This window comes from Sphingomonas sp. M1A8_2b, assembly GCF_053345535.1.
Map to the genome: position 1 here is coordinate 220849 of NZ_JBKFAH010000001.1, position 55607 is coordinate 276455.

56 protein-coding genes and 1 tRNA gene (2 of these 57 only partly in view) are annotated in these 55607 nt (G+C 66.7%); 22 read left to right on the forward strand and 35 right to left on the reverse strand.

The window, feature by feature from the left end; genetic code table 11:
* The 3 genes in view from ACLBWL_RS01170 to ACLBWL_RS01180 are tightly spaced (at most 45 nt apart) and all read left to right on the forward strand, a layout consistent with a single transcriptional unit that may run on beyond the window.
* On the forward strand, positions 1-610 hold the 3' portion of the coding sequence (locus ACLBWL_RS01170; protein ID WP_447789488.1) for an NAD(P)/FAD-dependent oxidoreductase. It extends 479 nt beyond the left edge of the window; only the last 610 of its 1089 coding nucleotides appear in the window; its start codon lies off the left edge, out of view; the stop codon is at positions 608-610.
* A 41-nt stretch (positions 611-651) separates the two neighbouring features.
* The gene (msrB, locus tag ACLBWL_RS01175) at positions 652-1062 is read left to right on the forward strand and encodes a peptide-methionine (R)-S-oxide reductase MsrB (protein WP_447789490.1); all 411 of its coding nucleotides are present in this window, start codon (positions 652-654) and stop codon (positions 1060-1062) included.
* A gap of 45 nt (positions 1063-1107) precedes the next feature.
* Positions 1108-3324 carry a PBP1A family penicillin-binding protein gene (locus tag ACLBWL_RS01180; RefSeq protein WP_447789492.1) on the forward strand — a complete coding sequence of 739 codons (2217 nt, stop codon included), beginning with the start codon at positions 1108-1110 and terminating at the stop codon, positions 3322-3324.
* Here ACLBWL_RS01180 and ACLBWL_RS01185 read toward each other — a convergent pair.
* From ACLBWL_RS01185 to ACLBWL_RS01195, 3 genes are read right to left on the reverse strand one after another with little or no spacing between them, the layout of a single operon-like run.
* Positions 3300-3974, reverse strand: coding sequence for a M48 family metallopeptidase (locus ACLBWL_RS01185; protein WP_447789494.1), 675 nt, complete (start codon positions 3972-3974; stop codon positions 3300-3302). The genes ACLBWL_RS01180 and ACLBWL_RS01185 overlap by 25 nt on opposite strands.
* A gap of 15 nt (positions 3975-3989) precedes the next feature.
* Complete coding sequence (locus tag ACLBWL_RS01190) at positions 3990-4424, reverse strand: YcgN family cysteine cluster protein (protein WP_447789496.1); 435 nt, start codon at positions 4422-4424, stop codon at positions 3990-3992.
* The gene (locus ACLBWL_RS01195; RefSeq protein WP_447791931.1) at positions 4421-5014 is read right to left on the reverse strand and encodes an SCO family protein; all 594 of its coding nucleotides are present in this window, start codon (positions 5012-5014) and stop codon (positions 4421-4423) included. Before ACLBWL_RS01195 ends, ACLBWL_RS01190 begins: the two co-directional genes overlap by 4 nt.
* Before the next feature lie 79 nt (positions 5015-5093).
* Here ACLBWL_RS01195 and ACLBWL_RS01200 point away from each other — a divergent pair, with 79 nt between their 5' ends.
* Positions 5094-5702 (forward strand): ankyrin repeat domain-containing protein, encoded by a 609-nt coding sequence (locus ACLBWL_RS01200; protein ID WP_447789498.1) that lies wholly within the window; start codon positions 5094-5096, stop codon positions 5700-5702.
* Between the two features lie 143 nt (positions 5703-5845).
* Here the strand turns inward: ACLBWL_RS01200 and ACLBWL_RS01205 are convergent, their stop codons facing one another.
* The 11 genes from ACLBWL_RS01205 to ACLBWL_RS01255 all read right to left on the reverse strand — a co-directional run bounded on the left by ACLBWL_RS01205 (position 5846) and on the right by ACLBWL_RS01255 (position 13108).
* Positions 5846-6355 (reverse strand): MmcB family DNA repair protein, encoded by a 510-nt coding sequence (locus ACLBWL_RS01205; RefSeq protein ID WP_447789500.1) that lies wholly within the window; start codon positions 6353-6355, stop codon positions 5846-5848.
* Positions 6356-6573: 218 nt separating this feature from the next.
* Positions 6574-7209, reverse strand: a complete 636-nt coding sequence (locus tag ACLBWL_RS01210; RefSeq protein WP_447789502.1) for a cell wall hydrolase — start codon at positions 7207-7209, stop codon at positions 6574-6576.
* Positions 7210-7398: 189 nt separating this feature from the next.
* The gene (locus ACLBWL_RS01215) at positions 7399-7725 is read right to left on the reverse strand and encodes a DUF1491 family protein (protein WP_447789504.1); all 327 of its coding nucleotides are present in this window, start codon (positions 7723-7725) and stop codon (positions 7399-7401) included.
* Positions 7722-8189 carry a PaaI family thioesterase gene (locus tag ACLBWL_RS01220; protein WP_447789506.1) on the reverse strand — a complete coding sequence of 156 codons (468 nt, stop codon included), beginning with the start codon at positions 8187-8189 and terminating at the stop codon, positions 7722-7724. Before ACLBWL_RS01220 ends, ACLBWL_RS01215 begins: the two co-directional genes overlap by 4 nt.
* Positions 8179-8646 (reverse strand): PTS sugar transporter subunit IIA, encoded by a 468-nt coding sequence (locus tag ACLBWL_RS01225; protein ID WP_447789508.1) that lies wholly within the window; start codon positions 8644-8646, stop codon positions 8179-8181. The genes ACLBWL_RS01220 and ACLBWL_RS01225 overlap by 11 nt, the downstream gene beginning before the upstream one ends.
* A gap of 101 nt (positions 8647-8747) precedes the next feature.
* Positions 8748-9365, reverse strand: a complete 618-nt coding sequence (gene hpf, locus ACLBWL_RS01230) for a ribosome hibernation-promoting factor, HPF/YfiA family (RefSeq protein ID WP_447789510.1) — start codon at positions 9363-9365, stop codon at positions 8748-8750.
* A gap of 61 nt (positions 9366-9426) precedes the next feature.
* On the reverse strand, positions 9427-10119 hold the full coding sequence (gene dnaQ / locus ACLBWL_RS01235; RefSeq protein WP_447789512.1) for a DNA polymerase III subunit epsilon: 693 nt from the start codon (positions 10117-10119) through the stop codon (positions 9427-9429).
* A 15-nt stretch (positions 10120-10134) separates the two neighbouring features.
* Entirely contained in the window at positions 10135-10710 is a 576-nt protein-coding gene (coaE, locus tag ACLBWL_RS01240; protein WP_447789514.1) for a dephospho-CoA kinase, read from the reverse strand.
* Positions 10707-11519, reverse strand: a complete 813-nt coding sequence (locus ACLBWL_RS01245) for a shikimate dehydrogenase family protein (RefSeq protein ID WP_447789516.1) — start codon at positions 11517-11519, stop codon at positions 10707-10709. Before ACLBWL_RS01245 ends, coaE begins: the two co-directional genes overlap by 4 nt.
* A 180-nt stretch (positions 11520-11699) precedes the next feature.
* Positions 11700-12290 carry a Maf family protein gene (locus ACLBWL_RS01250; protein WP_447789518.1) on the reverse strand — a complete coding sequence of 197 codons (591 nt, stop codon included), beginning with the start codon at positions 12288-12290 and terminating at the stop codon, positions 11700-11702.
* Positions 12287-13108: a pyruvate, water dikinase regulatory protein gene (locus tag ACLBWL_RS01255; protein WP_447789520.1), complete on the reverse strand. Its 822-nt coding sequence runs from the start codon at positions 13106-13108 to the stop codon at positions 12287-12289. Before ACLBWL_RS01255 ends, ACLBWL_RS01250 begins: the two co-directional genes overlap by 4 nt.
* Positions 13109-13460: 352 nt before the next feature.
* On the opposite strand from ACLBWL_RS01255, the gene hemE reads away from it, so the two are divergent.
* The 4 genes from hemE to ACLBWL_RS01275 all read left to right on the forward strand — a co-directional run bounded on the left by hemE (position 13461) and on the right by ACLBWL_RS01275 (position 17388).
* The gene (gene hemE / locus ACLBWL_RS01260) at positions 13461-14486 is read left to right on the forward strand and encodes a uroporphyrinogen decarboxylase (protein ID WP_447789522.1); all 1026 of its coding nucleotides are present in this window, start codon (positions 13461-13463) and stop codon (positions 14484-14486) included.
* Positions 14483-14944 (forward strand): CopD family protein, encoded by a 462-nt coding sequence (locus tag ACLBWL_RS01265; protein ID WP_447789524.1) that lies wholly within the window; start codon positions 14483-14485, stop codon positions 14942-14944. The genes hemE and ACLBWL_RS01265 overlap by 4 nt, the downstream gene beginning before the upstream one ends.
* A gap of 269 nt (positions 14945-15213) precedes the next feature.
* On the forward strand, positions 15214-16470 hold the full coding sequence (gene rho, locus ACLBWL_RS01270) for a transcription termination factor Rho (protein WP_031395107.1): 1257 nt from the start codon (positions 15214-15216) through the stop codon (positions 16468-16470).
* Between the two features lie 198 nt (positions 16471-16668).
* The gene (locus ACLBWL_RS01275; protein WP_447791933.1) at positions 16669-17388 is read left to right on the forward strand and encodes a TerC family protein; all 720 of its coding nucleotides are present in this window, start codon (positions 16669-16671) and stop codon (positions 17386-17388) included.
* 116 nt (positions 17389-17504) lie between these two features.
* Here the strand turns inward: ACLBWL_RS01275 and ACLBWL_RS01280 are convergent, their stop codons facing one another.
* A complete protein-coding gene (locus ACLBWL_RS01280; RefSeq protein WP_447789527.1) occupies positions 17505-18206 on the reverse strand; it encodes a dienelactone hydrolase family protein in 702 nt (233 codons plus the stop codon).
* Complete coding sequence (locus ACLBWL_RS01285; RefSeq protein ID WP_447789529.1) at positions 18203-18718, reverse strand: methylated-DNA--[protein]-cysteine S-methyltransferase; 516 nt, start codon at positions 18716-18718, stop codon at positions 18203-18205. The genes ACLBWL_RS01280 and ACLBWL_RS01285 overlap by 4 nt, the downstream gene beginning before the upstream one ends.
* 14 nt (positions 18719-18732) lie before the next feature.
* Here ACLBWL_RS01285 and ACLBWL_RS01290 point away from each other — a divergent pair, with 14 nt between their 5' ends.
* Genes ACLBWL_RS01290 through ACLBWL_RS01315 form a run of 6 tightly spaced genes read left to right on the forward strand, consistent with a single transcriptional unit; the run spans position 18733 to position 24432 of the window.
* Entirely contained in the window at positions 18733-18966 is a 234-nt protein-coding gene (locus ACLBWL_RS01290; protein ID WP_447789531.1) for a DUF6489 family protein, read from the forward strand.
* A 9-nt stretch (positions 18967-18975) separates the two neighbouring features.
* Complete coding sequence (gene mnmE / locus ACLBWL_RS01295) at positions 18976-20253, forward strand: tRNA uridine-5-carboxymethylaminomethyl(34) synthesis GTPase MnmE (RefSeq protein WP_447789533.1); 1278 nt, start codon at positions 18976-18978, stop codon at positions 20251-20253.
* Between the two features lie 54 nt (positions 20254-20307).
* Positions 20308-22143 carry a tRNA uridine-5-carboxymethylaminomethyl(34) synthesis enzyme MnmG gene (gene mnmG / locus ACLBWL_RS01300; RefSeq protein WP_447789535.1) on the forward strand — a complete coding sequence of 612 codons (1836 nt, stop codon included), beginning with the start codon at positions 20308-20310 and terminating at the stop codon, positions 22141-22143.
* A complete protein-coding gene (gene rsmG / locus ACLBWL_RS01305) occupies positions 22140-22760 on the forward strand; it encodes a 16S rRNA (guanine(527)-N(7))-methyltransferase RsmG (protein WP_447789537.1) in 621 nt (206 codons plus the stop codon). The genes mnmG and rsmG overlap by 4 nt, the downstream gene beginning before the upstream one ends.
* Positions 22757-23539 (forward strand): ParA family protein, encoded by a 783-nt coding sequence (locus tag ACLBWL_RS01310; protein WP_447789539.1) that lies wholly within the window; start codon positions 22757-22759, stop codon positions 23537-23539. Before rsmG ends, ACLBWL_RS01310 begins: the two co-directional genes overlap by 4 nt.
* A complete protein-coding gene (locus tag ACLBWL_RS01315; RefSeq protein WP_447789541.1) occupies positions 23536-24432 on the forward strand; it encodes a ParB/RepB/Spo0J family partition protein in 897 nt (298 codons plus the stop codon). Before ACLBWL_RS01310 ends, ACLBWL_RS01315 begins: the two co-directional genes overlap by 4 nt.
* A gap of 205 nt (positions 24433-24637) precedes the next feature.
* On the opposite strand, the gene holA is transcribed toward ACLBWL_RS01315, so the two are convergent.
* From holA to ACLBWL_RS01335, 4 genes are read right to left on the reverse strand one after another with little or no spacing between them, the layout of a single operon-like run.
* Complete coding sequence (gene holA, locus ACLBWL_RS01320) at positions 24638-25657, reverse strand: DNA polymerase III subunit delta (RefSeq protein ID WP_447789543.1); 1020 nt, start codon at positions 25655-25657, stop codon at positions 24638-24640.
* Positions 25654-26184 (reverse strand): LPS assembly lipoprotein LptE, encoded by a 531-nt coding sequence (lptE, locus tag ACLBWL_RS01325; RefSeq protein ID WP_447789545.1) that lies wholly within the window; start codon positions 26182-26184, stop codon positions 25654-25656. The genes holA and lptE overlap by 4 nt, the downstream gene beginning before the upstream one ends.
* The gene (gene leuS, locus ACLBWL_RS01330; protein WP_447789547.1) at positions 26181-28865 is read right to left on the reverse strand and encodes a leucine--tRNA ligase; all 2685 of its coding nucleotides are present in this window, start codon (positions 28863-28865) and stop codon (positions 26181-26183) included. The genes lptE and leuS overlap by 4 nt, the downstream gene beginning before the upstream one ends.
* A 10-nt stretch (positions 28866-28875) precedes the next feature.
* Positions 28876-29307, reverse strand: coding sequence for a DUF3576 domain-containing protein (locus ACLBWL_RS01335; protein ID WP_447789549.1), 432 nt, complete (start codon positions 29305-29307; stop codon positions 28876-28878).
* Between the two features lie 292 nt (positions 29308-29599).
* Between ACLBWL_RS01335 and ACLBWL_RS01340 the strand changes: the two genes are divergently transcribed.
* Positions 29600-30307 carry a hypothetical protein gene (locus tag ACLBWL_RS01340; protein ID WP_447789551.1) on the forward strand — a complete coding sequence of 236 codons (708 nt, stop codon included), beginning with the start codon at positions 29600-29602 and terminating at the stop codon, positions 30305-30307.
* A 282-nt stretch (positions 30308-30589) separates the two neighbouring features.
* Here ACLBWL_RS01340 and ACLBWL_RS01345 read toward each other — a convergent pair whose 3' ends face one another.
* Positions 30590-31117 carry a thiamine phosphate synthase gene (locus tag ACLBWL_RS01345; RefSeq protein ID WP_447789553.1) on the reverse strand — a complete coding sequence of 176 codons (528 nt, stop codon included), beginning with the start codon at positions 31115-31117 and terminating at the stop codon, positions 30590-30592.
* Between the two features lie 22 nt (positions 31118-31139).
* Here ACLBWL_RS01345 and ACLBWL_RS01350 point away from each other — a divergent pair, with 22 nt between their 5' ends.
* The gene (locus ACLBWL_RS01350) at positions 31140-31814 is read left to right on the forward strand and encodes a YggS family pyridoxal phosphate-dependent enzyme (RefSeq protein ID WP_447789555.1); all 675 of its coding nucleotides are present in this window, start codon (positions 31140-31142) and stop codon (positions 31812-31814) included.
* Complete coding sequence (locus ACLBWL_RS01355; RefSeq protein ID WP_447789557.1) at positions 31811-32491, forward strand: HAD family hydrolase; 681 nt, start codon at positions 31811-31813, stop codon at positions 32489-32491. The genes ACLBWL_RS01350 and ACLBWL_RS01355 overlap by 4 nt, the downstream gene beginning before the upstream one ends.
* Before the next feature lie 206 nt (positions 32492-32697).
* On the opposite strand, the gene ACLBWL_RS01360 is transcribed toward ACLBWL_RS01355, so the two are convergent.
* The 6 genes from ACLBWL_RS01360 to ACLBWL_RS01385 all read right to left on the reverse strand — a co-directional run bounded on the left by ACLBWL_RS01360 (position 32698) and on the right by ACLBWL_RS01385 (position 40157).
* The gene (locus tag ACLBWL_RS01360) at positions 32698-33177 is read right to left on the reverse strand and encodes a YdcF family protein (RefSeq protein ID WP_447789559.1); all 480 of its coding nucleotides are present in this window, start codon (positions 33175-33177) and stop codon (positions 32698-32700) included.
* 29 nt (positions 33178-33206) lie between these two features.
* Entirely contained in the window at positions 33207-34253 is a 1047-nt protein-coding gene (gene ribA, locus ACLBWL_RS01365) for a GTP cyclohydrolase II (protein ID WP_447789561.1), read from the reverse strand.
* Entirely contained in the window at positions 34250-35032 is a 783-nt protein-coding gene (locus ACLBWL_RS01370; RefSeq protein ID WP_447789563.1) for an exodeoxyribonuclease III, read from the reverse strand. Before ACLBWL_RS01370 ends, ribA begins: the two co-directional genes overlap by 4 nt.
* A 323-nt stretch (positions 35033-35355) precedes the next feature.
* Positions 35356-35985 carry a LolA family protein gene (locus tag ACLBWL_RS01375; RefSeq protein WP_447791935.1) on the reverse strand — a complete coding sequence of 210 codons (630 nt, stop codon included), beginning with the start codon at positions 35983-35985 and terminating at the stop codon, positions 35356-35358.
* A 219-nt stretch (positions 35986-36204) separates the two neighbouring features.
* A complete protein-coding gene (locus ACLBWL_RS01380; RefSeq protein WP_447789564.1) occupies positions 36205-37548 on the reverse strand; it encodes a carbohydrate porin in 1344 nt (447 codons plus the stop codon).
* 284 nt (positions 37549-37832) lie between these two features.
* Positions 37833-40157: a DNA translocase FtsK gene (locus ACLBWL_RS01385; protein WP_447789566.1), complete on the reverse strand. Its 2325-nt coding sequence runs from the start codon at positions 40155-40157 to the stop codon at positions 37833-37835.
* Between the two features lie 142 nt (positions 40158-40299).
* Between ACLBWL_RS01385 and ACLBWL_RS01390 the strand changes: the two genes are divergently transcribed.
* On the forward strand, positions 40300-41514 hold the full coding sequence (locus tag ACLBWL_RS01390) for a UbiH/UbiF/VisC/COQ6 family ubiquinone biosynthesis hydroxylase (RefSeq protein WP_447789568.1): 1215 nt from the start codon (positions 40300-40302) through the stop codon (positions 41512-41514).
* Positions 41515-41522: 8 nt separating this feature from the next.
* On the forward strand, positions 41523-42185 hold the full coding sequence (bluB, locus tag ACLBWL_RS01395) for a 5,6-dimethylbenzimidazole synthase (protein ID WP_447789570.1): 663 nt from the start codon (positions 41523-41525) through the stop codon (positions 42183-42185).
* 16 nt (positions 42186-42201) lie between these two features.
* On the opposite strand, the gene ACLBWL_RS01400 is transcribed toward bluB, so the two are convergent.
* The 7 genes from ACLBWL_RS01400 to ACLBWL_RS01430 form a co-directional block, all read right to left on the reverse strand.
* Complete coding sequence (locus tag ACLBWL_RS01400) at positions 42202-42816, reverse strand: DUF2238 domain-containing protein (RefSeq protein ID WP_447789572.1); 615 nt, start codon at positions 42814-42816, stop codon at positions 42202-42204.
* The gene (locus ACLBWL_RS01405) at positions 42813-43004 is read right to left on the reverse strand and encodes a Trm112 family protein (RefSeq protein ID WP_447789574.1); all 192 of its coding nucleotides are present in this window, start codon (positions 43002-43004) and stop codon (positions 42813-42815) included. The genes ACLBWL_RS01400 and ACLBWL_RS01405 overlap by 4 nt, the downstream gene beginning before the upstream one ends.
* Positions 43001-43642, reverse strand: a complete 642-nt coding sequence (locus ACLBWL_RS01410; protein ID WP_447789576.1) for an LON peptidase substrate-binding domain-containing protein — start codon at positions 43640-43642, stop codon at positions 43001-43003. Before ACLBWL_RS01410 ends, ACLBWL_RS01405 begins: the two co-directional genes overlap by 4 nt.
* Positions 43639-44535 (reverse strand): tetratricopeptide repeat protein, encoded by an 897-nt coding sequence (locus ACLBWL_RS01415; RefSeq protein WP_447791937.1) that lies wholly within the window; start codon positions 44533-44535, stop codon positions 43639-43641. Before ACLBWL_RS01415 ends, ACLBWL_RS01410 begins: the two co-directional genes overlap by 4 nt.
* Positions 44536-44894: 359 nt before the next feature.
* Positions 44895-48410, reverse strand: coding sequence for an error-prone DNA polymerase (locus ACLBWL_RS01420; RefSeq protein ID WP_447789577.1), 3516 nt, complete (start codon positions 48408-48410; stop codon positions 44895-44897).
* Between the two features lie 13 nt (positions 48411-48423).
* On the reverse strand, positions 48424-49893 hold the full coding sequence (locus tag ACLBWL_RS01425; protein WP_447791939.1) for a Y-family DNA polymerase: 1470 nt from the start codon (positions 49891-49893) through the stop codon (positions 48424-48426).
* Positions 49862-50659 (reverse strand): ImuA family protein, encoded by a 798-nt coding sequence (locus ACLBWL_RS01430; RefSeq protein ID WP_447789579.1) that lies wholly within the window; start codon positions 50657-50659, stop codon positions 49862-49864. Before ACLBWL_RS01430 ends, ACLBWL_RS01425 begins: the two co-directional genes overlap by 32 nt.
* A gap of 361 nt (positions 50660-51020) precedes the next feature.
* On the opposite strand from ACLBWL_RS01430, the gene ACLBWL_RS01435 reads away from it, so the two are divergent.
* The 3 genes from ACLBWL_RS01435 to ACLBWL_RS01445 all read left to right on the forward strand — a co-directional run bounded on the left by ACLBWL_RS01435 (position 51021) and on the right by ACLBWL_RS01445 (position 55153).
* On the forward strand, positions 51021-53984 hold the full coding sequence (locus ACLBWL_RS01435) for a TonB-dependent receptor plug domain-containing protein (RefSeq protein ID WP_447789581.1): 2964 nt from the start codon (positions 51021-51023) through the stop codon (positions 53982-53984).
* Positions 53985-54175: 191 nt separating this feature from the next.
* A tRNA-Gly gene (locus ACLBWL_RS01440) sits at positions 54176-54250 on the forward strand.
* A 111-nt stretch (positions 54251-54361) separates the two neighbouring features.
* Positions 54362-55153, forward strand: coding sequence for a DUF72 domain-containing protein (locus ACLBWL_RS01445; RefSeq protein WP_447789583.1), 792 nt, complete (start codon positions 54362-54364; stop codon positions 55151-55153).
* Between the two features lie 9 nt (positions 55154-55162).
* On the opposite strand, the gene ACLBWL_RS01450 is transcribed toward ACLBWL_RS01445, so the two are convergent.
* A protein-coding gene (locus tag ACLBWL_RS01450) for a uroporphyrinogen-III synthase (RefSeq protein WP_447789585.1) crosses the window boundary here: on the reverse strand, positions 55163-55607 show its 3' end. The gene runs 1226 nt beyond the window's last position; only the last 445 of its 1671 coding nucleotides appear in the window; the start codon falls outside the window, past its right edge; its stop codon occupies positions 55163-55165.

The window sequence follows — 55607 nt, forward strand, 5'->3', positions numbered from 1 at the left end:
CACCGATCCGACGCTCGGTCTGCGCGTGCGAATCATCCCTTCGCCCACGCTTCGCGATGCGCTGGCCGGCGGTATCGAACTTCACCTGTTCGATCGTGGCTATGCCGGACTGGCGATGCAGGAGGATGGCACCGCCAATCTGTGCCTCGCGGTGCATCGCTCCCGGCTCCAGGCGGCGGGATCGCCCGCACAGTTGCTCGACGCGCTCGGTCGCGAAATGCCCGCGCTCGGCGAATGGGTCGCGCGGATCGCGCCCGACGCGGTGATCGATGCGATCGCCAACGTCCCCTATGGCTGGCGCCAGCGCACCGGCGTCGAGGCGATGTTCCGGCTCGGCGATCAGGCCGGCGTGATCCCGTCGCTTGCCGGCGAAGGCATGGGGATCGCGCTCGCCAGCGGGGTTGCCGCCGCCGACGCCTATGTTCGCGGAGGCGCGCCCGCCGCGTCGACATGGCAGGAGGATTTCGCGCGGCGGCTCGCTCGACCGATCGGCATCGCCGGGATCGTCCGCCGCGTCGCCGAGAGCGAGCGGGCAGGGTGGCTGTTGCCGCTGGTCCGCCCGGCGATGATTCAAATGCTCGCCCATGCCACGCGCATCGGTCACGTCTGAACCATCTTGAATTCCGGCCCGTCGACACGAAATTCAAGTCCATGGACCAGCTGAACCTCTCCGAAGCCGAATGGCGCCAGCGCCTCACCCCCGAGCAATATCACGTGCTGCGCGAGGCGGGCACCGAGCGCGCGTTCGCCGGCGCGCTCAACGACAACAAGGCCGATGGCGTCTATCGATGCGCGGCGTGCAGCAACGAGCTGTTCGACAGCGCGGATAAATATGATTCCGGGTCGGGCTGGCCCAGCTTCACGCAGCCGATCGGACCCGATGCGGTTACCGATCACACCGATCGCAGCCACGGTATGACCCGCGTCGAGACGCGGTGCGCGCGCTGCGACAGCCATATGGGGCATGTTTTCCCCGACGGCCCACCGCCGACCGGCCAGCGCTATTGCATGAACTCGCTGTCGCTCGAGTTCCGGCCGCGCAAAGCGAACGTCGCGGCCTGATCTTGCTTGTAGGGCGCGGACGGAACGCGTAATTCTGCCGATCACATGGCCCGTACGCGTTCTGCTTCACCGTCCCGTCGGCCCCCGTCTACCCCGGCGTCTCGCTGGCGTCGTCGGCTGGTCGTCTTCCTGAAGGTCTGCATCGGGATCGGCGTGCTCGCGCTAGGTGCGCTGGCGATCGCGGTCTATGTCGCGATGTCGCAGTTGCCGAGTTTCGACAGCCTGAAGTCGTCGCCCAACGGCCAGATGATCCGCGTCCACGCTGCCGACGGCACCGTGATCGTGTCGATGGGGCCGAGCTTCGGCGAATGGCTGCCATACAACCAGATTCCCCAAGTCATGCGCGACGCGACCGTCTCGGTCGAGGATCGCCGGTTCCGCTCGCATATCGGCATCGATCCGATCGGCGTCGCGCGCTCGGTGAAGGTGCGGTTCGACCGCGGCCACTGGACGCAGGGCGGCTCGACGATCACGCAGCAGCTCGCGCGCACGGTCTTCCTCAACAACCAGAAGAAGTTCGGGCGGAAATTCCGCGAAGGTATCCTCGCGTTCGCGCTCGAATGGAAGTTCAGCAAGGACCAGATCCTCGAGCTGTATCTGAACAAGGTCTATTATGGCGGCGGCGCCTACGGGATCGACGCCGCGAGCCGAAAATTCTTCGGCCACGGCGCGGATCATCTGAGCCTCGCCGAAGCCGCCGTCATCGCCGGCCTCGTCAAGGCGCCGTCCAACTATTCGCCGACCGCCGACGCCCAGGCCGCGGTCGGGCGCGCGGGCGTGGTGCTGGAGACGATGCGCGAAACCGGCGCAATCACCGCGGAACAGGCGGCCGATGCCGATGTCTCCGGGCTTAAACTCGCGCCCGAGCCGAAGCAGAACAGCGTCCGCTACTTCACCGACTGGGCCTTGCCGCAACTCGATACGCTGATCGACGAGACGACCGAACCGCTCGAAGTCTGGACCACGCTCGACCTGACGATGCAGCGCGAGGCCGATGCCGCGATCCGGGCCAACGTACCCGCGGGATCGCAGGGCGCACTGGTGGCGCTCGATCGTGGCGGCGAGGTCCGCGCGATGGTCGGCGGCAAGGATTACGTGTCGTCGATCTACAACCGCGCGACGCAGGCGGTCCGCCAGCCGGGCTCGGCGTTCAAGCTGTTCGTGTACCTCGCCGCGCTCGAGGCCGGTCACAAGCCCGAGGATTCTATCGTCGACGAGCCGGTGACGATCCAGGGCTGGAGTCCGCGCAACGACTCGCGCCGCAATTCCGGCGCGATCTCGCTGCGGACGGCGTTCGCCTATTCGGTCAACACCGTTGCGGCCAAGCTGGGGCAGGAGGTCGGCTTCAATACGGTCGCGGACATGGCGCGGCGGTTCGGCATCACCACGCCGGTCAACGTGCATCCGTCGATGGTGCTGGGCAGCTCCGAGGTTCGCGTGATCGACATGACGCGCGCCTTCGCGAGCGTCGCCAACAAGGGTGTGGCGGTGACCCCGTACGGGATCACCCGCGTCACCGCGAACGGCCAGACGATCTACACGCACGAGGTCGACCGCAGCCATGTGCTGGTCGCGCCCTATGTCGCTGCCGAGATGACCGACCTGTTGCAGACCGCGGTCAACACCGGCACCGGGCGCGCCGCGCAGATCGGCCGTCCGGTCGCGGGCAAGACCGGCACCACCACCGCGTCGAAGGATGGCTGGTTCCTGGGCTTCTCCAGCGGCATCACGACGGGCGTGTGGATGGGTCGCGACGACGCCAAGCCGATCGCCGGGCTGCACGGCGGCACCGCACCGGCGAAGGCCTGGGCGGCGTTCATGAAGCCCGCGACCGCGAACCGTCCGATCGAGCAGTTCGATACGCAGGTGACGTTGCCCGAATGGCAGCTCGAGCCCGACGAGCAGAGCTATTTCGGTCAGCCCGACAACGGCCAGATGGCGGTGGACGAGAACGGCAATCCGATCGAGCAGGGCGCGCCGCCGGTGCCGACCGATGCGCAGACCGGCGATACGATCCCGCGGCCCGATGCGGATCAGCCCGAGGCGACGCCGGCCGCGCCGGCGGCACCGCCGCAGCAGATGAATCAGGACTGGATCAACCGGGTTACCGGACGGGACCAGCCCCGGGATCAGTCACGCGACCAACAACGCCAGGAGCAGCCGGCCGGACGGCAGCCGCTAACGCGCGACGTGCCGCGCGATCGGGTTCAGACCGACCGCTATCAGAGCGATCGCAGTCAAGAAGAGCGCCCGAACCAGTGAAGCTCCGCCCCGTGCGTGCGCAACCAGACGCGCGCCGGGGTCGGGTCTTCGCCGTAGAGCTGTTCGACGAGCGCGTGGAAGACCGGTGCGTGGTTCATGTGGACGCGGTGCGCGACCTCGTGCGCGACGGTGGCGCGGCGGACCCAGCTTGGCGCGAGGATCAGTCGCCAGCTGTAGCGGATGACACCGCTCGACGCGCAACTCCCCCAGCGGCCCTTTGCATCGCCGACTGCGACCTGCGCGACGCTGACCTTAGCCTTGGCGGCGTATTCGGCGGTTTCGGCTTCCAGCACGGCGAGCGCGGTGCGTTTCAGCCAGGCTTCGACGCGGCGGGGAATGGTTTCCTGCGGGCCCGACAACGATAGCATAGCACCTTCGCGGAGCACGGTACGGCGGCTCCCGGGCGTCCAGTCGATCGTCAGCGGCTCGTCGGCGACGGTCAGGACGGCGCCGGGAACGAACGGGCGGGGCTGGGGGAGCAACGCGCGCTGTTCGGCGATCCAGCCGGCCTTGTCCTCGGCCCAGGCCAGCGCCTGCTTCAGCGCGGCGCGTTTGGGCAGGACGAGCCGCGCCCGGCCACTCGCAGGATCGACCGTCAGGCGCGCGCGGCGCGCACGCGGGTGACGAACGATCTCCAGGCCTTCGATCACCGGGCTATCACCGCGTCACAGTTCCCGCTCGATCACGTGGTATTCGAGGTCTCCCGCCTCGTCCTCGCTGATCGTCCAGCCGCGCACCGATTGCTTGGCGCGGTGGACCGCCTCGCGGTCGCCGCAGACCAGGTAATGCCAGTCTGGCAATTGCTCGCCGGCCGCGCGCAAGCGGTAGGCGCAGGTCGACGGCAGCCAGTCGATCCCGCGGACGTTGCCGGTCGTCAGCCGCACGCACTCGGGGACATAGGCATGGCGGTGGCGGTAGTCCGAGCATTGCCCGCTGCGCCGGTCGAGCAGCCGGCACGAGACGTTGGTCGGTACCAGCTCGCCGGTGTCCTCGTCCTCGAGCTTGTGGATGCAGCATTTGCCGCAGCCGTCGCACAACGCCTCCCACTGGCCGCGATCGAGTTGCTCGATCGGCGTATCTTCCCAGAAGCGCGCGCTCATCGCACCCAGCGCTCGATTTCCGTCACCACCGCGTCGGGCCCTTGTTCCTGCGGCAGCAAAGCGATCGGCTTGCCGTCCGGGTCCATCAGATAGGCTTGGCGAGAGTGATTTACGAGATAGCCGCCACCCGGCGAGGCGTCGCCCTTGCTCGAATACACCGCATATTCGGTCTTGATCCGCGCGATCTGGTCGTCGCTGCCGGTCAGCCCGACCATCCGCGGGTGGAACGCGGAGACGAACTGCTTGAGCACCGCGGGCGTATCGCGCGCCGGATCCACCGTCACGAAAACCGGCACGATCTTGGCAGCGAGCGAAGGGTCGCTCGACTCGAGCTTTTTCACCGCGGCGCCGATCGCCTGGACATCCGTCGGACACACATCGGGACAGAAGGTGTAGCCGAAATACATGATCCGGTATTTGCCGGCAAAACTGCGCTCGGTGACGGTCTGTCCGTTTTGGTCGGTCAAGGTGAAGGCGCCGCCGATCCGGGCACCTTCCAGCGGTGGCTTGGCAGCGGGCTGGGACGCGGTGCACGCCGCCAGCGCCGAGACGGGCAGGGCGAGGGCGCAGAGGAGGAAACGCATGGTCATGATGTCGCCAGCCTTGATCTGTTCGCTACTGCGGCGCAAGCGTTGCCCCATATCCAGGACGAACCAAGGAAGTGTCTCGATGCGTATTCGCCTGATCCTCGCCACCACCCTCCTGACGCCTGCGCTGGCCTGCATCGCGGCGCCCGCGTTCGCGCAGGGTCAGTCGGAGGGGTACAAGTTCCTGTCCGCCGTGCGCGACGCGAAGAACAACGACGTGCTCGAGATGCTCGGCAAGCCCGGCAGCAACATCATCAACACGCGCGACGTGACGAGCGGGGAGGGCGCGCTCCATATCGTCATCAAGCGTGGCGATGAGGTGTATCTGCGGTTCCTGCTCCAGAAGGGCGCGGACGCCAATCTGCGCGACGGCAAGGGCAATACGCCGCTGCTGCTCGCGGTGACGCTCGGGCAGACTGGGATGATCCCGATCCTGACCGCGGCGGGGGCGAACCCGAATCTCGCCAACTCCGCGGGCGAAACGCCGCTGATCCGTGCGGTGCAGCGGCGTGACGTGGCGATGATCCGGGTTTTGCTGACCGAGGGCGCCGATCCGGACCAGGCGGATATCATCGCCGGGATGTCGGCGCGCGCCTATGCCAAGCAGGATGGGCGCAACCCGATCGTAAGCAAGCTGTTGGAAGACGCGCCGAAGAAGGTGAAAAAGGCGGTGTCGGGCCCGAAGTTCTAGCCTTTTCCCCAGGGCCTCCATCGATCTACTTCGTAAAAGCGCTTTTGGCCCCCACCCCGTCATCCTGACGAAAGTCAGGATCCAGGGCCATGAAGGATAGCGCTCTGTTACTCTGGATCCTGATTTTCGTCAGGATGACGGACTTAGAACGCCAACCCGTCCGCGTCCGGATCCATCTGCGCGATCAGCCGCCGCGCCGCACGCCGGGCGAACGCGAGCGTCCCGCGTTTGCGGATATGCGCGGGCAGGGGGGTGGTATGCGCCTCGCGGACGATCGCCGCGTCGTAGCGGTCGGCGACGATGATCCCGGTGCGCTCGGGCAGGAACGCAGGCCCGTGCAGCGGCCCGACATCGAACCCTGCCGGCACCGCCCAGAAATAGCGGTCGCAATGGCCGAGATAATCCGGCCATTTCCCGTCACCGAGCAGATCGGCACGCGACACCTTGATCTCGACGATGACGATCTGTCCGCGCGCATCGACCGCCATCAGGTCGGCCCTGCGGCCGCCGTCGAGCGGCACTTCGGTCATCGCGGTGAGGTCGTGACGCAGCAGCATCCGGATCACGCCGCGCGCCACGTCGGCGGCGCAGACCGAGGGCGTGGCGGGTGATCCCGGTTCGTCGATACAGGAGTCCGGCGGCATGTCGAGCATGCTCTGGAAATAGAACAATCCGCGAACGAGGCAAGCTCATTCACGGATTGTGGTTGGGATCTCAGGGAAAACGTCTAGCCAAATCGCCGTCCCTCTTCCCGTTCGTGCTGAGCGAAGTCGAAGCACCAGCGTTCGGGGCACACCCTTCGACTTCGCTCAGGGCGAACGGGTGTGGGGAGGCGAGGGGCGGCGTTCAGCGCGGGAACGGCCACTAAAGCTCAGCGATAGAAGACGTGGTTGCCGATCGAAGCGACCTTGACCGCGCGGACCGAAGGGCGACGGTCGGGCGTGTTGAAATACAGCGCCTTCTCGGCGGGACTGTTCCAGGCGCTGGCAAGGGCGACCTTGGCGACTGCGATCGCGGTGCGATACGACGCACCGTTGGTGATGGTCGGGATCTGGCCACCACGGACGAAGCTGAACTGGCCGCGCTGCTTGACGACATCGCAGACGTCCGACGGGAAACGACCCGACTTGGCGCGATTGATGATGACTTCGGCGACGGCGAGCTGGCCGGCGAGCGGCTCGCCCTTGGACTCGAAATAGATCGCACCGGCGAGACACTGGAGCGCTTCGCTGGCGGCGGCGCTATCCTGCGCGGCAACGGCCTGGGCGAGCGTATCGAATTCTGCGGCTTCGGCTGATGCGGTATTCTGCGCACCGTCCTCGGCGCGGTTCTCGCTGGCGGGCTCGACAGGAGCAACGGTCGTTGCGGCTGGAGCGATCTGCGGAACATTCTGCGGGGAGAGGGCGTTTAGATTGGCGAGAGCGGTAAGATTGACCGCGGGCTTATCGAGACCGGTGGCATGACCGGGTGCGCTGTTGCCGAGTAGGCCGGCGAGAGAGAAGGTCATGGCTGCGATCGTTGCGGCCCGCTGCAGAATCGTCATTCAAGCTTATTCAAGTGCGGTTGGACCGTGGAGTCGATCGTACAAGCCGATCGTCCAGGCATCCCCCCGACTGCGTAACCGATCCGGATCGCACCCGTCCCAGCACAACGCCAATCAATGTTGCAATTCCCCTCTATTGGGGGGGCTTTCGAGTCAATCGTCGAGGATCGTTTCAGCGGCGAACCGTTCCGCCGCTGCGATGTCCACCTCGATTACCCATAGATCCGGGTCGCTTGCACGCCTGCGCTGCCAATAGCCGTCAAGGTCTTCGGCCGGAGTCGAGTCGATCAATGCCGTCCGTCCATCGGGTCCGATTCCGCGTTCGAGCAGCCGGGCAGGAGCGCTCTTGTCGAGCGCGATGACCAGGATCGCGCCGCCCTGCGCATCGCCTTTCGCCATCACTGCGCCAAAGCCGCCAGCATCGTTGACGCGGCGCAGGAGCGCGCTGACGAGTACGCCGCTGGGCAGCCGACCGCTCATGCCGGCGCGCGATATCCGGGCAGGCCGGCGAGCGCGATCCGCGAGCGCATGAACGTGCCGGTGCCGCGCGCCGCTTCCTCGCCATCGGCATCGATCAGTCGCGCATCCGCGACGAACACGCGCCGCTTGCCGCTGATCCAGCGTCCCTCGGCGATCACCGGGCCGACCTTCAATGGCCGCGTGAGCAACAGGTTGAACGCGGTGGTCAGCAGGAAACGATCGGTGACGAGGCTGTTCGACGCATAGAACGCCGCATCGTCGAGCATCTTGAAATAGCTCGTGCCATGCGCCGCGCCGCCCGCATGATAATGCCGTTCGTCGATCGTGAAATGGATCCGCGCAACGCCGGCTTCGGGGATTTCGAGCGAGGATTCGAAGAACCGGTTGATCGGCGCCTGGGCGTATAGCGATTCCAGCGCACGAAAATGCGCCACGGCGCCCGCGGTTTCGGGCTCAGGCTGCATCGCGCACCTCGTCGGCGGTGAACAGCGCGTAGAGCGCGTCCGGCGAGCCGGCGCCGCGCAGCTTCTCGAGGAACGCCTTGTCGCGCAATCGCCGCGAGACGCGGGCGAGTGCCTTCAGATGGACGGCGCCGGCATCGGTGGGGGACAGCAGCATGAAGACCAGATCGACCGGCAGATCGTCGACCGCTTGGAAATCGACCGCCTGTGCCAACCGCACGAACACGCCGGTGACCTGGGTCAGACCGTCGAGCTTGGCGTGCGGGATAGCCACGCCGCCGCCGAACCCGGTCGAGCCGAGCTTTTCCCGCGCGCCCAATCGTTCTGCGATCAGCTTGGCATCCGCGTCGACGATGTCGGCCGCGATTGTCGCGATATGGTGGAACACCGCCTTCTTGTTGGTGGCGATCACGCCGGTCTGCACTGCGTCAGGACGCAGCATATCGCTGAAGTCGGTCATGCTGTTCATTGTCTCGAGGCGCCCCCGCGCGCGACCGCCTTAGCGGCTTGCACGGAGGCGTAAAGGCGCTGCCGAGAGACGAACGCCGTTATGAACCCTTCTTACTGCGAAGGGGAGGCGGGGGCAGCCGCGCGCTGCGGCTCGACCCAACCGATCGTGCCGTCGCCCCGCTTGTAGACCATGTTGTGCGCGCCGGTACCCGCATTCTTGAACAGCAGCGCGGCGGTGTTGCGCAGATCGAGCATCATCACCGCGTCGGACACGCTGGCCTCGGGGATGTCGACGCGCGTCTCGGCGATGATCAGCGGTGCGTCGGCGACGTCCTCCTCCCCGACGCTCTCCTGAAACAGCGTGTAGCCGGCATTTGTCGCCGAGCTATCATAGCCGTTGCTCTCGGCCATCGCGACCGCTTCGCCCGCGTGGCGATCCTTCAGGCGGCGCATGTAGCGGCGGAGCTGGGTTTCGATCTTCGCGGCTGCGCCATCGAAGGCGGCGCGTGCGTCATAGGCGTCCGAATGGCCCTTGAGCACAAGGCCCTTCATCACGTGCGCGACGATATCGCATTTGAAGCCGGCATCGTGCGGCCCCTTGCCGAACGTGACCTCGGCCGAGATGGCGCGCGAGAAATACTTGTCGGCGATACCCTGGAGTCGGTCTTCCACGTGGCTGTTGAGAGCTTCGCCAGTGTCAACCTGATGACCAGAAATCCGGATATCCATTATCGTCTCCTTGTCGGCGTTACGTAGTTCGGGCGGTCCTGTTGGCTCCACCCTGCCAGCGTCATCCGGACGCCACGGCCCCCCAAATCGGATCCTTGATCCCCTTCATAAACGCCGCATGCGCCGCAAGGTCTCCCTCGCTCACCACGAAAACACGGGGGGGGCGAACGACCCGAGGCGCCGGTGCGACGATCGGAGTCGCGACAGTGCCGCCGGTATCGCCGAGCAGGCCGAGGCCGATCTGGCGACCACCCATCAGCTCGACATACACCTGCGCCAACAGCTGCGCATCGAGTAGCGCGCCGTGCAGGACGCGGTGGCTGCGATCGATTCCGAACCGCGAGCACAGCGCATCGAGCGAATGCTTGGCGCCGGGATGGCGGCTGCGCGCGATCTGCAGCGTGTCGATCATCCGGTTCATGTGGATGATCTGGCGGCCGCACTTGGTCAGCTCGCCGTTGAGGAACGAGAAATCGAAGCCGGCATTATGCGCGATCATCGGCGCATCGCCGACGAATTCCAGCAGGTCGTCGACCGCGTGGGCGAACTTCGGCTTATCGGACAGGAACTGCGCGCTCAGCCCGTGGACGTTGAACGCCTCGACCGGCATGTCGCGTTCGGGATGATAATAGGCGTGGAAGGTGCGGCCGGTCTCGACCCGGTTGACCATCTCGACGCAACCGATTTCGACCATGCGGTCCCCGCCCGAAAAACTGAGGCCGGTGGTTTCGGTGTCGAAGACGATCTCGCGCATGACTATGGTATCGGCTCAGTTTTGGTATCGCGCAAGCACCGCCCGGACTTGCGCGCGGGTTTGCTCGAAGCTCGTGTCGGTGAGGATCACATGATCAGCGCGCGCGCGCTTTTCGGCGTCGGGGGTCTGGCGCGCGAGGATCGTCGCGAACCTGTCGGCGGTCATGCCGGAGCGGGCGAGCACGCGGGCGCACTGCACGTCGGGGGCGGCGGAGACGACGACGATCACGTCGACGTTGCGGTCGCCGCCGGTCTCGAACAGCAGCGGCACATCGAACACCACGAGCTTGCCGGCATGCTCGGCGAGGAAGGCGGCGCGCTCTTCGCCAACGGCGGGGTGGACGATCGCCTCGAGTCGCTTGATCGCCGCATCGTCGCCGAATATCGCCGCGCCCAACTTCGCACGATCGACCACGCCGTCTGCGGTCGTTTCCGGAAACGCCGCTTCGATCGCGGCAACGAGTCGACCGCCGACGCCCTGCAACCGGTGGACGGTCGCGTCGGCGTCGAACACAGGGACGCCTTCGTCGGCGAACATCGCGGCGACGGCGGATTTGCCCATGCCGATCGAGCCGGTCAGCCCGATGATCATTTGATCAGCAATGTCCGGAGATCCTCGTCGCGATCGCGCGGTGGTTCCACGTGGAACAATATCTCGAACGCGACCGCCGCCTGGCCGATCAACATCTCGAGCCCATCGACCGTCTCCAAGTCACGCGCACGCGCCGCCTTGAGCAAACCCGTCTCGAGCGGCGCATAGACGATGTCGTACACCAGCGAGTCGGCCTCGAGCGCACCGAGGTCGATGTCGAGCGGCGGCTGACCCGCCATCCCGAGCACGCTGGCGTTGACGAGCAGCCGCGAGGGCGGGGCGGCGGGACCGATCGGCAGCGCCTGACCCTTCAGGCCGAACGTCGAGAGCAACGCCGCACCCTTCAGCGGATTGCGATTGAGGATCGTCACCGGACCGACGTCCATCCGCGACAGTGCGAACAGGATCGCGCGCGCAGCACCGCCGGCGCCGATCACCGTGACGGGCTGGGCGGCAATGTCGAAGTCGTCGATCGGCGCCCAGAATCCCGCGGCATCGGTGTTGGTCCCGATGCAATCGCCTGCCTGGTTGCGGAACACGGTGTTGATCGCCCCGATCGTCCCGCGGACGTTGCCAGGGTCGGAAACATGATCGAGCGCGGCGAGCTTGTGCGGCATCGTGATGTTGCACCCGCGCCAGGCGGGGTCGGCCTTGCGCTCGGCGAAATAGCCGGGGAGCGCGTCGGCGGTGACATGCTTGTGGCGATACTCGGCATCGATCCCGAGCGCGTCGAGCCAGAAGCCATGGATCAACGGCGATTTCGACTGCGCGATCGGGTCGCCGATCACTTCTGCGTAAGGACGGGTCATGAAAGGCTCCGGTGAACTCGGTTTGGTCGTTGCATTCGCATAAATAGGCACACCACGCGCTCCCCGTCATCCCAACAGAAGCTGGGATCTGCCCGTTTGGAGGATGTCACCTGCCTCGTGAGATACCCCAGCTTTCGCTGGGGTGACGGACGGGGGAGGGTGCAGAGCAGAGAGGTGTTTCTAAGCAGGCAGTTCGCCGCGCACGCGGAGGAAATCGAGGACGTTGAGCAGTGGCATGCCGAGCACCGTGAACTGGCTCCCCTCGATCTTGGCGAACAGCTGCGCGCCGGGGCCCTCGATGCGATAACACCCGACACAGCCCGCAATCGCCGGCCATTCCGCATCGAGATACGTCTCGATAAAGCCCTCCGACAACGGCCGCACATGCATCTTCGCGCGCTCGACATGGCGCCAGATCGCGTGGCCATTCTCGGCGATCACCGCCGCGCTCCACAGGTCGTGCCGCTTGCCCGACATCAGCCGCAGATGCGCCGCCGCGTCCGCCCGGTCGATAGGCTTGTCGAGAATGGTGCCGTCCTCCAGTGCGACCAGCGAGTCGCTGCCGAGCACCAGATACCCCGGCATTCGCGCCGACACCTTCAACGCCTTCAGCTCAGCCAGCGCGTCGGCAAGATCCCGCGGCGACAGGTCGCGCAACGCCGCCTTCGCCGCATCCTCGTCGACGCCGGCAAAGGTCGCCTCGAACGGCACGCCCGCGGCGGTCAGCATCGCGCGGCGCGACGCACTTTGCGAGGCGAGGATCAGGCTCATGAATCCTCTTCCGCCGGGCGCTGGTTGCACAAAGCGATGATCGCCGCCGCCGTCTCCTCGATCGACCGCCGCGTGACGTCGATCACCGGCCAGCCATTGTCCGCGAACATCCGCCGCGCAAACGCCAGTTCCTTCATCACCGCCTCCTCCTCGACATAGGAGGTATCCGGCTGCTGGTTGAGCGACAGCAACCGGTTGCGCCGTACCTGGATCAGCCGGTCCGCGCTGGTGGTCAAACCGACGATCAACGGGTTCTTGAGCTTGTAGAGGATCGGCGGCGGCGGGCTCTCGACGACGATCGGGATGTTGGCCGTCTTGTAGCCACGGTTGGCGAGGTAGATCGAGGTCGGCGTCTTCGACGAGCGCGACACCCCCGCGAGCAGGATATCGGCCTCCTCCCACTCCTCCCACGCGATCCCGTCGTCATGCGCGATCGTCCACTGGATCGCATCGACGCGCGCGAAATAGGCGGCATCCAACACATGCTGGCGCCCCGGCCGGGCCTTCGCCTGCTGCCCCAGCAACCCCGACAGCGCATCGTTGACCGGATCGAGCGGCGCCACCGCCGGCAGTCCGAGCGCAAGGCATCGTTGCTCGAGAATCCGCCGCGTCGCCGGGTTCACCAGCGTGAAGATCACGAGTCCGGGGTTCTGCGCGATCTCCTGGAGGATGCGCTCGAGATGCGCCTCGGTCCGCACCATCGGCCAGAAATGCCGGACCGTTTCGACGTCGTCATATTGCGCCAATGCCGCCTTCGCGATGTTCTCCAGCGTCTCGCCGGTCGAGTCCGACAGGAGGTGAAGGTGGAGCCGCATCATCGCCGGTTTATCCCCAAGGCGAGGGCGCGTCGGTGTGGATCTGTGGATAACATGGGGAGAACGGCTAGCGTAACTCGTCCCCTCCGCCAAGCGACGCTCGCCCGGTGGATAACGACGATTTTATCCACAACCCCGCGCACAGGGAGCGATTTTATCCACAGGCTGTGGATACCTGGGAGCCTTGAATCGAATCAGCGCGTTTGTGGGCGTGCCGAGGGGTCAAGCTGTTGGCATTTCCGGGATCACCGCATAAGTCCCGGGTTCAACCGCCCAACCACTGCAACAACCTATTTCTAGAATCTTCTTATAGTAGAAGAAGGGTGCTCCGCTGACCGATCCGACCTCCAAGAAATTGCCCTCTAAGTCGCTACTGGCGACGCTGCGTGGCGAACGTCAGGCCGTGCCACCCTTGTGGCTCATGCGGCAGGCTGGCCGGTACCTTCCCGAGTACCGCGAACTGCGTGCCGAGAAGGGCGGCTTCCTCGCGCTCGCGACCGATCCCGACGCGGCAGCTGAGGTGACGCTCCAGCCGATCCGGCGGTTCGGATTCGACGGTTCGATCCTGTTCTCGGACATTCTGATGATCCCGTGGGCGCTCGGACAGGATCTGAGCTTCGGGGTCGGCGAGGGGCCTCGGCTCGAACCCGCGCTGGTCGATCATGCACTCGATCGGTTGCAGGCCGTCCCTGAGCGGCTGGAGCCGGTCTACGGCACCGTCGCGAAGGTCGCCGCGGCATTGCCACCCGAGACGACGTTCCTGGGCTTTGCGGGCTCTCCCTGGACGGTCGCGACCTATATGGTGGCGGGGAAGGGGAGCAAGGATCAGTCCGAGACGCGGCGCTTCGCCTATGGCGATCCGGCGGCGTTCGGCGCGATCATCGATGCGATCGGGGATCATACGGTCGAGTATCTCGCGCGGCAGATCGAGGCTGGCGTCGATGCGGTGCAGCTGTTCGACAGCTGGTCGGGCACGCTGTCACCGGCGCAGTTCGAGCGCTGGGTGATCGCGCCGACCGTATCGATCGTCGAGCGGTTGCACGCGCGCTGCCCCGGCGTGCCGATCATCGGTTTCCCCAAGGGGGCGGGGGGCAAGCTGCCCGCCTATGCGCGCGAGACCGGCGTCGACGCGATCGGGCTGGACGAGACGGTCGATCCGGTGTGGGCGCATGCGTCGTTGCCGGCGGACATGCCGGTGCAGGGCAATCTCGATCCGCTCGCGTTGATCGCGGGCGGGGCGGATCTCGACGCGGCGATCGATCGGATCCTTGCGGCGTTCGTCGATCGCCCTCACATCTTCAACCTGGGTCACGGCATCCTGCCCGACACGCCCATCGCGCATGTCGAGCAGCTGATCGCCCGCGTTAGGAGCACGACATGAGCGGTTTTCTCGGCGCAGCCTATGACTGGGTGAAGGCCGCGCATCTGATCTTCGTGATCTTCTGGATGGCGGGGCTGTTTATGCTCCCGCGCTATCTGGTGTATCACCAGGAGGCACTGGCCGCCGGCAATGCGGGCGAAGCGGCGAACTGGGTGGAGCGCGAGGGCAAGATCCGCTCGATCATCCTGACGCCGGCGATGATCGTCGTCTGGGTGCTGGGGATCGCGCTGGCGCTGAACCTGGGGCTGGCCGACGGCGCGCCCGGGCTCGGGTGGCTGCACCTGAAGCTGCTGCTGGTGTTCCTGCTGACGGGCTATCACGGCTGGATGGTCGGCTATGCGAAGAAGCTCGCCGCGGGGAAGCCGACGTTGACCGGCAAGCAGTTGCGGATGCTCAACGAGGTGCCCGCGCTGGCGGTGACGCTGATCGTCGTGCTCGCGATCGTGAAGCCGTTCTGACCGCGTGTTCTCCTGCGAACGCAGGAGCCCAGGGTTACTGGCGATCGCGTTCGTGATCCTGGGCCCCTGCGTTCGCAGGGGAACGGCGAGAGCGTGGCTTTCGTCCCCGCTTGACTAACCCGCCCCTCAATTCTAACCCCTTCTCCCAACACGGCCTCCTGGCGTCCTGCCCGGTCGTGGGTTCCTGCCAGACTCGTCTCGCCCAGTTCCGCTTTCCAAGCGCACCGCCGACCGAGCGTTCTCCCGTTGATTGCTATCCGGAAATCCCCATGCATCTCAAAGACCTGAAAAAGAAGAAACCCGCCGAGCTGGTCCAGCTGGCCGAGGAACTGGGGGTCGAGAGCGCCTCGACGTTGCGCAAGCAGGACCTGCTGTTCGCGATCCTGAAGGTCCAGGCGGACAATGGCGACCAGATCATGGGGCTCGGCACGATCGAAGTGCTGCCGGACGGCTTCGGCTTCCTGCGCTCGCCGGAGTCGAATTATCTGGCCGGTCCCGACGACATCTACATCTCGCCGAACCAGGTCCGGAAGTTCGGCCTGCGCACCGGCGACACGGTCGAGGGCGAGATTCGCGGGCCGAAGGACGGCGAACGCTATTTCTCGCTGGTGAAGCTGACCGCGGTCAATTTCGACGATCCCGACGTCGTCCGCCACCGCGTCAATTTCGACAACCTCACGCCGCTTTACCCCGAGAGCAAGCTGACGCTCGATCCCGCCGACCCGACCGTCAAGGACAAGTCGGCGCGCGTGATCGACATCGTCAGCCCACAGGGCAAGGGCCAGCGCACGCTGATCGTCGCGCCGCCACGTGTTGGTAAAACCGTTATGTTGCAGAACATGGCCAAGGCGATCACCGACAACCACCCCGAGGTGTTCCTGATCGTCCTGCTGATCGACGAGCGCCCCGAGGAAGTCACCGACATGCAGCGCAGCGTGAAAGGCGAGGTGGTCAGCTCGACGTTCGACGAACCCGCGCAGCGCCATGTGCAAGTCGCTGAAATGGTGATCGAAAAGGCCAAGCGCCTGGTCGAGCACAAGAAGGACGTGGTGATCCTGCTCGACTCGATCACGCGTCTGGGTCGTGCCTATAACACCGTCGTGCCGTCGTCGGGCAAGGTCCTGACCGGTGGTGTCGACGCGAACGCGCTGCAGCGTCCGAAGCGCTTCTTCGGTGCCGCGCGCAACATCGAGGAGGGCGGTTCGCTCTCGATCATCGCCACCGCGCTGATCGATACGGGCAGCCGCATGGACGAGGTGATCTTCGAGGAGTTCAAGGGCACCGGCAACTCGGAAATCGTGCTCGATCGCAAGGTTGCGGACAAGCGCATCTTCCCGGCGCTCGACGTCGGCAAGTCGGGTACCCGCAAGGAAGAGCTGCTGGTCGACAAGGCGAAGCTATCCAAGATGTGGGTCCTGCGCCGCATCCTGATGCAGATGGGCACGATCGATGCGATGGAGTTCCTGCTCGACAAGATGAAGGATTCGAAGACCAACGAGAATTTCTTCGATTCCATGAATCAGTGATCGAATGCGGCCCGCTGCACGCTGCAGCGGGACTCGCATCGATCCGGCCGGCGGGGCAAAGCTCCCGACCGACGACATGGGCTTTGCCCATGTCCGCCAAGCAAAAGCGGCACGCGAGAGCATGGCTTTCGCGTGCCGTTTCGCTATTAAACCCACTGAAATTCGTCACCGGGAGCTGACATCTTGAGTATCATCGCCATGCTGGCCGCCGCCGCATCGAGTGTCGCCGGACCCGGCTCACCGCTCGAAATCTGGCATCACGTCGTCGCCGACTTCTCCAACCTCGGCGATCCCAAGGCGCTGGCCGCGTTCGGATCGGTCCTGATGATCGACCTCGTCCTTGCCGGCGACAATGCGATCGTCGTCGGGGCCCTCGCTGCGGGCCTTCCCGCCGACCAGCGCAAGAAGGTCATCCTGATCGGCATCGGCGCCGCGCTCGTGCTGCGCATTTTCTTCGCGCTGATCGTGACATGGCTGATGGGTATCGTCGGACTGATCTTCGCGGGCGGCCTGTTGCTACTGTGGGTCTGCTGGAAATTCTGGCGCGAAATTCGCGAGGGTGCGCAGAACGCGGGGTCCGAGGAAATCGAGGGCGACGAGCGCTCGGGGCTCCGGTCGTCGAAGGGTTTCGCGAGCGCAGCCTGGGCGGTTGCCGTCGCCGACGTGTCGATGAGCCTCGACAACGTCCTGGCGGTTGCCGGCGCTGCGCGCGAGCATCCCGGCATCCTCGTCATCGGCCTGCTGCTGTCGGTCGCGATGATGGGCCTCGCCGCGAACTACATCGCGCGCGTCATCAACAAGTATCGCTGGATCGCGTATATCGGCCTTGCGGTCATCCTCATCGTCGCGGTGAAGATGATCTACGAAGGCTGGGTCGGCACGGGCGAAACGCTCGGGATCATCTCGCTGCTGCGCTGATCGCGGTGCGGTTGGGATAAGGAAAAGGCCTCGCCGGGATCGTCCGGCGAGGCCTTTTTCATGTCTGTCGTCGGCATCCCTGTCACCCCGGAGCAGGGGTGACAGGCAGGGAGTAGTTAGCCCAGATTATCTGCAAAGAACTTGGCCGTCCGCTCGTCCGCCAACTTCGCCGAAGCGTCCGACCGCCGCTCGCCGAACTCGGTCGCGAAGCCGTGGTCTTCGCCCGCGTAGTCGTAGATCGTCACCTTGGGGTGATCGTCGAGCCCGGCGTGCATCGCCGCCTGCGCATCCTTGTCGACGAAGTGATCCTCCTCCGGCACATGCAACAGCACGGGGTGCGCGATGGCATGCTTCTCGCCGAGCAGACCGTCGATCCCGACGCCGTAATAGCCGACGCTCGCATCGACGTCGGTCCGCGCCGCAGTCATGAACGCGAGCCGCCCGCCGAGGCAATAGCCGACCACGCCGACCTTGCTGCCATCACCCAGTTCCGCACGCACCGCCCGGATGCTCGCCTCGATATCGGCGATACCCTTGTCCTGGTCGAACTGGCCCATCAGGTCGAGCGCGCGGTCGAACTCGGGCTTGATGTCCGGATCGAGTTCGATCCCGCGCTCGAGCCGCCAAAACAGGTCGGGTGCGATCGCCAGATACCCGGCTTCGGCGAGCGTATCGCACTTGCGGCGGATCCCGGCATTCACGCCGAAGATCTCCTGGATCACGATGATCGCGGCTTTCGGCGTCCCAGCAGGCGCGGCGCGATACGCGTGGAAATCGGCGTCGCCGTCGAGCGTCGTGATGGTGGTGGTGTTCGTCATAACAATCCTCCTTGCGGCCGCTCGAGATCGAGCAGCCTGGATTTGGTGATGGGGCCGTGGCCCGCGGAATACGCACCAAGCGCCCCGCCGGCTCCAAGGATCCGGTGGCAGGGCACGACGATCGGAAAGGGATTGCGCGCGCACGCCTGGCCGATCGCGCGCGGGCTCGACGCGATCGCCTTGGCAAGCTCGCCGTAACTGGCCGTCGTGCCGTACGCTACGCCGACGATCCCTTGGCGGAGGATGCGACCGCGTTCGGTAGGGGCGGGGGCAAGCGGCAGATCGAAGACCGTCAGCCGCCTCGCGAAATAGGCTTCGAGTTGCCGAAGCGCTTCCAGGACTGCCGGCGCATCGCTCGACGTCGCGTCACCCGGCGCCAGAATCTCGATCGCGTCGATCCGGTCCGCGGTACCGGTCACGCGGACCAGTCCGATTGGCGTTGCGATCGTGGCTGCATCGCGCGCATACATCGCCACGCTATGCAGCGCGCCATCAGGCGGCTCAAGCGCCATCTGGGGGCCTGTACATGAAGATGAACATCGAGATCGAATGCACCCCGGAGGAGGCGCGTCGCGCGGTCGGCCTGCCCGATCTGACGCCGATTCACGACCGCTACATCGCGATGATGATGGAGGCCATCCCGGACGGCCAGATGAAGCCCGAGATGCTCGAATCGATGATGCGCGGCTGGCAGCCGATGGGCGAGGCGGGGATGGCGATCTGGAAACGCCTGTTCGAGACCGCGATCAAGAGCGGCTGAGAGTTCCACGTGAAAACGATCTTCGCGGTATCGAGCGGGCGCCCGCCCGCGGCGATCGCCGTCGTCCGGATCAGCGGACCACACGCGTTTGCCGCGGCCGAAGCGATCGCGGGACGGCTGCCCGATCCCCGTCATGCGAGCCTGCGCGGACTGCGTGATGCGGACGGCGCGTTGCTCGACCGTGCGCTGGTCATCGTCTTTCCCGGACCGACGACGGCGACCGGCGAGGACCTCGTCGAGCTTCACTGTCACGGTGGACGCGCGGTGATCGCCGCCGTCGAGCGCGCATTGTCGACGCTGCCGGGGCTGCGTCCTGCCGAACCCGGCGAGTTCACCCGTCGCGCGCTGACCAACGGCCGCATCGACCTGACCGAGGCGGAGGGCCTTGCCGACTTGCTGGCGGCCGAGACCGAAGGACAGCGCGTCGCCGCGATGACCGCAGCCGAGGGCCGCGTGAGTCAGGCGGTTCGCGGCTGGATGGATTCCGTCGCGATGCTGTCCGCGCGGATCGAGGCGATGCTCGACTTCGCGGACGAGGACGACGTGGCGAGCGATACCGCAGCGTTCGACGCGATCGTTGCGGACATTGCCACGCTGGCGGCCGAGATCCAGGCGGTGGTTGACGCCCCGCCGGTCGAGCGCCTGAAGGATGGGCTTCGCGTCGTCATCGGTGGTCCGCCCAACAGCGGCAAGTCGACGCTGCTCAACCTGCTCGGCGAGCGGGATGCGGCGATCGTGTCGCCGATCTCGGGCACCACGCGCGACCGGATCGAGGTGCCGGTGATCCGTAACGGCGTCGCCTATGTGCTGACCGACACGGCCGGCCTGATCGATACGCTGGACCCGATCGAGGCGATCGGCGTGACGCGGGCCGAGGATGCGCTGGCGGCGGCGGACATCGTCCTCTGGCTCGCCGACGCGCCGCCAGCACGCACTGACGCGCTATGGATCCATGCGCGCGCAGACCTGCCGGGGCGGGGGGATATCCCCGCAGGACGCGCGCTCGCCATCGCGCAGACTGACCGCAGCGCGATCGATCGACTTTGGACTGCGGTGCACCTGCGGGCGATGGCCCTGCTGCCGCGCAGCGATGGCCTCGCGCTCAAACAGCATCAGCGGCGCCAATGCGGATTGGCCGCCGACGCACTGCGTTACCGGAGTGCCGACGCGCTTATCGTCGCGGAACACCTTCGACAAGCGCGCGCGATTTTGGCCGGCATCCTCGGCCTCGACGCGACCGGTGAAATGCTCGATGCTCTGTTCGGTCGTTTCTGTATCGGCAAGTGATGTTCCACGTGGAACATCTTTGACGCACTCGCTGGGCCGCACTAGGGCTGAGTTATGTTCGATGTAGTGGTGGTTGGCGGAGGCCATGCCGGAACCGAAGCCGCAGCCGCGGCGGCGCGCAGGGGCGCGCGTACTGCGCTCGTGTCGTTCGACGCGCGGCACATCGGCGCGATGTCGTGCAATCCGGCGATCGGCGGTCTCGGCAAGGGCCATATGGTCCGCGAGGTCGATGCGTTCGACGGCCTGATCGGACGCGCGTCCGATGCGGCGGCGATCCACTACAGGATGCTCAACCGCAGCAAGGGATCGGCCGTCCAGGGGCCCCGCATCCAGGCAGACCGGCGCCTCTATTCGGGCGCGATCCAGGCGATGCTCGCGGCCACCGAAGGGCTCGTGATCGTCGAAGGCGAGGCCACCGCGCTGCATCTCGATGGCGATCGCGTCGCCGGAATCATCCTGGCGGATGGCGCGATCGTTGCAGCGCGCGCCGTCGTTCTCGCGACCGGCACGTTCCTCGGCGGGCGGATCTTCCGCGGCGATGACCGCGAGGAGGGCGGCCGGATCGGCGAGCGCGCCGCCAAACCGCTGGCCGATCAGCTTCGCGCGCGCGACCTGCCGATGGCCCGACTGAAGACCGGCACGCCCGCCAGACTCGACGGACGCACGATCGACTGGGGGGCGCTCGCGGAACAGCCCTCGGATCTCGATCCGTGGACGATGTCGCCGATGACGCGCGCGCGCCAGTTGCCGCAGATCGCCTGCGCCATAACGCGTACGACCGATCGCACGCACGCGATCATTCGCGAGGCCTTCCACCGGTCGCCGTTGTTTACCGGCGCGATCGAAGCCGCGGGGCCGCGTTACTGTCCGTCGATCGAGGACAAGGTTCATCGCTTCGGCGACCGCGATGGGCATCAGATCTTCCTCGAACCCGAAGGCCTCGACGACGCGACGGTCTATCCGAACGGCCTTTCGACCTCGCTGCCGGTCGAGGTCCAGGCCGCGATGCTCGCCAGCATTCCGGGCCTCGAACGCGTGACGATGACGATGCCGGGGTACGCGGTCGAGTATGATTACATCGATCCGCGCGCGCTCGACACGCGGCTGGCGCTGGGGGCGATCGAAGGCGTGTTCTGCGCCGGTCAGATCAACGGCACGACCGGCTATGAGGAAGCGGCAGGGCAGGGGCTCGTCGCGGGGCTCAACGCTGCGGCGTATGCGTGCGATCTGGCACCGATCATTCTCGATCGCGCCTCCAGCTATCTGGGTGTGATGATCGACGACCTCACGCTACAGGGCGTCACCGAACCCTACCGCATGCTCACCGCGCGCGCGGAGTTTCGCCTGTCGTTGCGTGCCGACAATGCGGAGACGCGGCTGGGTGGCATCGCCGAAGCGGCCGGATGTCTCGGACCGGAGCGGCGCGCGCATCAGCACGCGCTGGCAGAAGATCGAACCCGCTTTCGTGCGTCGCTCGACTGCGAGCGCACCGCGACCGACGTGGCCGATCAGGGCGTCGCCATCGGTCGCGACGGCGCACGCCGGACCGCGTTCGACTGGCTCCGGTTCGAGGGGGTGACGCTCGCGCATGTCGCGCCGGACGCGGCTGAGGGCATCCCGACGCCGGTCGTTGACGAAGTGTTAGAGGACGCGCGCTACGCCCCATATATCGAACGCCAGGCGCAGGAGGTTGCGCGCCTGCGTGCCGACGAGGCGATCCGCTTACCCGAGGACTTGGCCTATGATCGCATACCCGGCCTGTCGAACGAGATGATCGATCGCCTGACGACCGCGCGACCGACTTCGCTGGCCGCGGCCGCACGGGTTCGCGGGATCACCCCGGCCGCTCTGTCGGCGGTCTTATTGCATACGAAACGAGTGCCAGCATGACCGAAGACGACGCACAGGCTTGGGTCACCGATCGGTTCGGGGCGGAGGCGACCGAGCGCCTGACAGCGTTCGTAGCGATGGTCGTCGAGGAGGCCCCGCATCAGAATCTGATCGCGCCATCGACGATCCCGACGATTTGGGACCGCCATGTCGTCGACTCGCTCCAGCTCGTCGCGTTGGCGGGCGCGGATACCGGCGCGAAGCGGTGGCTCGATATCGGCACCGGTGGCGGCTTCCCCGGCATGGTCATCGCGCTGGTCCGCGACGGCCCCGTCGATCTGGTCGAACCTCGCCGCCGTCGTGCGGACTTCCTCCAGCTCTGCGTCGCGCGGCTCGGCCTCGGCGACCAGGTCCGCGTCCACGCCTCGAAAGTCGAGAATGCGACCGCCGCCGCGTCGATCATTTCCGCCCGAGCGGTCGCCTCGCTGCAAAACCTTTTGCGTGGCGCGGCGCACTGCGCCACAACAGAAACGCGGTGGCTGCTTCCTCGGGGGCGTTTCGATGAAGAGGAGCTCGCCGCGCTCAAGCAAAATTGGCGTTTCATGTTCCACGTGGAACAAAGCGTCACGAACCCGGAGTCGTCGATCGTGGTTCTGGATCGGGTAAGCGCGCGATGATCACCATTGCCGTCGCCAATCAAAAGGGTGGGGTGGGCAAGACCACCAGCGCCATCAATCTCGCGACCGCGCTCGCCGCGACGGGGATGCGCGTACTGCTGGTCGATCTCGACCCGCAGGGCAACGCGTCAACCGGGCTCGGCATCGGCCATGCGCAGCGCGAGCGGTCGAGCTATGACGTGCTGATCGGCGAGACGTCGATCGCAGAGGCGGTGGTGCATACGCGCGTGCCGCGGCTCGATATCGTCCCGGCGACGGTCGACCTGTCGGGGGCGGAGATCGAGCTGGTCGATTACGACGCGCGCACCCACCGGCTCGATCGTGCGGTGAAGGCGGCGCAGGGGCCGTGGGATATCGCGCTGATCGATTGCCCGCCCTCGCTGGGGTTGCTGACGATCAACGCGATGGTCGCGGCGGACTCGCTGCTCGTGCCGCTGCAATGCGAGTTCTTCGCGCTGGAGGGGTTGTCGCAGTTGCTCAGTACGGTCGAGCGGATCCGCCAGCGGTTCAACCCAGGGTTGTCGATCCTCGGCGTCGCGCTGACAATGTTCGATCGGCGCAATCGCCTGACCGATCAGGTCTCGGCGGACGTCCGCGCGGTATTGGGGAAAGTGGTGTTCGAGACGGTGATCCCGCGCAACGTGCGGCTGTCGGAGGCGCCGAGTCACGGCCTGCCCGCGTTGATCTACGACCATCGCTGCTCGGGTTCGCAGGCGTATATCGCACTGGCGCGTGAATTGATCGGCCGGCTTCCCGCAACCGCGCAGGCTGCGGCATGAGCGACGGCAACAAACGCGGTCGGCCGGGGCTGGGCCGGGGTCTCAACGCGCTGCTCGGTGAGATGGCGCGCGAGACGCCCGTGTCGGCCGATGGTGCGGCGCAGCAATCGACAGGTGTGCGGATGCTGCCGGTCAGCTCGCTGTCGCCGCATCCCGATCAGCCGCGCCGCCATTTCGACGAGGCGATGCTCGACGAACTCGCGGCATCGATCGCCTCGCGCGGGTTGATCCAGCCGATCGTCGTCCGCCCGCACGGCCACGACTATCAGATCGTCGCGGGCGAGCGACGCTGGCGGGCGGCGCAGCGCGCGCGGCTGCACGAGGTCCCGGTCGTCGTCCGCGACTTCGATGATGCCGAGACGCTCGAGATCGCGCTGATCGAGAACATCCAGCGCGAGGATCTCAACGCGATCGAGGAAGCGCAGGCCTATCAGCGGCTGGCTGGTGAATACGGCCACACGCAGGAGGTGCTCGCCAAGATCGTCCACAAGTCGCGCAGTCACGTCGCGAACCTGTTGCGGTTGCTGGAGCTGCCGGCGCAGGTGCAGTCGCAGGTGGTCGATGGATCGCTATCGATGGGCCATGCGCGGGCGTTGCTCGGGTCGCCCGATGTCGAGGCGTTGGCGGACCAAGTCGTGTCGCGCGGGCTGTCGGTACGCGAAACCGAGAAGCTGGCGCGGGAAGCGAAACCGGGGCGGAACCGCAGCGGCAAGCCGGCCGAGCCGCGCATTCCGGACGCGGATATCGCCGCGCTCGAACGCCAGTTGGCCGATCTGCTCGGGCTACAGGTCCGCGTCGCGCATACCGAGACGGGCGGCACGCTGACGTTGAGCTATTCGACGCTCGATCAGCTCGACATGGTGTGTCAGCGGCTGACCGGCGGGGCGATCTGAGCCGCGGGCCAACCCGGGTCCATCCCGCCCCGCCCGTTCGTACTGAGGGACGTCCAAGCACCAGCGTAGCGGACCATCCTTCGACGTCGCTCAGGACGAACGGGTGATAAGGGGGGGAGGGGACCACTAATCTCCGTCATCCCCGCGCAAGCCGGGATGACGGACGGGGTGTCGGCGGAAAGTAACCGATAGACGCGAACGTCGCTTAGTTTCGCCGCGCGATCGCCTGGGATAGCGCGACCACTGCTGCCTCCGCCACAACCCCGCCAGCATTCCCCGATGCCATGATCGCGCGCTCGGCGGTGCGGACGCGCTGGATTGCAGTCGCGAGCATTACCGGCGACCAGCGGCGCAGCGACCGTGCGGTGCTGGCCTCTTCCTTGAAGAACACGCGGTGGCGTTTCATCACCGCGTCGACCGCGTCCCCCCGGTCGATGTCGCCGCGCATGTCGGCCAGCGCGATCAGGCGGCGGACGAGTTGGCGGAGCCACGGGATCGGCGACGTGCCTGCCTCTTCAAGCACGGCGAGTTCGGCGCCGAGATCGTCGACCCGTCCCTCGATCACCGCATCGATTGCGCGGCTCATTTCCGCATCGCCGAGATCCGCGCCGACCGCATCGAGTGCGTGATGATCGAGGTCCGCAGGCCGATCGGGTGCGGCGTCCAGGTACAGTGCGAGCTTTTCGATCTCCCGCGAAATGACGGCGCGGTCGCCGCCGGTCGTATCGACGAGTCGCCGCGCGACACCGGGCGCGGGGCGCAGGCCGTTCTCGCCGGCGATCGTCGTGGCGAGGCGTTCGGCATCCTGCGCGGTCGGGGCGTAGCAGGCGAACGCCATCGCGCGCGGCGAGTCGATTGCGAGCTTGACGATCTTGGCGGTCGACTTGACCGTCGGCGCGATCGCGACGACCGGGTTGCCGACGCGCTCGGCCGCGAGCAAATTGGTGAACGCTTCGAGGCTTTCCTCCCCCGCCGATGCGACGCGGACGAACCGGGCGCCGGCGAACAGCGACAGCGAGGCGGCCTCGTCGGTCAGTCGGCCGGGGTCGCTTTTCAGCGTCGAGCCGTCGAGATCGACGCGTTCGGCATCGGCGCCCATCGCCTTGGCCAGCACACGGGCGAGGTCGCTTGCCCCGGCCTCGTCGGGGCCGTGGAGCAGGTACAGGCGGATGTCGCCGCCCGGTTTGGCCAGCGCGCCGCGGATCTGGCCGGCGCTTGCCTTCACTTTGCTGGCGGCGTGCTCTGCGCCGCAGTCGCGGCCGTCGTGTTGCGCGCATAAAGCGCAACGCGCGCGACGATCTGGTCGGCGACGATCTGCGACAGGCGTTCGAGCGCCGTGTTCTCGGCGGCGATCGTCGCATATTCGGAGCGGACGACGTCGATCCCGGCGTCCGAGCCCGCGGTCGCATCGAGCAACACCGAGCCATCGCCGATCCGTACGAGCTGATACCGCGCGCGCAGGGTCCGGCGTTCGCGCGAGACGCTGTCGTCGGTACGCACGCCGAGGCCGCTGATCTGGTCGTCGAGGCGAATGTCGATCCGGTAGATCGGCGGTGCGCCGTTCGACGGCAGGCGGTCGCGTAGAGCCGTCGCCATCAGCCAACCGTTCTTGCCGGCGATCGGCGCGATCTCGACCTGGCCGAGCGCGCCCGCGACCGGACCGCTGCTGCCGCCTGCATAGAGCGGATGCAGCCCACAGCTGGACAGCGCAGGCGCGAGCGCGAGCGCGCCGAGGATCGCTAGACGCTTCATGCGACGATGTTCACGAGACGGTCGGGCACGACGATCACTTTCCGGGGCGGCTTGCCCTCGAGCAGGCGGACGATCTTCTCGGAGGCGAGCGCGGCGGCTTCGACGTCGCCGGACGGCGCGCCCTTGGCGAACACGAGCGTGTCGCGCAGCTTGCCGTTGACCTGCACCGCGATCGTGACTTCGTCGTCGACCAGCATCGCCGGATCGACGATCGGCCAGGCGGCGTCGGCGATCAGGCCGTCATTGCCGGCGGTCGCCCAGGCTTCCTCGGCGACGTGCGGGACCATCGGGCTGACGAGCAGCAGCAACGTGCGGATCGCCTGTTCGCGGTCTGCGGAGGGCGCTGCCTTTTCGATCGCGCTGCACAGCGAATAGAGCCGCGCGACCGCCTTGTTGAACTGCAAGGCATTGATATCGCTCTCGATACCTACCGTCGTGCGGTGGCAGAGTTTGCGCAGGGCTGTGTCTTCGCCCTCGGCCTTGGCGGCATCGTCGTCGGACTCGATCAGGCGCCAGAGACGCTGGACGAACCGCCACGCGCCTTCGATGCCGGACTCACTCCACGGCAGATCGCGCTCGGGCGGCGAGTCGGAGAGCACGAACCAGCGCACCGCGTCGGCGCCGTACTGGTCGACGATCGGCTCGGGATCGACGGTGTTCTTCTTCGACTTCGACATCTTCGTCACGCGACCGACCGTCACAGGGCCGCCGGTCGCGATCTCGATATACCCTGCATCGGTCTTGCGGACCTCGTCGGGAGACAGCCACTTCGTCTTCACCGGCGCGTCGCTCGAATCGTCGTCGTCCGCGTCGGCCTCCGGCTGCGCGTCGCCGGCGTCGCCTCGGCTATACGTCTCGTGCGTCACCATGCCTTGCGTGAACAGCCCGGCGAACGGCTCTGCGATGTCGAGCATGCCGATATGCTTCAGCGCGCGCGTCCAGAAGCGGGCGTAGAGCAGGTGCAGGATCGCATGCTCTACGCCGCCGATATACTGGTTGACCGGCAGCCACTTCTCCGCGCCCGTCCGGTCGAACGGTTTCGCGTCCGGCTGGCTTGCGAAACGGATGAAATACCACGACGAATCGACGAACGTGTCGAGCGTATCGGTTTCGCGTCGCGCGTTCGCACCGCAGGACGGGCAGGGAACGTGCTTCCAGGTCGGATGGCGATCGAGTGGGTTGCCGGGGATGTCGAAGCTGACGTCCTCGGGCAGTACGATCGGCAGCTGGTCCTTGGGCACCGGCACCGCGCCGCATGCGTCGCAGTGGATGATTGGGATCGGCGTGCCCCAGTAACGCTGGCGGCTGACGCCCCAGTCGCGCAGGCGGAACACGGTCGTGCCCTTGCCCCAGCCTTCGCCCTCGGCGCGCTCGATCACGACGCGCTTGGCGTCCTCGATATCCATGCCGTCGAGGAAGTGCGAATTCACGATCGTGCCGGCGCCGGTCCAGGCGGTGTCGCCGACGAACACGGGGGCCTCGTCATCGCCTTCGCTGACGACGCGCTTGACGGGCAGGTCGTATTTGCGCGCGAAATCGAGATCGCGCTGGTCGTGTGCGGGCACGCCGAACACCGCGCCGGTGCCGTATTCCATCAGCACGAAGTTCGCGATGTAGACGGGGAGGTGCCACGTCTTGTCGAGCGGATGCACCGCGCGGATGCCGGTGTCGAAGCCGAGCTTTTCCTGCGTGTCGAGTTCCGCCGCGGTGGTGCCGCCACGTTTGCAGAGTTCGATGAAGGCGGCCGCGTCGGGGTTCGTCTCGGCGATCGCGCGCGCGATCGGGTGATCGGCGGCGACCGCGACGAAGCTGGAGCCGAACATCGTGTCGGGGCGGGTGGTGAAGACCTCCACGCTGTCTATTCCCCTTCCGCTTGCGGGAGGGGTTAGGGGAGGGGAGACATCCTCGGATGCTGCCGCCGCGTCCGTGTCAGGCCCTCCCCCGACCCCTCCCGCGAGCGGGAGGGGAGCAGTGAGGTCGAACTTGAACTGCAGGCCCTGGCTGCGGCCGATCCAGTTTTCCTGCATCAGCTTGACCTTGTCGGGCCAGTGCTCGAGCGCGCCCAACCCGTCGACCAGCTCGTCGGCGAAGTCGGTGATCTTCAGGAACCACTGCGACAGCTTGCGCCGCTCGACCAGCGCGCCCGAGCGCCAGCCGCGACCGTCGATCACCTGTTCGTTGGCGAGCACGGTCATGTCGACCGGATCCCAGTTTACCGCCGATTCCTTGCGATACACGAGCCCTGCGGCGAACAGGTCGAGGAACAGCGCCTGCTCGTGCCCGTAATATTCAGGCTCGCACGTCGCCAGCTCGCGCGTCCAGTCGAGCGCGAAACCCAGCCGCTTCAGCTGCGCCTTCATCGTCGCGATGTTGGCGCGCGTCCAATTGCCCGGATGCACGCCTTTTTCCATCGCCGCGTTCTCCGCGGGCATGCCGAACGCGTCCCACCCCATCGGATGGAGCACTTCCATGCCCTTCATCCGACGGAACCGCGCCAGCACGTCGCCCATCGTGTAGTTCCGGACATGCCCCATGTGGATGCGCCCCGACGGATAGGGGAACATCTCGAGCACGTACGAACGCGGCTTGGTCGACAGGTCGTCCGCGGCGAACGTCTTGCGTTCGTCCCAGACTTTCTGCCACGCCGCGTCCGCCTTCAACGCATTGAAACGCGACGCCATTATGTCGTCCTCAGCCCGCGATCGAGGCGCGGCGCAGGTCGCGGGCCTTGGTCAGGATGATATCCTCGAGCTTCTGCGTGGTCGCAGCCTGGACCGGCGCGGAAACCCACTGGCCACCACGGTTGACTTCGCGAAGCGCGGCGACGCGCAGCGCATCGGCGCGCAGGTCCTGGTCGAGGATCGAGACGGTCACCTTCATGCGCTCGGTCGGCGTCTGCGGGTTGATGTACCAGTCGGTAACGATCACGCCGCCGTTGGAGTCGGTCTGGAGCAGCGGCATGAAGCCCAATGTGTCGAGGCTCGCGCGCCACAGATAGCTGTTGACGCCGATCGTCGTGATCTTCGACGCGGCGAGATCCGCCTTGGGACGGGCCGAACCGCCGCCGCAAGCGACGAGGGGCAGGGCAAACAGCACGACTGCGATACGCGAGCGGCGGAACATGGGCATCATCCTGGCAAGAAAATCTGCCTCATGCTCTACAGGCGAGCCCGCGTGCCCGCAAGCAGACGCCCGCATGCGCAAGAGGCGTGGCGCCGCGCGGGCAATCGGGGATCGATACGACCGATTCGGTAGCGCTATCGCGGCGACCTGTGTGCTGATTGCAACACTGTCGGACAATTCAGCGACGAAGAGGGCGATCCGCCGGTCCTGCGGCCTTTGCTGTGGATCAATTCATGTTAGATGCTGTTTAACAGGATCCGAATTACGGGATTCGAAGGACAGATTCGTTGTGATGACGCGTGGGGGAATAGTCGGGGTGGTTGCCGGGGCGCTTGTCGCCACCGCCGCAATCGTCGCGCCGGCCTTCGGCGCCAGCGAACAGCCCGCCCGGATCGCCAAGCATAACGTCGTCGCAGCGCGCGGTCTGGCATCGTTCACCCCCGCCGCCGCCGATCCCCGCCTTGCCGCGATGTTCGCGCGGGGTGGCTTCGATGCCGGCAGCTTCCGCTTTACCCCTGCCGAGACGCGGCAGGACAACCGCGCCGTGACCGTCGCGGTGCGGGCGCAGACCAATCGCGGCATCGCCAACACGGCCAGCCTCGCCTCGACGACGCCCACCGTGGGTATTGCGCCGATCGCCTATAACCTCGGCATGTCGGTAGGCTGGAAGCGCTTTGCGGTTTCGGGTGACGTGAACAAGCTCGATCTCGGTGCGATGCCGGGCGGTCGCGAAGCTGCCGATCTGGCCGTCAGCTATAGCGCCAAGCGGTTCAGCGGCACGGTGAAGGCCGTGGCGGACCGTCCGCTGGCGAACGCGCCGCGACTCGTCGAGGAAGCACCGAGCTATTCGGTCGATGTCGGTGGTTCGTACGCACTGACGCGTAGCCTTGCGGTGACCGCGGGCGTCCGGTACCGCTCGGATCGCGAACGCTTCGTCAAGGTCGACGACGACCGCCGCGACAGCCAGGCCGTCTATCTGGGTACCGCCTTCCGCTTCTGACAGTTCGTGAAGTCCCGCCGGCGTTGCGGCGGGCACTGGCCGGCTTGTTCTCAACTATCGCGGCTCCGTAGGTCGCTCCTCTCCGGTTTGGAGCGGACGATCCGCGGTTGCGTGGTCATGGGAAGGTGAGGCTCCAAACACTCGTCACCCCAGCGAAAGCTGGGGTCTATCTCGATCCACTTGACGCACACTCCACGATGAAATCCCAGCTTTCGCTGGGATGACGGGCGGGGTCGACGAAGTGTTTTCGGAAATGCTTAGGCGTCTTGTGAATGCCCAAGTCTAGCGAACCCATGCGTCGATCGCGGCCCAGCCATAAAACCCAAACCGCCGGATACGCCGCCAGCGCGACTCGTCCATGCCGCCCAGCGCAATCACCGGTATCCCAAGCCCGCGCCCGATCCGCATCGCCCGCGCCGGGCCAAGCCCGGACGCGCCTGCATGCGACCGCGTGGCATGAATCGGCGACACGAACAGCGCATCCGCCCCCGCGTGCTGCCCGGCCAGAGCCTCCGCGCGATCGTGCGCCGGCCAGCTCCTGATCCCTAGCGTCGCCCGAGTCCGTATCCGGCCATGCACCCCATCCGCGCCGATCGACGACTCGCCGGCGACGACGACGACAAGCCGCCGTGCAAACGCGACGCGCTTCACCCGCCGCAGCATCGTTCGCCGCTCCCCTGTCGGCGTGGCATAATGGCGAAACACTACCCCGGATCCCGGCGGCACCCTGCGCAGAGCGGCCCACACCGCATCCCCCATCCGCTCATCGGTCATCAGCCAGCGCTCGGGGATGGGCTTTCGAACCGTCACGCCGCTGCCTATAGCGCCCGGCATGACATCTGACGACACCACGCCGCTCGCGTCCATTCGCGCCCGGATCGCCAAGGCCGCCGAGATCGCCGACCGCCGCGTGACCGACATCACGCTGATCGCGGTCTCCAAGACGCACCCGGCCGCAGCGATCGAACCGCTGCTCGCCGAAGGCCAGCGCGTGTTCGGCGAGAACCGTGTGCAGGAGGCGGCGGAGAAATGGCCGGCGTTGCGCGCGGCGTATCCCGACGTCGAACTCCATCTGATCGGCCAGCTCCAGTCGAACAAGGCAGCCGAAGCGGTGGCGTTGTTCGATTGCATCCACGCGGTCGACCGCCCGTCGCTGGTCGACGCGCTCGCGAAGGCGATGACCACGTCGGAGCGCCGTCCCGACTGTTTCCTCCAGGTCAACATCGGCGACGAGCCGCAAAAGGGTGGTTGCGCGATCGCCGACCTGCCCGCGCTGGTCGAGCAGGCGCGTGCCGCCGGCCTGCCGATCGCCGGGCTGATGTGCCTGCCGCCTGCCGACATCGAGCCGGCGCCGTATTTCGCGTTGCTCGCCAAGCTCGCGCGGGATCACGGGCTGACCGGGCTCAGCATGGGCATGTCGGACGATTTCGAGACCGCGGTGACGATCGGTGCGACTCACGTCCGGATTGGTAGTGCGCTGTTCGGCGCACGGGGGACGGGCGCATGAGCATTCCAGTTCGGTTCGACGCGCTGCTGTTCGACTTCGACGGCGTCCTGATCGACAGCGAGGCGGTCGGGAACCGTCACATCGCGCAGTGGCTGACCGCCGCCGGGCACCCGACCAGTGCCGAGGATTCGATGGCGAACTTCATGGGTCTCGCCGGCCCGCCGTTCATCGATGCGATCGAGCGCTGGATCGACCGCCCGCTCCCCGACGAATTCTATGCCGCGCGCGAAGACGAGGATGCGCGCGTGATGGCGGCGGGGGTCGACGCAATCGAGGGCGCGGTGGCGTTCGTCCGCTCGCTGCCCGCCGACCTGCCCAAGGCGATCGTCTCGTCGAGCCCGGTCAGCTGGATCGCGCGGCATCTCGAGCATATCGGCCTGCGCGACGCGTTCGGCGACCATCTCTACAGCGGCCGCGAACACGTCACGAACGGCAAGCCCGCGCCCGATCTGTACCTGTTTGGTGCCCGCCAACTCGGCGTCGACATCGCGCGGACGGCTATCCTAGAAGACTCGCCCGTTGGCGCGACTGGCGCGGTAGCCTCTGGGGGCTATGTCATCGGGCTATCGGCGGGATCGCACTGCAACGCCGAGCATGGCGCGCGACTGACGGCGATCGGCGTCGACGCGTTGGCGGAGAGCTTCGACGAAGTCGCGCGGTTGATCGGGACGAACTAGCGGCGCCCCCTCATGCCGGGCTTGTTCCGGCATCCACCGTTCCGCGTGACCATCGGCCGTTGATACGCGGCACGGTGGACCCCGGAACACGTCCGGGGTGACGGAGCGGGGATTGGCACCACAACCCGTTTTCCGGCGAACGCAGGACTCCGGGGTAACTAAGGGCTAGGTATGGTACCCTGGGCTCCTGCGTCCGCAGGAGAACATCACCCCCGCTTCCGTCGCCAGACCGCGCCGATCCCCGCGACCAGGTCATACGGAATCGCTGCCACCTCCCGCGTCCGCATCTTGAGCTGATACCGCCGGCTCCCGCCATGCGGCACGTGGATCACGCTCGCGGGCATGCCGAGCATCGCGAACAACATGCGAATCCGTGGCTGATGATAGCCGTCGGTGCAGATCATGCACTGCGCATACTGCCCGGCGCGCGCGAACGCGGTCGCCGCAACCACGCTCTGCAACGTATCGATACTCGCCTCGTCGAGATGGATTCGCGACCGATCGACCGTCTCCGCCAGCACATCCGCCATCACCGACGCCTCGGACGGCCCATGCGCACCCTTCGCGCCTGAGCAGAACAGGTCCGCATCGACATAGCGCGCCGCCGCCGCCGCCGCGAACGCGATGCGGCGGGCGAGGGTGGGGCTCGGGCTGCCATCGGGGCGAACCGCCGCGCCGAACACCACGATCAGGCGCCGTGAGGGTGGGATATCGGTCAGAACTGATGACCCGTGCGATCGCGCTTGGTCGCCAGATACTGTGCGTTGTGCGGGTTGGCGGGCAGCGAATGCGGCACCCGCTCGATCACCGTGACGCCCGCCGCCTCAAGCCCCGCGACCTTGGCCGGATTGTTCGTCAGCAGCCGCAGCTCGCGCTGGCCGAGCAACGTCAACATCCGCGCCGCCACACCGAAATCGCGCGCATCGACCGCAAAGCCGAGCCGCGTGTTCGCGTCGACCGTGTCGTATCCCTGGTCCTGCAACGCATAGGCGCGCAGCTTGTTGACCAGCCCGATGCCGCGCCCTTCCTGCCGCAGATACAACAGGATACCCCAGCCGCTCTGCTGGATCGCGTGGATCGCGGCGTGCAGCTGCGGCCCACAATCGCACTTCAGGCTGCCGAGTACGTCGCCGGTCAGGCATTCGCTGTGGAGGCGGACCAGCGGTGGTTGGCCGTTGGGCTGGCCGATCAGGAGTGCGATATGCTCGTCGGCGCTTTCGGGTGAGCGAAACGCGACGATCTCCGTATCCTCCGCGCCTTCGACCGGCAGCCGGGCACGCGCCGCCAGCGTCAACCGGTTCGCATCCTCGTGCGCGTCGATGTCCGCGTGGACGATCCGGACCTCGGGTTCGCCGCTACCGAGGAAGAACGCCGGCAACAACCCCGCGATCCGCGCGAGTCGCAACGCCGCCGCCGCTGCGTCCGGATCGGCGAGTGGGAGCGTCTGGAACGGCCCCTTCAACGGGGTCGCCAGGTCGAATTGCGGATCGGCCAGCGCGGTCGCCGCAGCGAAATCGATCCACGGTGCGCGATCGACCAGCACCGGCTCGGTCGGATCCGCTGCCGCCCTCTGGTTGGTAAGCTTCAACGTCGCCGCGCGCCCCGACGAGATCAGCACGCCGCCCTGCGCCTCGGGATCGAACGCCGCCAACCGGTCCGCATCCGCCGTCTCGACCGCCAGCAGCACGAGCCCGTCGATCGCGATCGGCCAGCCACGCCGCAGCGCATCGATCGCGCGGGCGGCGGCGCGGGGGTTGGTCAAAACGCGAACTCGGTCATGATCGGCACGTGATCGGACGGCTTCAGCCAGCTCCGGCATCGCTCATAGACATGATGCGACACCGCAGCTTCGGCGGCGGCACCGGTCGCCCACATGTGATCGAGCCGACGCCCGCGGTCCGACGCCGCCCAATCCTTCGCGCGGTAGCTCCACCAGGTGAACAGGCGCGCGGGGGCAGGATGAAAGCGGCGCCCGAGATCGACCCAGTCGCCGGCCGCCTGCAACTTGCCGAGTGCCTCGACCTCCACGGGCGTGTGGCTGACGACGTCGAGCAGCTGCTTGTGGCTCCACACGTCCGATTCGAGTGGGGCGATGTTGAAGTCGCCGACCAGAATGGTGGGCCCCGCCAGTGTTTCGGACCAGGTCGTCATGCGTTCGATGAAGTCGAGCTTCTGGCCGAACTTCGGGTTCACCTCGCGGTTCGGCACGTCGCCGCCGGCGGGGACGTAGACGTTCTCGAGCCTCACGCCGTTCTCCAGCCGGACGCCGATGTGACGCGCCTCGCTGTTCGCCTGCCAGTCGAACCGGTCGTCCTCGACGATCGGAACGCGGCTGAGGATCGCGACGCCGTGGTGCATGCGCTGGCCGTGCAGGACGATGTGCTCGTAGCCGAGCGCGCGGAACGCCTCCAACGGGAAGTCGCCATCGACGACCTTGGTCTCCTGCAGGCACAGGATGTCGGGCTGCTCGTCGCGCAGGAACTGCTCGACGATGGCGATCCGGAAACGGACCGAGTTGATGTTCCAGGAGACGATCTTCACGGCCGCGATGTAGCGTCGCGGGGGGGTGGCGACAAGGAAGGGTAGAACCAAGAAGGCGCCATCGGCAAAGCCGCTGTCGTCGACCGAGCTATCGCTCGTCGGCCGCGCTTGAGCGAGTCTGGCAAACCTGTTTGCCTGCCGCTCTACGCGAAAGACCCTCGCTCCGGGGGCATGGAGCGAGGGCCAACTCAGCGTTCGTCACGCAGGCGAGAGGTGGGGAAACCATCCGGGCAACAGGGGGAAAAATCCCGGATGCCCCACATCCGCGAGCCACCCTCTAGGAGCCGGAACCTGTCGCTGGCATGAATGACGCAAAAGTTATGTTACTTTCTTCCACCCGAGGTGCGCGGATCGTTCCAGCGGAAGGTATTGTCGCTGACGGCGACGCCGAACTTCTGGTTGGTCAGCCGGATCGTCGTCCGATTGTTCTGACTGTCGAGCGCAACCCAGCCCTGCAACATCAGCCCGCCCGGCGCGCCCGCGTTGCGCACGAACACCAGCGTGATCCGGCCGGTTTCGGGATGTTTCGGATCGTTCACCTCGACCGACACGATTCTAGGATCGTAGCCGGGAACGAGCTTGGCGTAGCGCGTGATGTCACGTGACGGGTCGAGAAACACGACCAGCGGCGAGTTCTTGATCGGCCAGCGCTGCACCTGCTTCACCGAGTAATCGATGAAGGTCAGCGCGCCGCCTTCCGCGACGATCAGGATCGGCACGCCCTTCTGGTACTGAAACCGGATCTTGCCGGGCTTCTTCAACGTCAGCACACCCGTCAGGACCTTGCCGTTGCGATCCGCCTGCGAAAAATCGGCGGTCATCGTATCCAGTGCCTGCAGCGACCTCTGCACGGCCGCGAGATCGCCGGTGGCCTGCGCGCCGATCGGTGCCGGTACCGCAGCGACCGAGAGAGCGGCGATCGTCGCGATCACCGCGGGGCGGGAATTGAACATCATAATCTCCTTGGAGCGCGAACGATTGCCCGCCCGCGCTTGAACCGCCACTGAATTCGGCGGGTTCCGCATCGAACCCTGTCCGTCACCTCAACCCCCCGTCCGTCATCCTGACGAAAGTCAGGATCCAGGGTGGTGAGGGACCGTCCTGCTTTGCTCTGGATCCTGACTTTCGTCAGGATGACGGGGCTGGGACCCGCAACGCGGAGTGTCAGCGCGTTACAGCGTAATGGCGGCCTTCATCCCGAGCACGCCGACGTCGTTCGCGTCATGCACGCCACCAGGATTGTGGATGAACTGCACGTTCGGCCGCAATTCGAGCCACCGGGTCGGGTGGACGCTGTAATAGATCTCCGACGCGTACTCGGCATCCTGCACCGCCGGCCGCGTCGGATCGAGCGCCTGCCCCTTCGCGACACGTCCGTTCACGTTGGTCCGCGCGACGCCGAAGCCGAGGATGTCGCCCGGCCGCCACGGCACCAGCCCCTTGTAGAACAGCCCGGCGGCGATCTGGTTGTCGGTGGTCGAGGTCGCGCGATCGGCCTGCGTCGCGTTGAGGAACACGCTGAGCCCGGTCACCGACTTGCCGTCCTTCGAGGTGCCGGTGATCTGTTGCTGGAGGTTGAAATAGACGCCGTAGCGGGCGCTGCGGCGGAGCGGTGCGAGCCCGGTGATCGCGATCGGCTGGCGGTTGACGTCGTAGAACACGTCGTCGCCGTTCGAGGTGTTGACCCAGCCGCCAACCTTGTACGCGCCCACGCGGCCGTCGTTGTCACCGCGATGCCATTCGGCCTCGACCGGGATTAGTGCGCCCGTCGCGCCGTGGAACCGGCCGATCACGAAGTCCTTTTCGAGGTTGCGCGGGTTCACCTCGTAGGCGGCGGTCTTCAGCGTCAGATGGTCGTTGACGTCGTAGCGGAACCGCGCGCCCCATTGGCCGACCGGCCAGTTCTGCCAGTAGTCACCAACCAGATTGCCGGGCTGCGCGCCGCAGAAGCTGAGGTTCTGGAAATAGCAGGAGAAGACCGCGAAATCCTCGCCGGGATTGGTGCGACCCGCCTTGATCTCGAATTTCTCGCCGATCTTCTGCTCGTACCAGAATTGCGTCAGGCGCAGCGTCTGGCCGCGGCCGTACACCTCCTGCACCTGTTGCAGTACGCCGAGATTGGCGTCGGCGCCCAGATCGCGCCCGCGGCGATAGGTGAGGGTAGCCTGGAATGCGCCGCCTTTGAGTCCGACGACCTTGTCGAGATCGAGCAGCACGCCGACGTCGAACTGCCCGGTTTCGCGGAGCAGTTTCCGGTCGCCGCCTGCGAAATTATACCCACTCTCCGACGCATAGCGCGCGCTGACGCCGATCCCGCGCTCGGTCAGCCGCTTGCGGATATCGAACCAGTCGGCGAACAATCCCGGCGGCGGGGTGCGCTGCGTATCCGCGGTCAGCGCGGACGGCGACAGATCGCTGTCGCGGCGAACACCGGCGCGAGGGCGGTGCTGGGTATCAGTGCTGGCGCTCCCCGGCGTCTGCTTCGGAATATCCTGCGCCGAAACCTGTCCGGACATTGCGCAGGACAGGGCAAGCGCCAATGCCCCCACACACAACCGCCGATGCCCCATCACGTCCACCTGTTATTCGTAACCTGTATCAGCCCCTTAGATCGGCCCGACGCAGTCCGAAACCCTCCGTCAAGTTACGGCCGGAGTTCCAGGAATCCTCCCCCGCCAGGGGGAGGTGGCTGGCACTTGCCAGACGGAGGGGGAGGGGGCGACAACGTAGTTTCCGTGTCCTCCCCCTCCGTCACCTGCGGTGCCACCTCCCCCTGGCGGGGGAGGATCGCAGTGCAGCGCTAGATCGCATGGCCCTCGGTATCGCGCAGCACTTCGCGGCGGCCGACGTGATCGGGGCGGCCGACGATGCCGTCCTTCTCCATCCGCTCGATCAACCGCGCCGCCGAATTGTAGCCGATCCGCAACTGCCGCTGCAGCCACGAGGTCGACGCCTTCTGCGACTCGCACACCAGCTGGATCGCCTGGCGGTATTGCTGGTCCTCCGCCGAATCCTCCCCGGTCGGCGAGCCCTCCAGCGCGAAGCTTTCCTCGGGCTCCTCGGTGACGGAGGAAATGTAATCCGGCAGCCCCTGCGACCGCCAGTGATCCGCCACCAGCCGTACTTCGTCGTCGGTCACGAACGGCCCGTGCACGCGGACGATGCCCTTGCCGCCGGGCATGTAGAGCATGTCGCCCTTGCCGAGCAGCTGCTCCGCGCCCTGTTCGCCGAGGATGGTGCGCGAATCGATCTTCGAGGTTACGTGGAAGCTGATCCGGGTCGGCAGATTGGCCTTGATGACGCCGGTGATGACGTCGACCGACGGCCGCTGCGTGGCCATGATCAGGTGGATGCCCGCCGCGCGCGCCTTCTGCGCGAGCCGCTGGATGAGGAACTCGACCTCCTTGCCCGCGGTCATCATCAGGTCGGCGAGCTCGTCGACGATCACCACGATCTGCGGCAAAACGTCGTATTCGAGCTTCTCCTCCTCGTACATCGGCGCGCCGGTATCGGGGTGATACCCGGTCTGCACTTTTCGGCCCAAAGGTTGCCCCTTGGCCTTCGCGCCGCGCACCTTGTCGTTGAAGCCGGCGAGGCTGCGCACGCCGACGGAGGACATCTGGCGATAGCGATCCTCCATCGTCTCGACCGCCCATTTCAGCGCGCGCACCGCCTTGGCCGGGTCCGTGACGACCGGCGACAACAGGTGCGGAATGTCGTCGTACATGCTCAGCTCGAGCATCTTCGGATCGATCATGATCATCCGGCACTGGTTCGGCGTCAGCTTGTACAGCAGCGACAGGATCATGCTGTTCAGCCCGACCGACTTGCCCGAGCCGGTCGTCCCCGCGACCAGCAGATGCGGCATCGGCGCGAGATCGGCGATCACCGAATCGCCCGCGATGTTCTTGCCGAGGATGATCGGCAGCTGCGCCGACTGGTCCTCGAACGTCTGGCTGCCGACGAGTTCGTGCAAGCTCACCGCTTCGCGCCGCGCATTCGGCAGCTCGATGCCGATGACGTTGCGCCCCGGAATCACCGCGACGCGCGCGGAAATCGCGGACATGTTGCGGGCGATATCGTCGGCCAGCGCGATCACCCGGCTCGCCTTGACGCCGGGGGCGGGCTCGAGCTCGTACATCGTCACGACCGGACCCGGCCGCACCTCAATGATCGATCCCGTGACCTTGAAATCGTCGAGCACGTTCTCGAGCAGCCGCGCATTACGCTCGAGCCCGGCCTTGTCGATCACATTGCCCTGGCTCGGCGGCGACGGCGTCAGCAGGTCGAGGCTCGGCAAGGTGAAATTGTCGCGCAGGTCGAGCGAGGATTGGCGCTCCTTGGGTTTCGCCTGCGACGGCGCGTTCTGGCGGTCCGCGATCACCGGCGCTGGGCGCTGGTCGGGCGCGGCGATCGCCCGTGGCTCGACCGGTTTGCGCGTCAGCGTCAGCGGCTCCTCGTCGTCGACCGCGTTCGTGAAGGGAGCATCGTCGAAGCCGTCATAGCCGAGTGCCTCGGTCCGATTGCGGCGGGGGAGGCGCCATTTGCGCTCGCCGAGATCGATCTCGATGCTCTTGCCCCAGACGATCGCGCCGGCGATCGCCGCGACCAGCCCGATCGCGCGCGCGGCCCACAGCTCGGCGACCGGCTGGCCGATGAAGCTCAGCGCCCAGTGCGCCGCGCTGACCACCGACAGCCCGATCACGCCGCCCCACCCGGCGGGCAACGCCAGGACCGACGTGCCCGACACGAACGCCAGCGCGGTCGCCATCAGCGCGACGCCGATCGCCGCGCCCCGCAACATCCGTCCCCAGCGTCCGACCGGCAGATTGCGCCACAGTCGCATCCCGACGATCGGCCCGACCGGCAGCAGCAGCGCGACCGCCGGCCCGAACAGCGTCAGCGCGATATCGGCGAACCACGCACCCGGCGGGCCGACCAGATTGTCCGGATAGGCGCCCGATGCGGTGTTGAGCGCGGCGTCGCTCGGGTGATAGCTCGCCAGCGCCAGCGCCATCAGCAGCGTGCCGACGAACAACGCGATCGCCGCGATCAGCGCGCCGCTGCGCACCGCCCCCGCCTTCACCGTCTCACGCCACAAGGCTGGCTGCGCGCGGCTGGCCATGACCCGTATTCTCCAGTTGCAATCTAATCAGAAATGCATCGTCCTCGGCAGGCTCAACGTCAAGGTAACCACGCGGCAACACGGGTTAAGCTGCGCCCGGATCGCCGTTGGCAGCGACCGGCTACCCGGATAAAGCGGCGGCATGGACACAGATGTACTCATCCTCGGTGGCGGGCTGGTCGGTGCGACGCTCGCCGTGGCGCTCGACGTGCACGGCATCTCGACGATCGTGATCGACCCCGCGGACCCCGCGGTGACTCTGGCGCCGGGCTTCGACGGCCGCGCCTCCGCCGTCGCGAGCGCGAGCCACCGCATGCTCGACGCGATCGGCATCGGCGCGACGCTGGCAGGGCAGGGCTGTGCGATCCGCCAGATCCGCGTCAGCGACGGGTTGGAGCCGGGCAAGCTCGATTTCGTCCCCGACGCCGACGATGGCGCGCTCGGCACGATGTACGAGAACAAGCTGCTCCGCCGCACGCTGTTCGACGCCGCCACCGCCGCGCCGCATGTCGACCTCCGCATGCAGACGCGCGCGACCTCGGTCGACCGCGCCGAATCGGGCGTCACCGCGACGCTCGATTCGGGCGACACCGTCCGTGCGCCGTTGCTGATCGTCGCCGAGGGCCGTAATTCGCCGACCCGCGAGGCCGCCGGTATCACGATCGCGCGCTGGTCCTACGATCACACCGCGATCATCGGCGCGTTCCACCACGAACTGCCGCACAACGACGTGGCGTACGAGATCTTCTATGCAAGCGGCCCGTTCGCGCTGTTGCCGCTGCCCGACGATGCCGACGGCCACCGTTCGGCGATCGTCTGGACGGTCGACGCGAAGGACGCCGTCGGCATGTTGAAGCTCGGCGACCGCGCGTTCCTCGCCGAAGCGGAAAAGAGCATGGGCGGGTTTCTCGGCACGCTCTCGATGGCCACCCCGCGCTCGTCCTACCCGCTCGGCTTCCATCACGCCGCGCGCATCACCGACACGCGCATGGCGCTAGTCGGCGACGCCGCGCACGGCATCCACCCGATCGCCGGGCAGGGTCTCAACCTCGGCTTCCGCGACGTCGCGACGCTCGCCGAAGTGCTGGTCGAGGGCAAGCGCCTCGGGCTCGACTTGGGCGACGCCGCGCTGCTCGACCGCTACCAGCGCTGGCGCGGGCTCGACACGTTCATGACCGCCGCTGCCACCGACACGCTCACCCGCCTGTTCGGCCTTCCCGGCAAGACCGCCAGCGCGGTCCGCCGGTTCGGCATCAGCGCGGTCAACGCGATCCCGCCGCTCAAGGACCGCTTCATGGCGGAGGCGCGCGGCGAGAGCGGTGATTTGCCGAAGCTGCTGCAGGGGATGACGGTCTAGTCGGCAGCATGACGGCCGTGTCGGACTCCGACGATCACGCGCAGGCGTCGCCGGCCTTCGACGCGTTCGCGGATCGGCTGGCGGAGTTGATCCGCTGGCGGCGCGATGTCCGGCATTTCCGGCGCGATCCGATCGATCCGGCGCTGCTGCCGAAACTGCTCGATCTGGCAAACCTCGCGCCCTCGGTCGGGCTCAGCCAGCCGTGGCGCTTCGTGACGGTGGACGCGCCCGATCGGCGTGCGGCGGTGCGCGAGATATTCGCGGCGTGCAACGCGCAAGCGCTGGCCGCGCAGTCACCAACGCGGTCCGAGCGTTACGCGCACCTCAAGCTCGCCGGTCTCGACGACGCGCCCTGTCATCTCGCGGTGTTCGTCGATCCCGATCCACTCCAGGGACACGGCTTGGGACGGCGAACGATGCCCGAGACTGCGGCGTTTTCCGCCGTCATGGCGCTGCACACGGTGTGGCTCGCAGCGCGCTGTGTCGGTCTGGGCCTGGGCTGGGTGTCGATCCTCGACGCCGACCGTGTCCGCGCCGCGCTCGATCTGCCCGAAAACTGGCAACTGATCGGCTATGTCTGCATCGGCTATCCCGCGGTCGACAGCGACACGCCCGAACTGGAACGCGAAGGCTGGGAGCGCCGTCGACCGGTCGAGATCACGCGGCGCTAGGCCGGATCGGGGAGGGCTAAGCCTTGAGCCGTTCGATCTGCCGGTCGTGAACGCGCGACAATACCAGCAGCGCGAACGACGCACCGACAAGGCACATCAGCATGTCCCACTGCGTATCCCAGGCGTCGCCTTGCGTTCCCAGGAAGGCGTCCGCGCCCTGCCCCAGCGACACTGCGGCACCGAACTCGATCAATTCGTACAGCGCGCTCACGCTGAGACAATAGGCCAGCACGGTAACGGCCAATAGTCGCGGCGCGGTGATCGCCCCGGTCCGCACCAGAACCTCCCGCAGCACGATCGCGGGCACGAAACCCTGCATCAGATGGCCGAACCGATCATAGGGATTGCGCGCGAGATGTAGCCAATCCTGCACGACAAAACCGATCGGGACGCGCGCATACGTGTAGGCACCGCCGAGCATCAGGACCAGACCGTGGACCGCGATCAGCACCAACGCCAGAGTCGAAAACCGAAACCGGCGGCGGAGTGCGATCAGCACGGGAAACGCGATCAGGACGGGGGCGACTTCCATCCACCACGTCGCGCGGTCCGCTGGCGACCAACCCGACGCCAACAGCCCGATTGCCCAGACCGCGCCCAGTATCGGCAGGCGACGGTCGATCGACGTCATGCGTGGGAAGAGGTCCCGTCGATGTGCCGAGCCTCTTCCACCAGCATTACGGGCACGCCGTCACGGATCGGATAGGCCAGGCCCGCCGCGTCCGAGATCAGTTCCTGCGCCGCTTCGTCATAGCGCAGCGGCGTGCGAGTCATCGGGCAGACCAGCCGTTCGAGCAGCCAGGGATCGAGTGCGCTCACTGCAACGTCACCGATTCATCGCCGTCGTGCCGTCCGAAGAACTGCATCAGCTGGATGATCAGTTCCGCACGCTGCTCGATATTCGGCGCCTCGAGCAACGCCTGCTTCGCGGCGGCGTCGAACGGCGCGATCTGGGCGATGCCGTTGACCAGGCTCTCGTCGTCGAGTCGGCCGACCGCATCCCAATCGACCGCATAGCCCTGCATGTCCGCGAACCGACGCGATTCCAATTCCAGCGACGAGCGCCGGCCTAGCGACAGCGCATCGTCCTCGATCAACGGCAGCAATTCCGCCTCGACCTGGCGGAACGCGGTCGACACATCGAGTTCGCGGACGATCCGGAACAGCGCGATGCCCTCCAGCACGACGTTGTACCGCCCGTCGTCGAGCGCCTCGACCTCGGCGATCTTGCCGACGCAGCCGATGTCGTACAGCGCATCGGCGTCGTCGTTCGGTCCGCCGCGCGGCTGGATCATGCCGATCCGCCGGTCGCGCGCCATCGCGTCGCTGATCATCGCCCGATAGCGCGGCTCGAACATGTGCAGCGGCAGGTGCATACCGGGAAACAGCAACGCGCCGGGCAACGGGAAGATCGACAGACGCGTGGTGGCACGCGGGGGGGCGGACTCGGTGGTCATCCGAACAGGATCGCAGACAGGCGGCGGCGTTGTCCAGACACCCACGGGTCTTCGAGCCCGACGACCTCGAACAATTTCAACAACTGCGCGCGCGCCGCGCCCTCGTTCCAGTCGCGCTCGGTGGCGATGATGCCGAGGAACGTGTCGGCAGCGGCATCACGGTCGTTCGCCGCCATCTGGCCGTTGGCGAGCGCGAACCGCGCGGCCAGGTCGTCCGGGTTGGCCTCGACCGCGGCGATCAACGGCGACAGGTCCGCGACCGGTGGCGCCGACTGCGCGAGCGCGAGTGCGGCCTGCGCCCGGGTGATCGCCGGATCCTTGGCGATCGTGGAATCGAGGTTCGCCAGCCAGTCCGCCGCCTCGTCGAGCTGGCCGGTCGCGATCAGCGCACGGACGAAACCGGCATGGACCTGCGGATGCTCGGGCGCGATGTCGGCGATCTCGCGGAAAATTCCCAGCGCCCGCTCGCCGTCACTGGCCGCAAGTGCCTCCTCGCCGATCGCGATCAGCGGCTCGACATCGGCCGCGGCGTCTGCCGGCTCGGCCTCGATCGGCAGCTGCTTGAGCAACTGGTCGAGCAGAACGCGCAACTGCGACTCGGTCCGCGCGCTGGTCATGTCGGCGACCAGCTGGCCCTGGAACATCGCATAGACGGTCGGGATCGACTTGATCTGGAATTGCGCGGCGATGAACTGGTTCTTGTCGGTATCGACCTTCGCCAGCACGACGCCCTTGTCGGCATAGTCCGCGGCGACCTTCTCCAGCGTCGGCGTCAGCGCCTTGCACGGCCCGCACCATTCGGCCCAGAAATCGATGATGACGAGCTTCGTCATCGACGGTTCGACGACATCGCGACGGAACGACTCGACGGCGTCCTTCTCGGCAGGGGACATTCCAAGCGTGGCCAAGTTCAACTCCCGTGTGGTTCTGACGCGCTATTTGGGGGGCAGCAGCAGCGAATGCCACCTTTAGGATGGAACGCCCGGCACGACAAACGAGCGGTGGCGTCACACGGTGCTGATCATCCGCGGCACAAGCTGGGACGCAAAGCCGTGGACGATGCCCTTGGTGGCCTTGGCAACTCACGGTCGGTGCATCGGAACGATCCTCCCCCGCCAGGGGGAGGTGGCGCCGAAGGCGACGGAGGGGGAGGACACGGAACGCCAGCCGTCTTTCCTCCCCCTCCGTCTGGCAAGAGCCAGCCACCTCCCCCTTGCGGGGGAGGATCGTGGGGTCGAACGGCGATCCGCCCTCAATGAAAGTCGCGCGACTTGGGTAGGACGCGCACATCCCGCGGATGCGTCGCGCGGGGATGATGCGCGCGGGCGTCCGGACTCCGCGTGAGAACCGGACGGATAACCTCGTCGACGCGGGCGAGCGGCGGCTCCAGCGCGTGATCTTCCGACAACAGCCGCAGCATCTCGGTGCGGTCCTGCACGCGCGACGTCATCAGATGCGTCACCCCTTCCTCGCTGCGCTGGATCACGCCCTCCAGCACCATCAGCCGCGACGCCATCACCGCGAGGCGGTTCGCCTCGAAATCGCGCGCCCACATCAGCCCGTTGGTGATCCCGGTCTCGTCCTCGATCGTCACGAAGATCGCATTGCCCTTGCCCGGCCGCTGGCGAACTAGAACCACCCCCGCCACCTTCGCGCGTCGTCCATCCTTGGTCGCATTGGCCTGCGCGCTCGACAGGATCCCCTCGGCGTCAAAGCGCGCGCGAAGAAACTGCATCGGGTGTGCCTTCAACGACAGCCGAGTCGTCTGATAATCCGCCGCCACCTGTTCGGACAGCGGCATCGCCGGCAGATGCGCATCGGGCTCCGCGCCAAGCTCGGGCACCTCAGCGGCGGCGAACAGCGCCAGCTGCTTGGGCGGCGTCCGACGCACATCCCACAATGCCTCGCGTCGTTCCTTCGCCACCGATCGAAACGCATCCGCATCGGCGAGCAGGTTCATCGCCCGCTGCGGCAGGCTGGCGCGCCGCGCGAGGTCCTCGATACTCGCGAACGGCGTGGTCCGAACGCGAACGATCTCGTCCGCCCAATCCTTCCGAAACCCGTCCACCTGCCGAAATCCGAGGCGCAAATCCTCCCCGGCACGGGGAGGGGGACCATCCGCAGGATGGTGGAGGGCGCGCGCCGCAAACGTCACACGTGGAGGGGGGGCAGCCTCATCCGCGCCGCCCGTAACAGAGACCCCCGCAACCGATACGTCCGTGGAAGCCCCCCTCCACCCCGCTTCGCGCGGTTCCCCTCCCCGTACCGGGGAGGACTCGAGTGAGTTATCCCACCCGCTCGCATTCACATCGACCGGCAGCACGGTCACCCCATGCTCGACCGCATCGCGCACCAGCTGCGCCGGCGCATAAAACCCCATCGGCTGCGAATTAAGCAACGCGCAGCAGAACACCGCCGGATGAAAGCATTTGATCCACGACGACACATACACCAGCCGCGCGAACGACAGCGCATGGCTTTCCGGAAACCCGTACGAGCCAAACCCCTCGATCTGCTTGAAACAGCGCTCGGCAAACTCCGCCCCATACCCGCGCGCGACCATCCCGCCGACCAGCTTGGCCTGGAAATTGTCCATCCCTCCGACCTTGCGAAAGGTCGCCATCGACTTGCGCAACTGGTTCGCCTCGTTCGGCGTGAACCCCGCCGCGACGATCGCCAGCTTCATCGCCTGTTCCTGGAACAGCGGCACGCCGTAGGTAAAGCGGAGCAGTTGCTGCAATTCGTCGGGCGGCCCGAATTTCGGATCGGGCGAAGGAAACTCGACCTTCTCCTTGCCGCTCCGCCGGCGCAGATACGGGTGCACCATGTCGCCCTCGATCGGCCCCGGCCTGACGATCGCGACCTGCACGACCAGATCGTACAGCACGCGCGGGCGCAACCGCGGCAGCATGTTGATCTGCGCGCGGCTTTCGACCTGGAATACGCCGATGCTGTCGCCCTTGCACAGCATGTCGTACACGCGCGGATCCTCGGCGACCGCGATCGTGTCGAGCAGGTGATCGCCGTGGCCATGCGCGCGCATCAGGTCGAACGCCTTGCGGATACATGTCAGCATGCCGAGCGCGAGGATATCGACCTTCATCAGCCCGAGCACGTCGATATCGTCCTTGTCCCATTCGATGAACGTGCGCTCGTCCATCGCGCCGTTGTGGATCGGCACCATCTCGTCGAGCCGCCCCTGCGTGAGCACGAACCCGCCGAAATGCTGCGACAGATGGCGCGGAAACTCGAGCAGCCGGTCGACCATCTCGCGCAGCCGCGCGATCTCGGGATTGTCGACGTCGAACCCGGTCTCGGCAAAACGCTGTTCCTGGAACCGGCTCGAGAAACTGCCCCATACCGTGCTGGTCAGCCGCTGCGTCACGTCCTCGGTCAGTCCCAGCGCCTTGCCGACTTCGCGCACCGTGCTCTTGGGGCGATAATGGATGACGGTCGCGGCGATCGCGGCGCGGTCGCGCCCATAACGGCGGTAGATGTACTGCATCACGTCCTCGCGCCGCTCATGCTCGAAATCGACGTCGATGTCCGGCGGCTCGTCGCGCTCGCTCGACACGAACCGCGAGAACAGCAGGTCGTATTTCATCGGATCCACCGACGTGACGCCGAGCAGATAACACACCACCGAATTGGCCGCCGACCCGCGCCCCTGGCACAGGATCGGCGGATCGCAGCTCCTCGCGAACCGGACGATGTCGTGCACGGTCAGGAAATAATAGGCGTAGTTCCGTTCGCGGATCAGCACGAACTCCTCGTACAGGAGTTTCAGCATCCGCTCTGGCACGCGGTAGTCATAGCGTTCCAGCGCGGTCTGCCAGACAAGATGTTCGAGCCAATCCTGCGCGTTCCACCCGTCCGGCACCGGTTCATGCGGATATTCGTAGCGCAGGTCGTCGAGCGTGAAGGCGATTTTGTCCAGCAACCGCGCGCTTTGCGCCACTGCGTCGGGACGGTCGCGGAACAGCCGGGCGATCTCCTCCTCGGGCTTCAGATGCCGTTCGCCGTTCGCCGCGAGCCGCCGCCCCGCCTTGTGGATCGTCGTGCGCTCGCGGATGCAGGTGACGATATCGTGCAGGTCGCGGTCGTCGGGATAGGCATAGAGCGCATCGGTGGTCGCCAGCACGGGCACGCCCGCCGCATCCGCGATCCGACCGAGCCGCGCCAGCCGTCGCCGATCGTGGCCGCCGCGCGGCATCGTCACGCCCAGCCACACAGACTCCGCCCCCAGCCGCCTGACCGCGCGCAAGACCGTCGCCAGATCGCGTTCGCGTCGTTCGGGCAGGGCATCGCCCTCCGGCAGCGGCGACACCGGCGTCGCGCCGCGCGCGCTGCTCTCGGGCATCACCACCAGCATCATGTCGGCATGATGCGCGATCAGGTCGCCGAGCCCGAGGATGCAGCCACCCTTTTCGGCACGACGGTTACCGACTGTCAGCAGCCGCGTCAGCCGCCCCCAGCCACGCCGGGTCGCAGGATACGCAACGATGTCCGGCGTACCGTCCTCGAACACCAGCCGCGCGCCGACCACCAGCCGGAAGTCGATCGGTGGCATCGCCATGCCAAGCAAACCGTCGCGCGCCTTCTTCAACGCCTGATGCGCGCGGACCACGCCGGCGACGGTGTTGCGATCGGCGATCCCGATCCCGTCGAGCTTCAACTGGACCGCACGCCCGACCATCGCCCCGGCATCGCTCGCACCGTCCAGGAACGAGTAATTGGTCGCGGCGACGAGTTCGGCGAACCCGGTCATGACGCTGGCGTGCTCACGCGAACACGCCGTGGAGATACCAGCGCGGCGTCTCCATCTCTGAATACAGGCCGTGGCGGAAGATCCAGAAGCGGCGGCCGCGGCGGTCCTCGATCCGGTAGTAATCGCGCGTCGGGATGTCCTGGCGGCGCCACCATTCGCCGGCGATCCGTTCGGGACCCTCGCTATGCGCCACGTCGTGCACGGTGCGGCGCCAGCGAAAGCGGTGCGGCGGGCCGTCGGGGACTTCGGCCATCATCGATTCGATCGGCTGCGGCGGATCGAACAGATAGATCGGGCGCAGCGGGGGCTCGCCGGTCTCGGGCGCGGTCCACGGCGTCGGGGCAGGGGCCTCGGCGGCGGGCAGCATCAGTTCGGCCTGTTCGGGAATATGACTGTCGCGCGCCGAAAACCGGCGTACGCGGGCCCGTCCGAGGCGCGTGCCGAGCTGGTCGACCAGTTGCGCGACCTCTCCCTTCTGCGCCTCGCCGCCTTCGAGCTTCAGCTGCGACGCATCGAGTTTCTCAGCGAGCGCCACGTCGAGCCGGACCAGATCATAGCCGAATCCTGGATCGAGCGGGTCCGCGAGGCTATCGATCCGCTCGCGGAACAGCCGCATCAACAACGCGACGTCGCGTGTCGGCTGACCGGTCTCTATTCGCAGTCGCTGGACAAGGCCGTCGGCGCGGAAAAGGCGTGCTTCCCAGCGTCGGCCGCCTTCGTGACGGTCGGCGAGCTTGGCCGCGGCTTCGGCGGCGAGCTCCGCGATCACCTCCAGCGCATATTCCGTGCGCGCGATCGGTTCGGCGAAGCGGCGTTCGACACCGATCTTCGCCACCGTCCGCCGCGCGACGATCGGCCCCTTCACGCTGCCGTCGAGCCGGCGGATCATCATCGCCGCCTCCTCGCCGAACCGCGCGGCGATCGTCGCCAGCGGCCGCGCCATCACGTCGCCGACCGTCTTCAGCCCGGCGCGCGACAAGGCGGTGGTCGCGTCCTCGTCGAGCCCGAGTGCCGCGACCGGCAACCGCTTCACTGCCCGCTTCTCATCCGGCGCAGGGGCGCCGGCATAGCGCGCGAGCGCCCGCGCCGTATCGGGCGTGTCGCCGAACGCATGCCGCACCAGCAGCCCGCGCCGCGCGAGCCGCTCCTCGAGATCGGCCGCCAAGCGCCGCTCGCCCTCGAACTCGTGCACGCACCCGGCGATGTCGAGGATCAGCCCGTCGGGCTCGTCGAGCGCGACCGACGGCGTATAGCGCTGGCACCCGTCCGCCAGCCGCTCGAGCCATTCGTGATCGGCATGCGCGTCGTGCTCGTAGACCTCGAGTTCCGGTACCTGCGCGCGTGCATCGGCCAGCGTCAGGCCGGGGACGAGCCCCGCGCGCATCGCTTCACGGTCGAGCGCCTTCAGTCGCACCCCGCCCGACACCGTCTCGACGAACGCGATCGGCGTCTCAGCCCGTCCGACGAACAGATGCGGGCGCATCGTCCGCAGTCGCTCGATCGGCAGCCACGGGAAGACCAGCGCCAGATAGCGTCTCGGAATCGCCAAGCTCGAAGGCGGTTTGCTCGAAGGCGGTCTTGTCGAAGATGTGCGCGTCACGGTTCCACTCCACGCGCCAGCGGAGCCCGGCCTGGCCTCCGCGTCGACGCAGCAATTCGATATCGAAGGCAGGTTTGCCCGGCGCGTCGGCCTCCAGCGGCCGCGACCGACACGCCGCCACCCGCCAGCGCGATGCGGCGGCACTCGGCACTGGTTCGGCGCCGACGCGCAGGCTGAGGATCGTCACGCCCGAGGCTTCGGCCGCCAGCATCAGCCGCCGCGTCGCGGTCAGGTCGATCCCCGGTGCGCGACCCCAGGATTCCATCACCAGCGTACCAAGCCCGTGGCAGCGCGCGGCATCGGCGGCAGCACGCAGCAAACTCGCCTCGTCGTCGACCAGCCCGAGCACCAGCGCGGTCACGTCGAGCCCCATCTCGACCAGCCCGGTCGCATGCAACCGCCCGCCCTGCCGCTCGCTCGCCTCGGTCCTGAGCCACATCACCGGTGCCGCGCGCGCCGCCAGCAGCGTCGCGACCGCGAACCCCGCGCCGCTCGCCGAATCATCGACGCTCGCGAAAATCTCGTGCAACTGCGCCTTCGCCATGCCCTGCGTCAGCCAGGCATCGTCGGGGCGGCCATCCCCCTGGGTCGGCATCCCGGTCGTGGCGATCCGCTTCAGGCGGGCGATCAGGGCGGACGACTCGTTCACAACTGTTCTTGTAATGTTCTATAGAGTGAGTCGCCAAGTGGAATCTTTTTTCGAGCGATCCTTTCGAGTCGGAAGACGCTGTCTTTCAACCTTCATGACACGATCATGCAGTTGCTCGCGGCGCAGACACGTTTCGTCGCCGGACAGGCTTCGAACATGAAAAATACGTCAGGAATAGTGTCTTTTCCGTGACAGTTCCGCATCGAAGATCTCGCCTGTTCGCTCGGTTATTTACAGTTTTGAGACATGGTTGCAGTCCTTCCGCAGAGCCGCATTCCTCCCCGGATGACGCGGCCACCGAACGCGCTCGCCGTCGCCCCGAAGGGGGGAGGGAGGGGCCTAGTGAGAGATTGCTTACACCATGACAAAAATCGCTTTCCGGCCGACGTTGCTGCGGAGCTCGGCGCTTTCGGCGCTCGTCCTCGTCGGGGTCATCGGCACCGCGCCCGCACTCGCGCAGGATGCTCAGGTCCAGCCCAGCACATCGGTTTCGACGCCGCCGCAGGGTGACGTCTCGCCCGCTCCGACGGCAGCCCCCACCGCCGCGCCGGCCGCCCAGGCAGACGCCGACGCCGGCCAGTCGCAGGACATCGTCGTCACCGGCACGCTGTTCCGCCGCACCGATACCGAGACGCCGTCGCCGGTCACCGTGCTGACCGCCGACTCGCTCGCAAAGGCCGGCATCACCACCGTGTCGGACGCGGTCCGCTCGATCTCCGCGGACAGCAGCGGCTCGGTCCCGACCTCGTTCACCAACGGCTTCGGCGCCGGCTCGTCGGGGGTGTCGTTGCGCGGCCTGACCGTAAGCTCGACGCTGACGCTGATCGACGGGGTCCGCACCGCCAATTATCCGCTCGCCGATGACGGCCAGCGCTCGTTCGTTGATCTAAACACCATCCCGAACGCGATCGTCGACCGCGTCGAAGTGCTTAAGGACGGCGCGTCGTCGAGCTACGGCGCCGACGCGATCGGCGGCGTCGTCAACATCATCATGAAGAAGGAGATCGTCGGCGCGTACGGCACGGTCGAGGGCGGCGTGTCCCAGCGCGGCGATGGCGGCGAACAGCGCGCGACGCTGACGCTCGGCACCGGTCGTCTGAAGGAGAAGGGCTTCAACTTCTACGTCAGCGGCGAATATCAGCATGACGACCCGATCTACAATCGCAACCGCGGCTTCCCGTACAACACCGCCGACCTGACCTCGATCGGCGGCGACAACAACAACGCAGGCTCGGTCGCGCCGAGCAGCACGACCAGCGCGGTCGTCGCGCCCACCACGCAAACCACGCCCGGCAACATCCTGTCGGGTACCGGCCTCGCGACCGGCGCCTTCCAGGTGCTCAACCCCAATGGCTGCGCCGCCGGCCAGACGTTGGTCACCACGCCGCGATCGGGCTCGACCTTCGTCGACCAGGGTTGCGAACAGAATCTCGTCTCCGACTACGGCCAGATCCAGCCCGAGCAGACTCGTTTCGGCGTCACCGCGCACGGTACCGCGCAGATCAACGACAAGACGCAGGCCTATCTGATCGCGTCGTATTTCCAGAACGACGTGAAGTCGGAGGGCACGCCTGCGCTGATCCGCTCGGCCAACCCGGTCAACACGCAGAACATCGTCCTGCCGGCGGTGCTGGCGAACGGCACGCTCAACACCACCAACAACCCGTTCGCGACCCAGGGTCTGGCGGCGGCGATCCGCTATCGGTTCGGTGACATCCCCGCTTCGTCCGAGTACAAGAACCACGTGATCCGCGCGGCCGCCGGCATCGACGGCCAGTTCGGCGAGGGCTGGGGCTATTCGGCCTCGATCACCGCGGCGCATGCATGGCTCGACATCACGCAGAACGGCTATCTCAACCTCGCCGGACTACAGACCGCGATCACCACTGGCAGCTACAACTTCGCCAATCCCGATCTGAACACCGCAGCCGTCCGCGCCGCGATCTCGCCGACGGTCCGTTCGCAGGCCACCAGCGACCTCGACATGATCCAGGGCGTCATCACCAAGGACCTGTTCCAGCTTCCCGGCGGTCCGCTCCAGGTCGGCGTCGGCGGCTCGGTCCGCTACGAGGCGCAGAACGATCCGAGCCAGAACCCGGACTTCACGACGATCAACCTCAACCAGTTCTCGGCGGTCGGCAACCGGACCGTCGAATCGGCCTATTTCGAGGTCAACGCGCCGATCCTGACCAGCCTCGAGATCGACGGGTCGGGCCGCTTCGATCATTATTCGGAAGGGTTCAGCCACTTCTCGCCGAAGATCGGGGTGAAGTTCACGCCGATCCGCCAGGTCGCGCTGCGCGGCACCTTCTCGAAGGGCTTCCGCGCCCCGAGCTTCGCCGAGACGTCGGGGTCGGTGGTCGGCTTCACCGCCGCCGTGCCGCCCTGCTCGCTTCAGGCGCAGCATGGCGCCACGCTCACCGGCACGACGTGCTCGGGCGGCAGCGCGTATAACCAGTCCTATTCGATCGGCTTCAACACCGCCGGCAACCCGGACATCAAGCCCGAACTGTCGCGCAGCTTCACCGGCGGCGTGGTCGTCCAGCCGACCACCTGGTTGAGCTTCACCGCGGATTACTACAACATCAAGAAGACCCGCGTGATCACCGGCGGGCCGCTCTCGAACCAGGCGCTCGCCGCCTATTACGCGGGCACCGCGCTGCCGACCGGCTACAGCGTGACGCCCGACGCGATCGATCCGTCGTTCCCGAACGCACAGCCGCGCGCGCTGTTCGTCAACTCGCCCTTTGCCAATGCGGCGGCGCTGAAGACCTCCGGGCTCGACTTCTCGGCGCTGGTCCAGTTCAAGCCGAGCGACGATTTCCACTTCTCGAGCCGCGCCGAGGCGACCTACATCCTGCATTACGACTTCAAGTCGAGCGATGCGGATCCCTATGCCGATTATGTCGGCACGCAGGCGCCCTACATCACATCGTCGGGCGCAGGCACGCCGGCATGGCGCGGCAACTGGCAGAACAGCGTCGACTACAAGGCGTACACGCTCACCGCGACGGCCTATTACACGTCGGGCTACAAGGCGGTGGCGTTCGACCAGTTCGGCACGACCGACTGCGAAGGCGGCAGCACCTATGGCGGCACCGACCCCAACTTCAACTGCCACGTGAAGCACTTCGTCGATGTCGACCTGACCGGCAGCGTGAAGGTGAACGACAAGTTCAAGCTGTACTTCAACGTCATCAACCTGCTCGACCAGAAGGCACCGCTGAACGCCGGCAACTACGCCGCGACCAACTACAACCCGACCTATACGCAGATCGGTGCGGTCGGCCGGTCGATGCGGGTGGGCGCGAACTTCCAGTTCTGATCGCGCGATCCGTCAACGAACCGAAGGGGGTGGACGGCAACGTCCGCCCCTTTTTTGTGCGCCGCACACAGACGCTGGCGGAAATATCGCGACGATAGTGCGAAAGGCGCTTGCCGTTCCCGAAACAGCGGGCTAACAGCGCGCCTCACCCAGTCGCCGTGTCGCTTCAGACCGGAGACTACGGCGCCAGAGCGGGCGTAGCTCAGGGGTAGAGCACAACCTTGCCAAGGTTGGGGTCGAGGGTTCGAATCCCTTCGCCCGCTCCAGTCGCTGCCAGGACGGCAGCGACTTTCGCCGATGAAGTCTGCGCAATCCCACCCGGAAGCCACTGCGACATTCGATCGCCAAACCGTTCGTGCGCGCGCTACACTGTGCCGATGAGCGATATGAGAATCGGTATTGGCGGCTGGACCTACGAGCCGTGGCGCGGGACGTTCTACCCCGAGAAATGGCCGCAGAAGCGCGAGCTCGACTATGCCGCCGCGCATGTTACTGCGATCGAGATCAACGGCACCTATTATGGCAGCCAGAAGCCCGCGACCTTCGCGTCCTGGGCCAAGGCGGTTCCCGACGGCTTCGTGTTCAGCCTCAAGGCGTCGCGCTACTGCACCAACCGCAAGGTCCTGGCCGAGGCCGGCGAGTCGATCGCCAAGTTCACCGGGCAGGGCATCGTCGAACTCGGCGACCGGCTAGGGCCGATCCTGTGGCAGTTCATGGCGACCAAGAAGTTCGACCCGGACGATTTCGCCGCATTCCTGAAGCTGCTGCCCGCGCAACAGGATGGCCTCGCGCTGCGCCACGCGGTTCAGGTCCGGCACGAGAGCTTCGCGGTACCCGCGTTCGTCGCGATGTGCCGCAAGGCGGGCGTGACGATCGTCTTCGCGCAATCCGCCGAGTATCCCGCGATCGCCGACCTGACCGGCGACTTCGTCTATGCGCGGCTGGAGGATGCCGAGGAGCGCTTCGTCGCGGGGTATGCGCCGACCGCGCTGGACGACTGGGCAGCCAAGGTCAGGCTATGGGCGGCAGGCGGCCGGCCCGAGGGACTGCCCTATGTCGAGGAGCATGCCGACGATGCGAAGCAGTCCCGCGAAACCTTCGTCTTCTTCATCAATGGCGCGAAGGTCCGTGCGCCGCATGCCGCAAAGGCACTGATCGAGCGCCTCTGACGCGCGAGGCTACTGGCCGGCCGGCTTCGGCGCGGCAGTCTGCGATCCCGCACTCTCGTCGGTCACGGTGGAGGTCTCGGTAACCGGGGTCGGCATCACCACGGGCGCGGGCTGGGGTTGCCCGGCCTGGCCGATCAGCGCCGCGTTCTCGATCACGTCGAGCGCCCGCCGCGCCTGGACGTAGCGGCCCGCGGCCTCCATCCAGTTGCTCGCCTGGTTCGCGCCCGGCAGCCGCGCGACTTCCGCGCGGGCCGCCTCGACCTGGCCCGCTTCGAGCAGGCGGCGGACGCGCGCGAGCCGATCGGCGGGGATCGTCGACGGCGTGCCCGCCTTGCGGAGTACGACCAGCGAGTCGATCTGGTGCTGGATCGTGTCGAGCCAGCCATCGCCGGCGGTCGATGTTATGTCCGGCGCGATCGTATCGAGCCCCTGGCGCAGATCCTCCAGAGTCACC

Excerpts from the sequence above, each read along its gene's own strand:
- msrB (WP_447789490.1), top strand. The coding sequence starts at position 652 with ATGGACCAGCTGAACCTCTCCGAAGCCGAATGGCGCCAGCGCCTCACC.
- ACLBWL_RS01180 (WP_447789492.1), top strand. The coding sequence starts at position 1,108 with ATGGCCCGTACGCGTTCTGCTTCACCGTCCCGTCGGCCCCCGTCTACC.
- ACLBWL_RS01190 (WP_447789496.1), bottom strand. The coding sequence starts at position 4,424 with ATGAGCGCGCGCTTCTGGGAAGATACGCCGATCGAGCAACTCGATCGC.
- ACLBWL_RS01195 (WP_447791931.1), bottom strand. The coding sequence starts at position 5,014 with ATGACCATGCGTTTCCTCCTCTGCGCCCTCGCCCTGCCCGTCTCGGCG.
- ACLBWL_RS01200 (WP_447789498.1), top strand. The coding sequence starts at position 5,094 with ATGCGTATTCGCCTGATCCTCGCCACCACCCTCCTGACGCCTGCGCTG.
- ACLBWL_RS01205 (WP_447789500.1), bottom strand. The coding sequence starts at position 6,355 with ATGCTCGACATGCCGCCGGACTCCTGTATCGACGAACCGGGATCACCC.
- ACLBWL_RS01210 (WP_447789502.1), bottom strand. The coding sequence starts at position 7,209 with ATGACCTTCTCTCTCGCCGGCCTACTCGGCAACAGCGCACCCGGTCAT.
- ACLBWL_RS01215 (WP_447789504.1), bottom strand. The coding sequence starts at position 7,725 with ATGAGCGGTCGGCTGCCCAGCGGCGTACTCGTCAGCGCGCTCCTGCGC.
- ACLBWL_RS01220 (WP_447789506.1), bottom strand. The coding sequence starts at position 8,189 with ATGCAGCCTGAGCCCGAAACCGCGGGCGCCGTGGCGCATTTTCGTGCG.
- ACLBWL_RS01225 (WP_447789508.1), bottom strand. The coding sequence starts at position 8,646 with ATGACCGACTTCAGCGATATGCTGCGTCCTGACGCAGTGCAGACCGGC.
- hpf (WP_447789510.1), bottom strand. The coding sequence starts at position 9,365 with ATGGATATCCGGATTTCTGGTCATCAGGTTGACACTGGCGAAGCTCTC.
- dnaQ (WP_447789512.1), bottom strand. The coding sequence starts at position 10,119 with ATGCGCGAGATCGTCTTCGACACCGAAACCACCGGCCTCAGTTTTTCG.
- coaE (WP_447789514.1), bottom strand. The coding sequence starts at position 10,710 with ATGATCATCGGGCTGACCGGCTCGATCGGCATGGGCAAATCCGCCGTC.
- ACLBWL_RS01245 (WP_447789516.1), bottom strand. The coding sequence starts at position 11,519 with ATGACCCGTCCTTACGCAGAAGTGATCGGCGACCCGATCGCGCAGTCG.
- ACLBWL_RS01250 (WP_447789518.1), bottom strand. The coding sequence starts at position 12,290 with ATGAGCCTGATCCTCGCCTCGCAAAGTGCGTCGCGCCGCGCGATGCTG.
- ACLBWL_RS01255 (WP_447789520.1), bottom strand. The coding sequence starts at position 13,108 with ATGATGCGGCTCCACCTTCACCTCCTGTCGGACTCGACCGGCGAGACG.
- ACLBWL_RS01265 (WP_447789524.1), top strand. The coding sequence starts at position 14,483 with ATGAGCGGTTTTCTCGGCGCAGCCTATGACTGGGTGAAGGCCGCGCAT.
- rho (WP_031395107.1), top strand. The coding sequence starts at position 15,214 with ATGCATCTCAAAGACCTGAAAAAGAAGAAACCCGCCGAGCTGGTCCAG.
- ACLBWL_RS01275 (WP_447791933.1), top strand. The coding sequence starts at position 16,669 with ATGCTGGCCGCCGCCGCATCGAGTGTCGCCGGACCCGGCTCACCGCTC.
- ACLBWL_RS01280 (WP_447789527.1), bottom strand. The coding sequence starts at position 18,206 with ATGACGAACACCACCACCATCACGACGCTCGACGGCGACGCCGATTTC.
- ACLBWL_RS01285 (WP_447789529.1), bottom strand. The coding sequence starts at position 18,718 with ATGGCGCTTGAGCCGCCTGATGGCGCGCTGCATAGCGTGGCGATGTAT.
- ACLBWL_RS01290 (WP_447789531.1), top strand. The coding sequence starts at position 18,733 with ATGAAGATGAACATCGAGATCGAATGCACCCCGGAGGAGGCGCGTCGC.
- mnmG (WP_447789535.1), top strand. The coding sequence starts at position 20,308 with ATGTTCGATGTAGTGGTGGTTGGCGGAGGCCATGCCGGAACCGAAGCC.
- rsmG (WP_447789537.1), top strand. The coding sequence starts at position 22,140 with ATGACCGAAGACGACGCACAGGCTTGGGTCACCGATCGGTTCGGGGCG.
- ACLBWL_RS01310 (WP_447789539.1), top strand. The coding sequence starts at position 22,757 with ATGATCACCATTGCCGTCGCCAATCAAAAGGGTGGGGTGGGCAAGACC.
- ACLBWL_RS01315 (WP_447789541.1), top strand. The coding sequence starts at position 23,536 with ATGAGCGACGGCAACAAACGCGGTCGGCCGGGGCTGGGCCGGGGTCTC.
- lptE (WP_447789545.1), bottom strand. The coding sequence starts at position 26,184 with ATGAAGCGTCTAGCGATCCTCGGCGCGCTCGCGCTCGCGCCTGCGCTG.
- leuS (WP_447789547.1), bottom strand. The coding sequence starts at position 28,865 with ATGGCGTCGCGTTTCAATGCGTTGAAGGCGGACGCGGCGTGGCAGAAA.
- ACLBWL_RS01335 (WP_447789549.1), bottom strand. The coding sequence starts at position 29,307 with ATGTTCCGCCGCTCGCGTATCGCAGTCGTGCTGTTTGCCCTGCCCCTC.
- ACLBWL_RS01340 (WP_447789551.1), top strand. The coding sequence starts at position 29,600 with ATGACGCGTGGGGGAATAGTCGGGGTGGTTGCCGGGGCGCTTGTCGCC.
- ACLBWL_RS01350 (WP_447789555.1), top strand. The coding sequence starts at position 31,140 with ATGACATCTGACGACACCACGCCGCTCGCGTCCATTCGCGCCCGGATC.
- ACLBWL_RS01355 (WP_447789557.1), top strand. The coding sequence starts at position 31,811 with ATGAGCATTCCAGTTCGGTTCGACGCGCTGCTGTTCGACTTCGACGGC.
- ACLBWL_RS01375 (WP_447791935.1), bottom strand. The coding sequence starts at position 35,985 with ATGTTCAATTCCCGCCCCGCGGTGATCGCGACGATCGCCGCTCTCTCG.
- ACLBWL_RS01380 (WP_447789564.1), bottom strand. The coding sequence starts at position 37,548 with ATGTCCGGACAGGTTTCGGCGCAGGATATTCCGAAGCAGACGCCGGGG.
- ACLBWL_RS01385 (WP_447789566.1), bottom strand. The coding sequence starts at position 40,157 with ATGGCCAGCCGCGCGCAGCCAGCCTTGTGGCGTGAGACGGTGAAGGCG.
- ACLBWL_RS01390 (WP_447789568.1), top strand. The coding sequence starts at position 40,300 with ATGGACACAGATGTACTCATCCTCGGTGGCGGGCTGGTCGGTGCGACG.
- bluB (WP_447789570.1), top strand. The coding sequence starts at position 41,523 with ATGACGGCCGTGTCGGACTCCGACGATCACGCGCAGGCGTCGCCGGCC.
- ACLBWL_RS01400 (WP_447789572.1), bottom strand. The coding sequence starts at position 42,816 with ATGACGTCGATCGACCGTCGCCTGCCGATACTGGGCGCGGTCTGGGCA.
- ACLBWL_RS01410 (WP_447789576.1), bottom strand. The coding sequence starts at position 43,642 with ATGACCACCGAGTCCGCCCCCCCGCGTGCCACCACGCGTCTGTCGATC.
- ACLBWL_RS01415 (WP_447791937.1), bottom strand. The coding sequence starts at position 44,535 with ATGTCCCCTGCCGAGAAGGACGCCGTCGAGTCGTTCCGTCGCGATGTC.
- ACLBWL_RS01420 (WP_447789577.1), bottom strand. The coding sequence starts at position 48,410 with ATGACCGGGTTCGCCGAACTCGTCGCCGCGACCAATTACTCGTTCCTG.
- ACLBWL_RS01425 (WP_447791939.1), bottom strand. The coding sequence starts at position 49,893 with ATGCGCCCGCATCTGTTCGTCGGACGGGCTGAGACGCCGATCGCGTTC.
- ACLBWL_RS01435 (WP_447789581.1), top strand. The coding sequence starts at position 51,021 with ATGACAAAAATCGCTTTCCGGCCGACGTTGCTGCGGAGCTCGGCGCTT.
- ACLBWL_RS01445 (WP_447789583.1), top strand. The coding sequence starts at position 54,362 with ATGAGCGATATGAGAATCGGTATTGGCGGCTGGACCTACGAGCCGTGG.